The 49,669-nt window shown below is 65.4% G+C and carries 53 protein-coding genes, 4 tRNA genes and 2 riboswitches; of the genes, 21 read left to right on the forward strand and 36 right to left on the reverse strand.

Annotation, left to right across the window (positions count from 1 at the left end; translation table 11 throughout):
- The 3 genes from ABZ677_RS25590 to ABZ677_RS25600 all read right to left on the reverse strand — a co-directional run.
- The coding region (locus tag ABZ677_RS25590; RefSeq protein ID WP_358374502.1) for an acyl-ACP desaturase at positions 1-209 on the reverse strand (209 nt) is incomplete at its 3' end.
- Between the two features lie 271 nt (positions 210-480).
- Positions 481-556: transfer RNA gene (locus ABZ677_RS25595), tRNA-Lys, on the reverse strand.
- A gap of 67 nt (positions 557-623) precedes the next feature.
- Positions 624-1,877 (reverse strand): lipase family protein, encoded by a 1,254-nt coding sequence (locus ABZ677_RS25600; RefSeq protein WP_358374505.1) that lies wholly within the window; start codon positions 1,875-1,877, stop codon positions 624-626.
- 652 nt (positions 1,878-2,529) lie between these two features.
- On the opposite strand from ABZ677_RS25600, the gene ABZ677_RS25605 reads away from it, so the two are divergent.
- The 6 genes from ABZ677_RS25605 to ABZ677_RS25630 all read left to right on the forward strand — a co-directional run bounded on the left by ABZ677_RS25605 (position 2,530) and on the right by ABZ677_RS25630 (position 4,729).
- A complete protein-coding gene (locus ABZ677_RS25605) occupies positions 2,530-3,198 on the forward strand; it encodes a TetR/AcrR family transcriptional regulator (protein ID WP_037187463.1) in 669 nt (222 codons plus the stop codon).
- A gap of 79 nt (positions 3,199-3,277) precedes the next feature.
- Positions 3,278-3,350: transfer RNA gene (locus tag ABZ677_RS25610), tRNA-Glu, on the forward strand.
- A gap of 125 nt (positions 3,351-3,475) precedes the next feature.
- Positions 3,476-3,549 (forward strand) — tRNA-Asp (locus tag ABZ677_RS25615).
- 56 nt (positions 3,550-3,605) lie between these two features.
- Positions 3,606-3,682 (forward strand) — tRNA-Phe (locus tag ABZ677_RS25620).
- Positions 3,683-3,766: 84 nt separating this feature from the next.
- Positions 3,767-4,342: a DUF6584 family protein gene (locus ABZ677_RS25625; protein ID WP_358374509.1), complete on the forward strand. Its 576-nt coding sequence runs from the start codon at positions 3,767-3,769 to the stop codon at positions 4,340-4,342.
- Between the two features lie 84 nt (positions 4,343-4,426).
- Positions 4,427-4,729, forward strand: coding sequence for a hypothetical protein (locus ABZ677_RS25630; protein WP_037187459.1), 303 nt, complete (start codon positions 4,427-4,429; stop codon positions 4,727-4,729).
- A 12-nt stretch (positions 4,730-4,741) separates the two neighbouring features.
- Here ABZ677_RS25630 and ABZ677_RS25635 read toward each other — a convergent pair whose 3' ends face one another.
- Together ABZ677_RS25635 and ABZ677_RS25640 are read right to left on the reverse strand one after the other, a co-directional pair.
- Positions 4,742-5,041, reverse strand: coding sequence for an ANTAR domain-containing protein (locus tag ABZ677_RS25635; protein ID WP_037187457.1), 300 nt, complete (start codon positions 5,039-5,041; stop codon positions 4,742-4,744).
- 90 nt (positions 5,042-5,131) lie between these two features.
- Positions 5,132-5,716: an XRE family transcriptional regulator gene (locus tag ABZ677_RS25640; RefSeq protein WP_037187456.1), complete on the reverse strand. Its 585-nt coding sequence runs from the start codon at positions 5,714-5,716 to the stop codon at positions 5,132-5,134.
- A 98-nt stretch (positions 5,717-5,814) separates the two neighbouring features.
- Between ABZ677_RS25640 and ABZ677_RS25645 the strand changes: the two genes are divergently transcribed.
- Complete coding sequence (locus tag ABZ677_RS25645) at positions 5,815-6,942, forward strand: hypothetical protein (protein WP_052047315.1); 1,128 nt, start codon at positions 5,815-5,817, stop codon at positions 6,940-6,942.
- On the opposite strand, the gene ABZ677_RS25650 is transcribed toward ABZ677_RS25645, so the two are convergent.
- The 6 genes from ABZ677_RS25650 to metE all read right to left on the reverse strand — a co-directional run bounded on the left by ABZ677_RS25650 (position 6,869) and on the right by metE (position 13,266).
- Entirely contained in the window at positions 6,869-7,786 is a 918-nt protein-coding gene (locus tag ABZ677_RS25650) for a pseudouridine synthase (RefSeq protein WP_037187454.1), read from the reverse strand. The genes ABZ677_RS25645 and ABZ677_RS25650 overlap by 74 nt on opposite strands.
- 89 nt (positions 7,787-7,875) lie before the next feature.
- The gene (locus ABZ677_RS25655) at positions 7,876-8,871 is read right to left on the reverse strand and encodes an NADP-dependent oxidoreductase (protein ID WP_358374515.1); all 996 of its coding nucleotides are present in this window, start codon (positions 8,869-8,871) and stop codon (positions 7,876-7,878) included.
- An 11-nt stretch (positions 8,872-8,882) separates the two neighbouring features.
- On the reverse strand, positions 8,883-9,308 hold the full coding sequence (locus tag ABZ677_RS25660; RefSeq protein WP_094633030.1) for an organic hydroperoxide resistance protein: 426 nt from the start codon (positions 9,306-9,308) through the stop codon (positions 8,883-8,885).
- Positions 9,305-9,763 (reverse strand): MarR family winged helix-turn-helix transcriptional regulator, encoded by a 459-nt coding sequence (locus tag ABZ677_RS25665; protein ID WP_037187447.1) that lies wholly within the window; start codon positions 9,761-9,763, stop codon positions 9,305-9,307. Before ABZ677_RS25665 ends, ABZ677_RS25660 begins: the two co-directional genes overlap by 4 nt.
- 96 nt (positions 9,764-9,859) lie before the next feature.
- Positions 9,860-10,903: an iron-siderophore ABC transporter substrate-binding protein gene (locus ABZ677_RS25670; protein WP_037187445.1), complete on the reverse strand. Its 1,044-nt coding sequence runs from the start codon at positions 10,901-10,903 to the stop codon at positions 9,860-9,862.
- Between the two features lie 107 nt (positions 10,904-11,010).
- Positions 11,011-13,266 carry a 5-methyltetrahydropteroyltriglutamate--homocysteine S-methyltransferase gene (gene metE / locus ABZ677_RS25675; RefSeq protein WP_358374519.1) on the reverse strand — a complete coding sequence of 752 codons (2,256 nt, stop codon included), beginning with the start codon at positions 13,264-13,266 and terminating at the stop codon, positions 11,011-11,013.
- A 129-nt stretch (positions 13,267-13,395) separates the two neighbouring features.
- Positions 13,396-13,598, reverse strand: a riboswitch (cobalamin riboswitch).
- Positions 13,599-13,849: 251 nt separating this feature from the next.
- Here metE and ABZ677_RS25680 point away from each other — a divergent pair.
- On the forward strand, positions 13,850-14,938 hold the full coding sequence (locus ABZ677_RS25680) for a 3-deoxy-7-phosphoheptulonate synthase (RefSeq protein ID WP_094633199.1): 1,089 nt from the start codon (positions 13,850-13,852) through the stop codon (positions 14,936-14,938).
- A gap of 11 nt (positions 14,939-14,949) precedes the next feature.
- Here ABZ677_RS25680 and ABZ677_RS25685 read toward each other — a convergent pair whose 3' ends face one another.
- Positions 14,950-15,570, reverse strand: coding sequence for an alpha-ketoglutarate-dependent dioxygenase AlkB (locus ABZ677_RS25685; protein WP_037187441.1), 621 nt, complete (start codon positions 15,568-15,570; stop codon positions 14,950-14,952).
- 59 nt (positions 15,571-15,629) lie between these two features.
- Here ABZ677_RS25685 and ABZ677_RS25690 point away from each other — a divergent pair, with 59 nt between their 5' ends.
- Positions 15,630-16,055, forward strand: coding sequence for a VOC family protein (locus tag ABZ677_RS25690; RefSeq protein ID WP_358374523.1), 426 nt, complete (start codon positions 15,630-15,632; stop codon positions 16,053-16,055).
- Here the strand turns inward: ABZ677_RS25690 and ABZ677_RS25695 are convergent.
- Positions 16,048-17,073, reverse strand: a complete 1,026-nt coding sequence (locus ABZ677_RS25695) for an AraC family transcriptional regulator (protein WP_037187437.1) — start codon at positions 17,071-17,073, stop codon at positions 16,048-16,050. The two genes, ABZ677_RS25690 and ABZ677_RS25695, sit on opposite strands and share 8 nt — an antisense overlap.
- A complete protein-coding gene (locus ABZ677_RS25700) occupies positions 17,070-18,242 on the reverse strand; it encodes a pyridoxal phosphate-dependent aminotransferase (protein ID WP_358374526.1) in 1,173 nt (390 codons plus the stop codon). Before ABZ677_RS25700 ends, ABZ677_RS25695 begins: the two co-directional genes overlap by 4 nt.
- Before the next feature lie 62 nt (positions 18,243-18,304).
- On the opposite strand from ABZ677_RS25700, the gene ABZ677_RS25705 reads away from it, so the two are divergent.
- A complete protein-coding gene (locus tag ABZ677_RS25705; RefSeq protein WP_358374528.1) occupies positions 18,305-19,291 on the forward strand; it encodes an LLM class F420-dependent oxidoreductase in 987 nt (328 codons plus the stop codon).
- Between the two features lie 16 nt (positions 19,292-19,307).
- Here ABZ677_RS25705 and ABZ677_RS25710 read toward each other — a convergent pair whose 3' ends face one another.
- From ABZ677_RS25710 to ABZ677_RS25720, 3 genes are all read right to left on the reverse strand, one after another.
- Positions 19,308-19,976: a DUF3239 domain-containing protein gene (locus tag ABZ677_RS25710; protein ID WP_358374531.1), complete on the reverse strand. Its 669-nt coding sequence runs from the start codon at positions 19,974-19,976 to the stop codon at positions 19,308-19,310.
- Between the two features lie 39 nt (positions 19,977-20,015).
- Positions 20,016-21,671 carry a DNA repair helicase XPB gene (locus ABZ677_RS25715; protein WP_037187427.1) on the reverse strand — a complete coding sequence of 552 codons (1,656 nt, stop codon included), beginning with the start codon at positions 21,669-21,671 and terminating at the stop codon, positions 20,016-20,018.
- An 89-nt stretch (positions 21,672-21,760) separates the two neighbouring features.
- On the reverse strand, positions 21,761-24,052 hold the full coding sequence (locus tag ABZ677_RS25720; RefSeq protein WP_358374534.1) for a helicase-associated domain-containing protein: 2,292 nt from the start codon (positions 24,050-24,052) through the stop codon (positions 21,761-21,763).
- Positions 24,053-24,113: 61 nt separating this feature from the next.
- On the opposite strand from ABZ677_RS25720, the gene ABZ677_RS25725 reads away from it, so the two are divergent.
- Positions 24,114-24,302 carry a hypothetical protein gene (locus tag ABZ677_RS25725; protein ID WP_008719333.1) on the forward strand — a complete coding sequence of 63 codons (189 nt, stop codon included), beginning with the start codon at positions 24,114-24,116 and terminating at the stop codon, positions 24,300-24,302.
- Between the two features lie 77 nt (positions 24,303-24,379).
- On the opposite strand, the gene ABZ677_RS25730 is transcribed toward ABZ677_RS25725, so the two are convergent.
- From ABZ677_RS25730 to ABZ677_RS25740, 3 genes are all read right to left on the reverse strand, one after another.
- Positions 24,380-24,991 (reverse strand): transglycosylase family protein, encoded by a 612-nt coding sequence (locus tag ABZ677_RS25730; protein ID WP_094739827.1) that lies wholly within the window; start codon positions 24,989-24,991, stop codon positions 24,380-24,382.
- 8 nt (positions 24,992-24,999) lie between these two features.
- Positions 25,000-25,207: riboswitch (cyclic di-AMP (ydaO/yuaA leader) on the reverse strand.
- A gap of 269 nt (positions 25,208-25,476) precedes the next feature.
- Entirely contained in the window at positions 25,477-25,851 is a 375-nt protein-coding gene (locus ABZ677_RS25735) for a YccF domain-containing protein (RefSeq protein WP_037187421.1), read from the reverse strand.
- Positions 25,852-25,853: 2 nt separating this feature from the next.
- Positions 25,854-26,072 (reverse strand): hypothetical protein, encoded by a 219-nt coding sequence (locus ABZ677_RS25740; RefSeq protein WP_037188795.1) that lies wholly within the window; start codon positions 26,070-26,072, stop codon positions 25,854-25,856.
- Between the two features lie 198 nt (positions 26,073-26,270).
- Between ABZ677_RS25740 and ABZ677_RS25745 the strand changes: the two genes are divergently transcribed.
- A complete protein-coding gene (locus tag ABZ677_RS25745; RefSeq protein WP_170945744.1) occupies positions 26,271-26,687 on the forward strand; it encodes a cold-shock protein in 417 nt (138 codons plus the stop codon).
- A gap of 14 nt (positions 26,688-26,701) precedes the next feature.
- Here ABZ677_RS25745 and ABZ677_RS25750 read toward each other — a convergent pair whose 3' ends face one another.
- From ABZ677_RS25750 to ABZ677_RS25760, 3 genes are read right to left on the reverse strand one after another with little or no spacing between them, the layout of a single operon-like run.
- The gene (locus ABZ677_RS25750) at positions 26,702-27,214 is read right to left on the reverse strand and encodes a DUF2771 domain-containing protein (protein WP_037187417.1); all 513 of its coding nucleotides are present in this window, start codon (positions 27,212-27,214) and stop codon (positions 26,702-26,704) included.
- Positions 27,211-28,971 carry an MFS transporter gene (locus ABZ677_RS25755; RefSeq protein ID WP_358374540.1) on the reverse strand — a complete coding sequence of 587 codons (1,761 nt, stop codon included), beginning with the start codon at positions 28,969-28,971 and terminating at the stop codon, positions 27,211-27,213. The genes ABZ677_RS25750 and ABZ677_RS25755 overlap by 4 nt, the downstream gene beginning before the upstream one ends.
- Before the next feature lie 4 nt (positions 28,972-28,975).
- A complete protein-coding gene (locus tag ABZ677_RS25760; protein WP_358374543.1) occupies positions 28,976-29,815 on the reverse strand; it encodes a glutaminyl-peptide cyclotransferase in 840 nt (279 codons plus the stop codon).
- A 32-nt stretch (positions 29,816-29,847) separates the two neighbouring features.
- Here ABZ677_RS25760 and ABZ677_RS25765 point away from each other — a divergent pair, with 32 nt between their 5' ends.
- From ABZ677_RS25765 to ABZ677_RS25775, 3 genes are read left to right on the forward strand one after another with little or no spacing between them, the layout of a single operon-like run.
- Positions 29,848-30,846, forward strand: a complete 999-nt coding sequence (locus ABZ677_RS25765) for a DUF3027 domain-containing protein (protein ID WP_094633038.1) — start codon at positions 29,848-29,850, stop codon at positions 30,844-30,846.
- Positions 30,847-30,869: 23 nt separating this feature from the next.
- Positions 30,870-33,590 carry an ATP-binding protein gene (locus ABZ677_RS25770; RefSeq protein ID WP_358374546.1) on the forward strand — a complete coding sequence of 907 codons (2,721 nt, stop codon included), beginning with the start codon at positions 30,870-30,872 and terminating at the stop codon, positions 33,588-33,590.
- Complete coding sequence (locus ABZ677_RS25775; RefSeq protein ID WP_358374549.1) at positions 33,580-34,131, forward strand: phosphatase PAP2 family protein; 552 nt, start codon at positions 33,580-33,582, stop codon at positions 34,129-34,131. The genes ABZ677_RS25770 and ABZ677_RS25775 overlap by 11 nt, the downstream gene beginning before the upstream one ends.
- Here the strand turns inward: ABZ677_RS25775 and ABZ677_RS25780 are convergent.
- On the reverse strand, positions 34,100-34,243 hold the full coding sequence (locus tag ABZ677_RS25780) for a hypothetical protein (RefSeq protein WP_155289340.1): 144 nt from the start codon (positions 34,241-34,243) through the stop codon (positions 34,100-34,102). The genes ABZ677_RS25775 and ABZ677_RS25780 overlap by 32 nt on opposite strands.
- A gap of 141 nt (positions 34,244-34,384) precedes the next feature.
- Positions 34,385-34,624 carry a DUF2530 domain-containing protein gene (locus ABZ677_RS25785; RefSeq protein ID WP_358374553.1) on the reverse strand — a complete coding sequence of 80 codons (240 nt, stop codon included), beginning with the start codon at positions 34,622-34,624 and terminating at the stop codon, positions 34,385-34,387.
- A gap of 105 nt (positions 34,625-34,729) precedes the next feature.
- Between ABZ677_RS25785 and ABZ677_RS25790 the strand changes: the two genes are divergently transcribed.
- From ABZ677_RS25790 to ABZ677_RS25800, 3 genes are read left to right on the forward strand one after another with little or no spacing between them, the layout of a single operon-like run.
- Positions 34,730-36,181 carry an NCS2 family permease gene (locus ABZ677_RS25790; protein ID WP_037187411.1) on the forward strand — a complete coding sequence of 484 codons (1,452 nt, stop codon included), beginning with the start codon at positions 34,730-34,732 and terminating at the stop codon, positions 36,179-36,181.
- Positions 36,182-36,233: 52 nt separating this feature from the next.
- Positions 36,234-36,662 (forward strand): MarR family transcriptional regulator, encoded by a 429-nt coding sequence (locus ABZ677_RS25795; protein WP_037188786.1) that lies wholly within the window; start codon positions 36,234-36,236, stop codon positions 36,660-36,662.
- A 57-nt stretch (positions 36,663-36,719) separates the two neighbouring features.
- Positions 36,720-37,991 carry an MFS transporter gene (locus ABZ677_RS25800; RefSeq protein ID WP_037187409.1) on the forward strand — a complete coding sequence of 424 codons (1,272 nt, stop codon included), beginning with the start codon at positions 36,720-36,722 and terminating at the stop codon, positions 37,989-37,991.
- Positions 37,992-37,998: 7 nt separating this feature from the next.
- On the opposite strand, the gene ABZ677_RS25805 is transcribed toward ABZ677_RS25800, so the two are convergent.
- The 5 genes from ABZ677_RS25805 to ABZ677_RS25825 are packed head-to-tail and all read right to left on the reverse strand — an operon-like array spanning position 37,999 to position 41,733.
- Positions 37,999-38,604, reverse strand: coding sequence for a response regulator transcription factor (locus tag ABZ677_RS25805; RefSeq protein ID WP_037187407.1), 606 nt, complete (start codon positions 38,602-38,604; stop codon positions 37,999-38,001).
- Entirely contained in the window at positions 38,601-39,764 is a 1,164-nt protein-coding gene (locus ABZ677_RS25810; protein ID WP_358374557.1) for a histidine kinase, read from the reverse strand. The genes ABZ677_RS25805 and ABZ677_RS25810 overlap by 4 nt, the downstream gene beginning before the upstream one ends.
- A 39-nt stretch (positions 39,765-39,803) precedes the next feature.
- Positions 39,804-40,577 (reverse strand): ABC transporter permease, encoded by a 774-nt coding sequence (locus ABZ677_RS25815; RefSeq protein WP_094739821.1) that lies wholly within the window; start codon positions 40,575-40,577, stop codon positions 39,804-39,806.
- Positions 40,574-41,509, reverse strand: coding sequence for an ABC transporter ATP-binding protein (locus ABZ677_RS25820; protein ID WP_358374560.1), 936 nt, complete (start codon positions 41,507-41,509; stop codon positions 40,574-40,576). Before ABZ677_RS25820 ends, ABZ677_RS25815 begins: the two co-directional genes overlap by 4 nt.
- A complete protein-coding gene (locus ABZ677_RS25825) occupies positions 41,506-41,733 on the reverse strand; it encodes a hypothetical protein (protein ID WP_176460708.1) in 228 nt (75 codons plus the stop codon). Before ABZ677_RS25825 ends, ABZ677_RS25820 begins: the two co-directional genes overlap by 4 nt.
- Positions 41,734-41,877: 144 nt before the next feature.
- Between ABZ677_RS25825 and ABZ677_RS25830 the strand changes: the two genes are divergently transcribed.
- The gene (locus tag ABZ677_RS25830; RefSeq protein ID WP_170945733.1) at positions 41,878-43,191 is read left to right on the forward strand and encodes an MFS transporter; all 1,314 of its coding nucleotides are present in this window, start codon (positions 41,878-41,880) and stop codon (positions 43,189-43,191) included.
- On the opposite strand, the gene ABZ677_RS25835 is transcribed toward ABZ677_RS25830, so the two are convergent.
- On the reverse strand, positions 43,188-44,387 hold the full coding sequence (locus ABZ677_RS25835; RefSeq protein ID WP_037187401.1) for a GNAT family N-acetyltransferase: 1,200 nt from the start codon (positions 44,385-44,387) through the stop codon (positions 43,188-43,190). The two genes, ABZ677_RS25830 and ABZ677_RS25835, sit on opposite strands and share 4 nt — an antisense overlap.
- Before the next feature lie 116 nt (positions 44,388-44,503).
- Here ABZ677_RS25835 and ABZ677_RS25840 point away from each other — a divergent pair, with 116 nt between their 5' ends.
- Both ABZ677_RS25840 and ABZ677_RS25845 read left to right on the forward strand, forming a co-directional pair.
- Positions 44,504-45,307 (forward strand): RNA methyltransferase, encoded by an 804-nt coding sequence (locus ABZ677_RS25840; protein WP_037187398.1) that lies wholly within the window; start codon positions 44,504-44,506, stop codon positions 45,305-45,307.
- Positions 45,304-45,573: a DUF2537 domain-containing protein gene (locus ABZ677_RS25845; RefSeq protein ID WP_358374565.1), complete on the forward strand. Its 270-nt coding sequence runs from the start codon at positions 45,304-45,306 to the stop codon at positions 45,571-45,573. Before ABZ677_RS25840 ends, ABZ677_RS25845 begins: the two co-directional genes overlap by 4 nt.
- A 114-nt stretch (positions 45,574-45,687) precedes the next feature.
- Here ABZ677_RS25845 and ABZ677_RS25850 read toward each other — a convergent pair whose 3' ends face one another.
- From ABZ677_RS25850 to ABZ677_RS25870, 5 genes are all read right to left on the reverse strand, one after another.
- Complete coding sequence (locus tag ABZ677_RS25850) at positions 45,688-46,449, reverse strand: hypothetical protein (protein ID WP_037187395.1); 762 nt, start codon at positions 46,447-46,449, stop codon at positions 45,688-45,690.
- A 92-nt stretch (positions 46,450-46,541) separates the two neighbouring features.
- The gene (sepH, locus tag ABZ677_RS25855) at positions 46,542-47,444 is read right to left on the reverse strand and encodes a septation protein SepH (protein ID WP_358374567.1); all 903 of its coding nucleotides are present in this window, start codon (positions 47,442-47,444) and stop codon (positions 46,542-46,544) included.
- Between the two features lie 112 nt (positions 47,445-47,556).
- The gene (locus tag ABZ677_RS25860) at positions 47,557-48,228 is read right to left on the reverse strand and encodes a rhomboid-like protein (RefSeq protein ID WP_094739817.1); all 672 of its coding nucleotides are present in this window, start codon (positions 48,226-48,228) and stop codon (positions 47,557-47,559) included.
- A gap of 91 nt (positions 48,229-48,319) precedes the next feature.
- Positions 48,320-49,441, reverse strand: a complete 1,122-nt coding sequence (gene serC / locus ABZ677_RS25865; RefSeq protein ID WP_094739816.1) for a phosphoserine transaminase — start codon at positions 49,439-49,441, stop codon at positions 48,320-48,322.
- A gap of 69 nt (positions 49,442-49,510) precedes the next feature.
- The coding region (locus tag ABZ677_RS25870; RefSeq protein WP_358374573.1) for a citrate/2-methylcitrate synthase at positions 49,511-49,669 on the reverse strand (159 nt) is incomplete at its 5' end.

The raw sequence follows: 49,669 nt of genomic DNA on the forward strand, positions 1-49,669 counted from the left end.
ATCATCGCGGCCTGTGCGACGTCGGAGAGCTTGGACTGCTCCGGGTCGTAGTCCTGGCCGCCGAGTGCGGCGAAGTTGCGACCTTCGTCCCACGGGACGTAGTCGTGAGGGTGCCACTCCCGCGCCATCGTGATGTGACGGTTCACATTGTCCTCGGCAGTGGGCACCAGCTCTTGCAGAAGCTCGAGCTGTGTCAGATCCCTCGCCATTAGATCGCCTCCATAGATTGCGTACGACCGGTCCAGCTTACGGCACCGTAGGTTCGGTGTGAACCTCGTTGCGCCTGTTCACTTGCTGTTCCGGCGGTCGTGATGTTCGGTGTCGATCGACGCGACGTGCCCCCGGAGCGCCGATCCTCCGGCCGGCCTTCGCGAGTTCACGAACGCTGCAGTTCCCCCTGCACGTCGCTCTGTCTCGGCCGATCGTTACTTCCGAGTGTACGTTCCGGACAGGTGTGATCACTGTTACCAGGACGGTGTGTGGTGCCCCCAGTAGGACTCGAACCTACGACCTGCGGATTAAAAGTCCGTAGCTCTACCAACTGAGCTATAGGGGCGCGGCTCGAAAGTGTAATGGGCCGCGCAGCGCCGGCGGGCAGTACCCCCGGCAGTGGTGCCGACCGGTCAACGTCCGAAGCTGCTGCACCCGCTCGGTACCGGAATACCGGCCAGGCGGTCGTCGATCCAGGCGTACGCGCCCGGAATGCCGCTGAGTGCGACGATCAGGTGCTCACCGAGATACTCCTCGAGTCTCACGTTCGCACCCTGAGCGCACCATTCGTCGTAGAGGGTCTCGGCTCCCTCCTTGGGAATCCAGAACTCCTGTTGTCCGTGATAGATGAAGACGGGGACGGTCGGTGTCTTGTCTCCACCCATGCGGGTCGACGCGATGATCTGTTCGGCGATCGGTGTCCGGTCCACGTTCGGAATGTCCGACAGCGCCTGTGCCGGGATGGGTGCCACCAGGCCGCCCGGTGCGGTCAGATAGATGCACATGTCCTTGGCGATGGTGGCCAAGCGCAGACCGTTGGCGTTCATCAACGAGAACATCTCGGGATACTCTCGGGCGACTCCGAGCGTGGCCGACAGGAACAGTGTCGACCCCACCGTTCCGTTGAGAGAACGCAGCAGAATGCGGTAGTCGGTGGGTGCACCGCCGAACGCCACGCCGACGAGATTCACGTCCGGGGCGTAGGTGGGAGCCAGCTGCGCGGCCCATCCGGACGCGATGGCACCGCCGGAATATCCCGTCGCGGCGATCGGAGACTCCGCAGGCAGGCCCAGTTCGGGCAGTTTCACCATCGCGCGGAGGGCGTCCAGGATGGCGTGGCCCGCCATCGGTCCGGCCGCGTATCCCTGCCGCGGCCCCTGATGATCGGTGACGACGACGGCATAGTTCTTCGCCAGGAACGACTGCACCGGGACGATCTCCGGTGCAATGCCGCGGGGGAGGGTCCACGACGGAGCGCAGGTGTTTCCGAGTGAGTCGATGGCCATGTTGTACGCGACCACCGGCCGACTCCCGGGTCCCGTCCATGGGGCCGAGGGCACGATGACCGTAGTGACACCCGCGACCGGACGATCCTTGGAATCGTTGGTACGGAACAGGATTTGGGTCGAGACGACCGGCGTGAACAGAGGTCCGACGGTCACCCGTCGGGTCGCCAGCACCGCTCCGGGAGGTTGCTGTTCGTAGCCTGCGGGTGGATCGAACCAGGGCTCGCCCAGCGGGGTGGGTAGATACAGAGCCGGATCGGCGACGGGGGCCACGAAGTTGCCCAGGGGATCTGCGGCCGCGGTGCCGGTTGTCGACAGAGCGAGCACGCCCACCGCGAACAAGGTTGTGATGGAACGACATGCGCGGATCGATACCTTCATGGCAGTCACTCGCTTCCGATCGGCAGAACTCCCGACGTGATGCATTTCACAGTAATTCAGGACGGACGCGATCTCGGGGCAAGGCTGGGAACGTGTCGAAAACGTTACCGACCGGTCTTTCTCATATCGTTTATCGGGCAATGGATTTGGCCGATGGTCCTCGACCGTCTCGGTGTATTCGGTTGGTGAGCAGTAGATTTGAAACGCTAACGAGCAAAGCGAAACAATCGGGACTCGAGATGCGTTACCGCGAAATGTAATTCGGTTTTCAACCGAATGCAGGTTGGGTTCCCGCGGTGGCGTGGACGGTGTGTCGACCGTCAGGTTCGGGGAACTCGTCCGCGGCTCGGGCAACGGCGAAGGTGAGTCGATCGGCGCGCGATTCGGTCCAGGAAGGTCCGACGAAGTGCTGGTTCGCCTGCGGTTGCGGGCCCGATAGAAAGCGGCTCGAGTGCGCACCCCCTGCAGCGCACTCGAGCCGCGCAGATCATACCATCCGGCTTGTTTCGGTTGCCTAACCGATTTTTCGGTCGGGTGTGTGTGTCGAAGCGAACCGTAGGTGAGTCGACTCGTATGTCGTTCGGGTGAAGTACTCTCTATCTGTACTACCTGCGGATACGCAGGGCGCTTGGGGCTCGGAGGCACGGAGTAAATGGCACAACAAGAGCGCGCACGGCGGACCCGGGCGGCCATCGTAGAGGCGGCGGCGGCGGAGTTCGCCAAGCGTGGATACGCAGCGGCATCCGTCAACACCATCTTGGAGGGCTCCAATGCCACCAAGGGTGCGATGTACTTCCATTTCCAGTCGAAGGAAGATCTGGCCCGAGCTGTGCTCGGAGCGGGACTGGATCGGTACGTCGCCATCACGGAGAAGTGGGCGGACACCACCGCACATCCGTTCTACGTCGTACGCGGGATCGTGGACGACATCGCGCAGAACTTCCAGAACGACGTGATCGTGCGCGCCGAGTTCCGGCTGATCGTCGAGCCGGAGTTCTATGCGGAGGTTCATTCGGGTGGCGGTCGTGTCTGGGGCGCTCAGGGGCTCGCTCAGGCCGAGCGTGCGCTGGCGATGGGCGACCTGAAGCCGGAGTTCGATGCGGCCAAGTTCGTGCGAGTGCTCGCCGCGTCGATGGCGGGTCAGCGCTACATGTCGGATCTGGTGGCCGACAACGCGGATCTGCGCGAGCGTTTCGAGGAGTCCGTGGAAGTCGTACTGCTCGCCATGGCGTCGGAGCGTTGGCTCGCGGAATTCAAACTGCACGGGTGGGAGCACTACGGCGAAAACTGTGCGAAAACCGCCTCTGACCTGCCGGTTTGAGATTTACAGCGAAAGTGTCCTAAGCTATCCCAGCTCCCAACGGAACGCCGTTGAGGGTAACGTCGAAGCAGTTCGGCGGGCCCCCTTCGTCTAGCGGCCTAGGACGCCGCCCTTTCAAGGCGGTAGCGCGGGTTCGAATCCCGTAGGGGGTACGTAGGAAAAGATCGGATTGACAATCCGGTCGGCAGTACAGCATTCTTCTTCTCGCTTCACGGCGAGATGCGGATTTGCAGTTCGGAGAGTTACTGCGCTAGAAATAGCGCGGCAACAACAGCAAGGCCCTGTGGCGCAGTTGGTTAGCGCGCCGCCCTGTCACGGCGGAGGTCGCGGGTTCGAGTCCCGTCAGGGTCGCAACATCGGTACGGAAGTACCGACATTGCGATGGCATTGTTTCACCGGTGCCGCCCGGCCAGGTAGCTCAGTTGGTACGAGCGTCCGCCTGAAAAGCGGAAGGTCGCCGGTTCGATCCCGGCCCTGGCCACCACGGTGTTGGATCGACAAGCACGATGAAAGCCCCTTCCGGTTGGCCGGCAGGGGCTTTTTCGTGTGCACGAGTTATTGTCGACGCGTGGACGTGATCGATCGAGCGCAGGAGGATCTTGCGCGCGGAGACAGCATCGCTGCTCGAGATCGGCTGGTCGGTGCCTTGGTTCGTAACCCGACGTCGCCCGGCATCCTCGAATTGCTCGCGTACACGTATCTGGTGCTCGGCGATCGTGCGGCGGCCGGAGCGGCGTGGTTCCTCACCGACAAGTCCGACGACGATCCCACGGCGTCCGCTGCGTTCGCCGCCCTGCAAAAGCAGTACAGATCGCCCCTGACGATGGCGCAGGCCCTGCCCATCCACGCGCCCTCCGATTGGTATCCCACCCGCGCTCGGATACGGCTGGCGCGGCTCGGAGCCGCGATCGAGGCCAACGGCCAGCAATGGGTGCCGCCGCGAGACGTCGTCTACTTCGACGAGGACGGTCTTGATTCCGACGACTTCTACGACGTGGACGGCGATTCCGACGATGCCGATGTCGACGGTGCTCGGACGGGCGCGAGCTACCGCTCCGTGCGGCAGCGCGCGATAGCGGCGACCATCGTCATCGCCATTGCTGCCACCTCGGCATCGGTGGTCCTGGCACTCGTCTTCGGGTGACGCCGGTTCACGGACGAAGTATCCGACGCCGAGCGTAGAGTCGCGAAAGAAATTCCGGCCGACGATCGAGGGTGACGAGTTTTCATGGGCACAGCGAACGGCGCGCCGTCACCGGCTCCGCGAGACGACAACTATGCCGTCAACCTCGAGCAGGCGAGGGTGTTCGCGAGAGGACTCGCCGAACACATCGAGACGTGTTCGGCATCCATCGAGCGGGCCCAATCCAAGGCATTTCGAGCTCGCGCGGATCGCGCCGAATCCAAGGCCCGAGCGTTCGAGTCCGAGGCGTCGACGCTTCGAACCGAGCTCTACGAAATGTACCGACACGTCGATGCGATGACGGCGCGCTTTCCGGAGCTGCGCAGCGATCCATCCGTTCGCGGCTAGCTCTCGGCTGGATCAGACAGCTGCGGAATCGGTGACCAAGCCGAAGGTCGCCTCTGCGCCCCGACGGCCGAGCGCCGAGCCCCACACCTCGTACACCGCATCGGTGGCCGACGATCGCTCGATGTCGCGGCCCTCCGCGACGGTGATGAGCGTGCGTGAGAGCTCGAACAGACTGACCCGGTGATTTCTCGCGGTCGTGAACAGCTCGTCGATGGCGTCGGCGACGGATCCACCGTGGATCCCGATGAGCACTCCGGTTGCGATGTCCACGTGTGTGCGAGATGCAGGCGATTCGGGCAGTCTGTCGGTCATCTTTTTCCTCGAGATGTTGTGGTCGGTGCGGATGACCGAAGTGGATCCTGGCGTCGAGCGGGCTTCACTGTCTCACACGGACATGACATTTCATACCGTCGGTTTCGCCCGCACGTGCATCCTCTCGCCCTGGGGTCCGAACAGGCTCAGAAGCTCGACGGGCCGGTTTCCGACGGCACCGAACCAGTGCGGCACACGAGTGTCGAATTCGGCTGCCTCACCGGCCTTCATCGTCAGATCGTGCTCGCCGAGAATGAGGCGAAGGGTGCCGTCCAGGACGTAGAGCCACTCGTACCCTTCGTGCGTTCTTGGGCGAGGCTCGGAGTCCTCGGGTCGGACCAGAAGTTTGTACGCCTGCAGGCCGCCAGGACGCAGCGTCAGGGGAAGGATCGTCACGTGTTCGCGAACGGTGGCCGTGGTGCGCACCCGAGGGTCCGCTACGGGCGGCGCAGTCACCAGATCGTCGAGTTTCATCTGATGGGCGCGAGCGATGGGCCAGAGCAACTCGAGGCTGGGCTTGCGGTCACCGGACTCGAGTCTCGACAGTGTGCTGATCGAAATTCCGGTGGTGTCGGACAGCGATGCCAGGGTGGTGTTCTTCTCCATCCTGATGCGCTTGAGGCGGGGACCGAGGCCTGCGATGACCTCGTCCAGACTCGTGTTCGATTCGTCCATGCCACCATTGCAGTTTCGGCAACCAAATTTGTCAACCCCGGAAACAATGACGTGCGAAAACCGCCCGTGAACGACGGCAGACGGCACATACTCGATCGATGACCGGTCGTTCGGGGACCACACATCGCCGAGGCATGATCCGCGATGCCTACGGAAGTCCCGCATCCGAGGCGTTCATGGTCGTCGCCATTGCGACGATTCTGATCACCAGGGCGTACCTGGAGTTGACCCACTACCCCCAGGTGGGTGGTAAATCGCTCCACATCGCTCACGCCCTGTACGGCGGAGCGGCGATGATGTTCGCTCTGCTGATCGGGTGGATGTTCATCGGGTTCGGCGTTCGGGTGTTCACCGTGCTGCTCGGTGGGATCGGATTCGGGCTGTTCCTCGACGAAGTCGGCAAGTTCGTCACCAAGGACAACGACTACTTCTACGGACCCTCGTCGGAGATCATGTACGTCCTGGTGGTCCTGCTGTTGGTGTTCAGCAGGATCGTCCGGGAGTTCCGCCGCCCCTCGGTCGACGAATCGCTGGCCAACGCGGCTGCCATCGCCGCAGACGGCGTCGCGCACGGCCTCCCCGAGCATCGACGCGACTGGGCGCTACGGATGGTCACGCGGGCCGAGGCGGAGGGTGCCGACGCGGACACCGTGGCCGGAATCAGACTGTTGCTCGGTCGCTGTCGTCTGTCGACGTCGCGTACCCACTCGCTGCGGAACGCTGTTCCCCGGCTGATTCCCGCCTTCTTCACCAGCGCCCGGTGGATTCCCGTCGTCGGCTGGGGGTTGGTTCTGATCTCCGGGGCCGGGGTGGTGTTCGGGATCGTCGAACTCGTCATCGGGGAGCTGCACATCGATCGGCGCGACCTGACGATCGACATCGACGGAATGGGGATCGCAAGCGGGATCCTGTTCGTCAGTGCCTGCCTCACCTTCGCCACGGCGCTACCGGCGATGCTGTGGTTGCGCACTCGGGGCCCGCTCTGGCCTCTGCGCACACTCCGCGTGTCCGCGTTGATATTCACTCTGCTCAACGCGCTCGTGGACTTCGCTCAGGAGGGATTCGCCGCGCTGGTGAACGTCGCGATCGGACTGTTCGCACTCGCAGTCATCTCGCATCGCATCACGGTCCGTACCGCCGAGATCGCCGATATCACGGCCGAATCTGCTGTGAAGCAGGTGGATCCAGACTCCGATTGCTCTCGAACCGTCGAACCAGGCCGCTGAGCGGATCGACGAATTCGATCGAGCGTGCCAGCAAGCGGAGCGGGTCGGAGTAGTCGTCGTCGGCGACATCTCGGAACTCGGGGTAGAAATTGTCCCCGACGATCGGAATCCCCAACGAGCACAGGTGAACTCGAAGTTGATGAGTCTTGCCGGTTCGAGGATGCAATCGATACAGGCCGTGGGCTCCGAGCGTGTCCACGAGCTCGACGAGTGTCTCGGCGTTGGGCTCGCCGGGTACCTCGCGTGCCTGGAGAACGCCGCGCTCCTTGATGATTCGGCTGCGTACCGTCAACGGGAGTTCGAGGTCCCGTGCGAGTGGAGCGATCGCGTCGTACTGCTTGGTGATCGTGCGTTGAGCGAACAGCTCCTGGTACGGCCGGCGGGCCTGCTGTCGCACGGTGAACACCAGAACCCCGGCGGTGAGCCTGTCCAGACGGTGCGCCGGGCTGAGCTCGGGCAGGTCGAACCGGCGTCGGAGCAGGACGAGGGCAGACCGCGCGACGTAGGCACCGCGCGGAGTGGTGGCCAGAAAGTGCGGCTTGTCGACCACCAGTAGATTCTCGTCGCGATGCAGGACGTCGAGGGAGAACGGCACCGTCGGCTCCACCGGTGGGTCTCGGTAGAGGTAGATGTCCGCTCGCGGTCTCGCGACCGTCGTCGAATCGATGGGTGCGCCTACCGCGTCGACGATCTCGCCGCCGGCGACCTTCTCGGTCAGCCTGGCCGCGTCCTGGGGGAACCGGGCGCGCAGATAATCGAGCACGGTGATCCCGCTCGACGTGTCGGGCATCCGTACCCGTGTGGGGTCGAGGCCGTCGCGCAACGGCAGGGGAGCGGCGGGCATGCATCGACTCTAATCGGTGGAACATGGAAACACCCCGGTCGGAATTCCCGACCGGGGTGTGGACTGCGGTAGAACCTTTCGGGTCCGACTCAGATGGTGACGACCATTTTGCCGGTGTTCTCGCCCTTCATGAGTCCGATGAACGCAGAGGGAGCGTTGTCGAGACCGTCGACGACTGTCTCGTCGAATTCGATTGCGCCGCTGTCCAACCACTGGGTCATCTTCGCGCGGAATTCCTCGGTGAGGTGCGCGTACGAACCGACGATGAATCCCTTGAGCGTCAGCTCCTTGCCGATGGCCAGAGCGAGATTGCGCGGTGCGGGCGTCGGCTCGGTGGAGTTGTACTGAGCGATGGCTCCACACATGGCAATTCGGCCGTACTTGTTCATCGAACCGATGGCGGCTTCGAGATGCTCGCCGCCGACGTTGTCGAAGTACACGTCGATGCCGTCCGGTGCCGCCTTGCGGAGCTGCTGGGCGACCGGGCCGTCGTGGTAATCGAATGCCGCGTCGAAACCGAGCTCGAGCAGGCGGGCGACTTTCGCCGGAGATCCGGCACTGCCGATGACCCGAGATGCGCCGAGCGCCTTGGCGATCTGTCCGACGAGCGACCCGACGGCGCCGGCAGCGCCGGACACGAACACGACGTCGCCCTCCTTGAACGAGGCGACCTCGGTGAGGCCTGCGTACGCCGTCGTGCCGGTCATTCCGAGCGCACTGAGGTATGCGGACGCCTTCGCGGCAGACAGGTCGACCTTGCTCGCACCCTTCGCCGGAACGACGGCGAGATCTCGCCAGCCCTTACCGTGCAGAACGGCGTCGCCGACGGCGAAACCCTTGGCCTTGGATTCGACGATCTCGCCGACGGCACCGCCGTCGAGCGGGGCGTCGATCTGGAACGGCGGGACGTACGACTTCACGTCGTTCATCCGACCACGCATGTACGGATCGACCGACATCACGATGTTGCGGACGAGGATCTGCCCGTCCGCGAGTTCGGGGAGTTCGACGACCTCCGCGCGAAAGTTGTCTTCGGTCGGCCAGCCTTCTGGGCGGGACGCGAGGTGAATTTCGTGTGCCTTCATGGTGTTTCCTCTTACTCGTCTTCGGTGACGGTGACGGTGACGTCGATGTTGCCGCGGGTGGCGTTGGAGTACGGGCAGACCTGGTGGGCCTTGTCGGCCAGGGTCTGGGCGTCCTCGCGGCTCAGGTTCGGCAGCGTCACCTCGAGGGTGACGGCGAGCTGGAAGCCGCCCGCGTCGTTGGGTCCGATGTCGACGCGAGCGCCGACGGCCGAATCGGTGACGTCGGCCTTGTCCTGGCGCGCCACCATCTGCAGTGCGGAGTGGAAGCAGGCGGCATAGCCGGCGGCGAAGAGCTGCTCGGGGTTGGTGCCGTTGCCGCTGCCGCCCATGGCCTCCGGGATGGCGAGGTCGAGATCGAGACGTCCGTCGGAGGTGCGGGCGTGGCCGTTGCGGCCCTCTCCGGTCGCGAGAGCTTCGGCGGTGTAGATGGTCTTCATGATTCTCCTTCTGTCGTGCGCGAATCGGTGTGATGCAGAGCGCTCGTCAATGCGTCGAGCGATTCCTTGAGCTTGACGAGATCGTCGATTCCCATGCCGGTCTTCTCGGCCAGTTTGCGTGGGAGGTCGAGTGCCTTCGCGCGCATGGCGCTACCGGTCTCGGTGAGGTGGATTTCGACGCGGCGTTCGTCGGTGCTCAGTCGTCGACGCTCGATGAATCCGAGACCTTCGAGCCGCTTGAGCATCGGCGACAGGGTGCCGGTGTCCAGGTCGAGTTCGGCGCAGATGTCCTTGACGCCGCGCCCGTCCTGTTCCCACAGCACCAGCAGTACGAGGTACTGCGGGTACGTGACCCCGAGCTCCTCGAGCATCGGGCGATACACCGCGGTGGTAGCCCGCGATGCGGAGTACAGCGCGAAGCACACCTGACGGTCGAGTGCGAGTTCGTTGGTCACTCCAAGAACTGTAGTACACGGTTAAGTTGTACGCAACCTATCTGGCGGATGTGAGCGAAACCTCGTGGTCTGCTTCGAGGTTCCACTCACCTGGTGTCAGCCCTGCAGGGCGTCCTTCAGGCCGTCGAGCACGATGGTTGCCGCCGTCGGGCCTGCGTTGAGGTACCACGGGTCGTCGTCGACTCGGACGATGTGGTTCTCGGTGGCCGCGCTCATTCCGGTCCACAGCGGATTGGTGGTGTACGACGCGGCGCTCGAATCGGCTTCGGCATCCTGGCTGGAGACGAACACCCAATCGGCGTTCGCGAGCTGGATCTCCTCCTCGCTGAAGTCCTGCGAGGTCTTGTCGAACTGCTGGCTTTCCGGTCGGGCCAGTCCGGCGTCCCAGGCGATGTATCCCGCAAACGACGGGATGCCGAACACGCGTGCCCGATCCGCGGTGAAGCGGACGAAGGAGACCGTGGGTGTGCCGCCGCCGGCAACCGAATCGCCCAGTGCCGCAGCGTCGGACGTGAAGGTGTCGACGAAGGTCTGTGCTTGCTCGGTACGGCCCAACGCGTCGGCGAGAAGCAGGAAGTCCTGCTTCCAGTTCACTCCGGTGCCCTCGGTGAGTACGGTCGGCGCGATGGTCGACAGCGTCGAGTAGATGTCCTCGGAGCCTGCCTTGTTCGCCAGGATGAGGTCGGGTTCGATGGCGGCGATGGCCTCGATGTCGACTTCCTGCCGGTTGCCGACGTCGACGAACCGGTCCATCCGATCTGCGTACTGAGGGAACGAGAAACTGATGTAGTCCGGGACCAGTGCGGCTCCGTCGCCGTAGGCGACTCCGGTGGGTACGACGCCCAGAGTGAGGGCCGCGTCGAGCTGGCCGGTGGCGATCACGACGATCTTCTTCGGTTCGGCGGGGATCTCGGTGGAGCCGCCGAAGTGGCCGACCGTGCGGGGGAACACTCCGTCCGCGGCACCCGAACCCATGCCGTCGGGGATGCCGGTCGGTCCTGGTGCGTCCGTCACGGCGTCGCCGGTGGTCGCTTCGGTGCTGGTGGAAGGCGTGGCCGTCTGCTCGGCGGTGCCGCCACAGGCAACGGTGGTCAGTGCGGTGACCGCGGCGATCGTGGTGGCCAGCAGTAGACGTTTCACTTCGTTCTCTTTCACAGGGCGGGCGTAGGCAGGTAAGCCTAGCCTGTACCTCGCGAACGAAGTGAGCGGAACTTCGTAGCAGGGGCCGAAGTTCCGCTCACCCGGTGTCAGCGCAGCGCGGCCGCCGCCTGCACCATGTTCGTCAGTGACCGTTCCACCTCGGCCGGCCCGCGGGTCTTGAGTCCGCAGTCGGGATTGACCCAGAGTCGTTCGGCGGGAACGGCTTTCAGTGCCGCGCGCAGAGACTCGGTGATCTCCTCGACACTCGGTACCCGCGGTGAGTGGATGTCGTACACACCGGGGCCGACGCCGAGGTCGAAGCCGACGGAGTTCAGGTCGTCGAGCACCTCCATGTGCGAGCGAGCCGCCTCGATGGACGTCACGTCTGCGTCCAGGGCGACGATCGCGTCGATGATCTCACCGAACTCCGAGTAGCACAGATGCGTGTGAATCTGCGTGTCGTGGGCGACACCGGACGTCGAGATCTTGAACGATCGCACCGCCCATTCCAGATACGCCGCTGTATCTTTCGCACGCAGCGGTAGCAGCTCGCGAAGGGCAGGCTCGTCCACCTGGACGATGCGAATGCCCGCTGCCTCCAGATCGATCGTCTCGTCCCGGATCGCCAGGGCGATCTGGTCCGCGGACTCGGCCAGCGGTCGATCGTCTCGGACGAACGACCACGCCAGAATCGTCACCGGGCCGGTCAGCATTCCCTTGACAGGCTTGTCGGTGAGCGACTGCGCATACTCCGACCACTTCACGGTCATGGGTTCGGGACGCGAGACGTCGCCGTACAGAATCGGCGGCCGAACACACCGAGTTCCGTACGACTGGACCCAGCCGTTGGACGTCGCTGCGAAGCCGCTGAGCTGTTCGGCGAAGTACTGCACCATGTCGTTTCGCTCGGGCTCACCGTGCACCAGCACGTCGAGTCCGATCTTCTCCTGCAGTGCAACGACATCGGCGATCTCGGACTGCATCCGGGATGCGTATTCGGCGTCGTCGATCTCACCTGTGCGCAGGGCTGCCCGAGCGAGTCGTATCTGCGTGGTCTGCGGATACGAACCGATGGTGGTCGTCGGCAACGACGGCAGGTCCAGCCGCTCGGCCTGTGCTCGACGACGCTCCTCGGCCGGGGTTCGGTCGACGGAGACACCCGCCTCCATGCGTGCTCGGATGACCGAGTCGTGCAGGCGCGGATCGGTGCGACGGCTCTCGAGTGCGGTGCGGGCCCGCTCGAGCTCGGATGAGACCGATTCGGTCCCGTCTCGAAGCGCCCGGGCGAGGAGTGTCACCTCGGCAACCTTCTCGGCGCCGAACGCCAACCACGACCGGAGCGGATCGACGATGTCGGTCTCTCCGTCGAGGGTGTACGGAACATGCAGCAGCGAGCACGAACTCGACACTGCAAGCGTGCCCGCGCTGCCCAGCAGGCTCGCCGACGTTGCAAGTGCCCGGTCGAGATCCGTCCGCCAGATGTTGCGACCGTCCACGATGCCCGCGACGATGTGCTTGCCTGCCAGCGCAGGTACCACGGCAACCTGCTCGACGGTGCCCGGCACCGTCAGGTCGATCGAGAATCCCTCGACTCCGGTCGATGCGAGCACGGGTAGCGCAGCGCCGAGGTCACCGAAGTACGACGCCAGCAATATGGCAGGCCTCGTCGACACTGCACTCAGAAAGTCGTAGGCCTTCTTCGCGGCGTCGATCTCGCTCCGAGTGCGATCGGCCACGAGCGCAGGTTCGTCGATCTGGACCCACTCGGCTCCGGCATGGGCGAGTGTCGTCAGCAGCTCGCCGTACAGCGGCAGAATCTCGTCGAGGCGGTCCAGCAGAGGTGCGTTGCCGCCGACTGCCTTGGACAGGAGCAGGAACGTGACCGGTCCGATGATCACTGGTCGCGCCGAAATGCCCAGCGCAACAGCCTGCTTCAGATCGTCCACTACTTTCTCCGAGTGCAGGGAGAAGGTGGTGTCGGGGGAGATCTCCGGGACGAGATAGTGGTAGTTGGTGTCGAACCACTTGGTCATCTCGAGCGGTGCGACGGCGTCGGTCCCGCGTGCTGCCGCGAAATACCGGTCCAGTTCGGTGCCCAGTCCCATCACTCGCGGTGGCAGCGCTCCGAGTAGCACTGCTGTGTCGAGCATGTGGTCGTAGTACGAAAAAGTGTTCACCGGAACGGAATCGAGTCCGGCGGCTGCGAGTTCTCGCCAGGTGCTCTCGCGCAACGTCCGCGCCACGGATTCGAGTCCGACGGCGTCGAGCTTTCCGGCCCAATAGGATTCGACGGCTTTCTTGAGTTCTCGGTTCGGTCCGATACGGGCCGAGCCGAGCACGGTGGCAGTGAATTCGATACTCACGGTTGGTCTCCAGGTGACTGCTGCATCGACGGTGCACCGCCTTCTCGGACGCGCACATCCCGGAGAGCCCCACGAGCAGCCGTACCAGGGTTACGCGCCCATTCCACGAGGCGGTGAACCGCTGCGCACGGCGTGCGCAGCACAGACGGCAGGTATTCGGACTCGCGGGCGCGTGGACGAAGAGCCCACTCCTACTGGCCGTCGCTTCCCGAAGAGGCCTCTTCAGTGCTTGTGGTGACGGCGGTCGTTCCTGCATACCGCTGCGGGACAGTCCCGGATTCTCACCGGGTTCCCTCTCGCGATGCGCCGGAACTGCTGCGCATCGCTTCGACGCCGTGGCGAACTTCGGGGCTCCTCATGGACACCTGGCGAACCGACTGCAGGAACGAGCATAGATGCATCCGCGACGAATCTGCTACGGTGCTTTTCATGCAGCGCACGTATTTCTGGTTTAGCAGGCCGGCCCCGGGTGGGTCAGCCAGCGACGCCATGCGCTGACCCTCCACCCCACGAGCCGGATACAGACCGGCTCGAAGTGCGTGTGGAGCATGAGGAGCCGGCCTGGGAACAGGAACGCACTCTCATGACACTCTCTCTCGATACCCCACCTCTCGACGATCAGCGGACCATCAGCATCAGTCCGCTGGTTGCCCCGTCGGTGCTGCGCCGCGACCATGCAGTGGACGACGCGATCTCGGCCACCGTCAGAACCGGACGCGCCGGCGTGGTCGACGTGCTGGACGGTCGCGACGATCGACTGATCGTCGTGGTCGGCCCGTGCTCGGTGCACGACACCGACGCTGCACTCGACTACGCCCGACGCCTCGCGGCCAAGGCGTCCGAACTGGGCGATCGACTGCACATCGTCATGCGGGTCTACTTCGAGAAGCCGCGGACGACGCTCGGGTGGAAGGGCTTGATCAACGATCCGCACCTCGACGGCAGCTTCGACATCAATTCGGGCCTGCGCGTGGGACGTCAACTGCTGCTCGACATTTCCGCGCTCGGTCTACCGGTCGGGTGCGAGTTCCTCGACCCGATCACCCCGCAGTACATCGCAGACCTGGTCAGCTACGGCGCAATCGGTGCGCGAACGGCGGCGAGTCAGGTGCACCGCCAGCTGTGCAGTGCGTTGTCGATGCCGGTGGGGATCAAGAACTCCACCGAGGGCGACATCCAGGTCGCGGTCGACGGCACCCGCGCTGCCGCCGCGAGCCACGTCTTCCCCGGCACCGATCTCGACGGTCAGGCGGCTCTGATCCGTACCGTCGGAAACCCGGATTGCCACGTCATTCTGCGCGGCGGCGTCGACGGTCCGAACTACGACGCCGAATCGGTCGCCGATACCGTTGCGCGACTGCGAAAGTCGGGCCTACCGGAGAGAGTCGTCATCGACGCCAGCCACGGCAACAGCCGCAAGGACCACAACAAGCAGGTCGACGTGGTCACCGACGTGGCAGCGCGGGTCGCGGCAGGCGAACACGGCATCGTCGGTCTGATGCTCGAGAGCTTCCTGGTCGCGGGGCGTCAGGATCTCGAACTCGGCCGCCGTGACGATCTGGTGTACGGGCAGTCGATCACCGATGCCTGCCTCGACTGGGATACCACGGCAACGCAATTGGACGCACTTGCGGCAGCGGTCGAGGAGCGTCGAAACCCGACCGCGCGTTGACGCGTCGTGTGTCAGCGAACCCCGCGCGGTCGGAACTGCACGCTGATGCGTGGGCCGGTCGCGCGGGTGGACTTGGGTACGGCATGCTCCCAGGTCCGCTGACACGAGCCACCCATCACCACCAGGTCGCCGTGCCCGAGCGTGAACTTCAGCGAGGTTCCGCCGCCGCGCGGTCGGAGCATGAGTTGTCGTGTGGCGCCGAGCGATACGATCGCAACCATCGTGTCCTCGGTGGCGCTGCGGCCGATGTTGTCGCCGTGCCAGGCGACGCTGTCCGATCCGTCGCGGTAGTAGCACAGTCCGGCGGTGGCGAACGATTCACCGAGTTCGGCGCGGTAGTGCTCGTCGAGGGCGTCGCGCGCGTCGTACAGTGCGGCGTCGGGCCACCGCTCGCGCTCGGCGTAGAACCGAACCAGGCGCGGCACGTCGACCACGCGGTCGTACATCTGCCTGCGCTCGGCCCGCCAGTCGACGGCGTCCACCAGCGAATCGAACAGGTGGGTATCGGCCAACCAGCCCGGGCGAACGTCCACCCACGCCCCGAGTGTCAGTTCGCGACGGGTGACGGACTCGAGCGACCCGACGCCACCGTCGGCGTCACCGAACAACGAGCCCTGCATGGCGAGCGACATGACCGCCACTGTATCGAACGTGTGTTCCCATTTCCAGCGAACGGCGGTAGCGTGCCGTCATGGGATATCGATTTCAGGTCGTCGTCGACAGTGCGAACCCGCATGCGCTGGCGAAATGGTGGGCGCAGACTCTGGGCTGGCAGGTCGAACCCAGCAACGAGGACTTCATCCGTGAGATGGTCGCTGCCGGCCATGCCCGCGAAGAGGACACGATCACGTTCGAGGGCGTTCTGGTGTGGCAGGCGGGCGCGGCGATCGTCGATCCCGAGTCACCCGGCAGCCCACGGGTGCTGTTCCAGTCGGTGGCCGAGCCGAAATCGGAGAAGAATCGGTTGCACCTCGACATCCGCGTCGGCGACGAGCGTGAATCGGTGGTCACGCAACTGGAAGCACGGGGTGCGTCGGTGCTGCATCGAGGACATCAGGGCCCCAGTGTCTGGATCACGATGACCGATCCCGAGGGCAACGAGTTCTGCGTCAGCTGAGACGGTATGCGCCGGGGGTCTGACCGGTCCAACGCTTGAAGGCTCGGCGGAACGCGCTGGGCTCGGAGAAGCCCAACCGGGCAGAGATGTCGTCGACGCTGTCTCCGCGGCTGAGCCCGGAGATCGCTGCGTCGCGCAGCACCTCTTCGCGCAGTTGGTTGATGGAGGTGCCCTCCTGCCGAAGGATTCGTCGCAGGTGCGGTGGGCTGATGTTCAGCATTGCCGCGATCTCGTCGGTTCCCGGTGCGCCACCTTTGAAACCGGTTTCCAGGGCGCGGCGAACCTGGCTCGACGCAGTGCTGTCGTAATCCCGGGACGAGAACAGCAGATTGGGCGACTCCGCGAGATACTCCGCCAGACTCGCCTCGGTCTGCACGATCGGTGCCCGCATCACCGCGCTGTCGAATTCCAGTGTCGCGAGCTCGGTTCCGAACTCCACGTGGGTTCCGAAGATGGCGTCGTACATCTTTCCCGCCTCGGGTCCCGGCAGCGCATAAGGCAGTTGCACCGACAGAAGCTTGACCCGGCTGCCGATGAGCCACGCTGCGAATCGGTGCAGCAGAATCAACAGGAAGTCGGTCAGCAGTCGCTCGGCGAGTTGGTTGCCTTCCGGGCTCAGATGGGTGGTGGGGGTGACGTGCACGGTCAAGACCGTGGATTCTTCGGTTCGATCGATCGTCATGGGGCGCACCGGTATCAGTACCCGCATGGTCTCGGACATTCGAATCAGTGCAGCCCACAGGTTCTCGGTGTGTATGAGAGTCTGGCACACCACGCGAAAGCTCCCGCGGCGAACCGGTACTGCGGCGAGACCGAACAGTTCGTCGCCGGTCATCGTCCAGACGGCCTGGGTGAACGCGGTGACCTGCCGAGTGGTCAGACGCTCCGTCGGATTGTCGAGGATGGTGGCTCCGATGCCGGCCATCGACAGTGGGTAGGTCAGGTCCACTCCGCTCTTCGTCGCGAGGTCGACGGCCTGCCTCACGAAGTACGCCGGGATCGTCGGTTGCGGAGTCACAACTTCCGTAGCCTCTCGGCCGCGTCGGCGAGTACCTCGTCCTGTTTGCAGAAAGCGAAGCGCACCAACGATTTCCAGGGAGCTGGCTCGTCCACGAACGCGGTGACCGGAACGGCGGCGACGCCCACCAGATCCGGTAGGGCACGGCAGAACTCGTAGGCGTCACCGCGCCCGATCGGTGCGATGTCGGCACAGACGAAATACGTTCCCGCGCTGTACTTCACATCCGCTCCCGCGGCGACGAGAGCGTCCGAGAGCGTGTCTCGTTTGCGTTGCAGGCCGTCGCGCATCGCCGATATCCACGCCTGCTCGTGCTCCAATGCGTAGGCCACGGCCGGCTGGAAGGGAGTGCCGCCCACGAAGCTCATGAACTGTTTGGCGGCGCGGACGGCGTCGATCAATCGGGAAGGGCCGAGCGCCCAGCCCGTCTTCCATCCGGTGGCATTGAAGGTCTTCGCGGCACTCGACACGGTGACGGTGCGCTCGAACATTCCGGGCAGTGTCGCGATAGGGGTGTGCACGCGGCCGTCGAAGACGAGGTGTTCGTAGACCTCGTCGGTGAGGACCAGCAGATCGTGTGCCACCGCGATGTCGGCGATGCGGATCATGGTGTCGCGGTCGAAGACCGTGCCGGTGGGGTTGTGCGGGGAATTGACGATCAGCATGCGTGTTCGGGGCCCGATGGCGCGTTCGAGGGCGTCGGTGTCGACGGTCCACCCGTTGCCGTCGGCGACGAGTGACACGGCGGTCCTGGTGGCACCGGCAAGAGCGATGGCGGCCGCGTAGGAGTCGTAGAACGGCTCGATCAGCAGGACGTCGTCGCCTGGCTCGATCAGACCGAGGAGGGACGCCGAGATCGCCTCGGTGGCACCGACGGTGACGAGTATCTGAGAATCGGGGTCGTAGCTCTGACCGAATCTGGCCGCCCTGTCGTCGGCGATGGCAGCGCGCAGCACCGGCATGCCGGGGCCGGGGGAGTACTGGTTGAGGCCGCTGGCGATGGCCTCACGCGCGGCCTCGAGCATGGCCGGTGGGCCGTCGGTGTCGGGGAAGCCCTGCCCGAGGTTGACGGCATTCTTCTCGACGGCGAGAGCGGTCATCTCGGCGAAGATCGTCGATGCGAACGGGCGCAACCGTGCCACTGTGCGCGAGGGGAACAACTCGGACATTCCTGCAGCGTAGTTCACAGACCGGAACCGGTCCTTCGCCCTGCGTCTGTACTGTGCCTGTCATGCGATTCGGATTGTTCGTGCCACAGGGGTGGCGTCTCGATCTCGTCGGTATCGACCCTGCCCGGCACTGGAGTGCGATGCGCGATCACGCGCTCGCCGCCGAGGCCGGTCCGTGGGAATCTCTGTGGGTCTACGACCACTTCCACACCGTTCCGACAGCGACCGACGAGGCGACGCACGAGGCCTGGTCGCTGATGTCCGCCTTGGCCGCATCCACGTCACGCATCAGGCTGGGACAGATGTGCACGGCGATGGCGTACCGCAACCCGGCCTACCTCGCCAAAGTTGCTGCCACCGTCGACATCATCTCCGGCGGCCGCGTCGAGATGGGCATCGGAGGCGGCTGGCACGAGCACGAGTTCCGCGCCTACGGCTACGGGTTCCCCTCTGCCGGAGAACGATTGGGCAGGCTCGACGAGGGTGTGCAGATCTTCAAGCAGGCATGGACGGCCGGAGAGGTGTTCCTCGACGGCAAGTACTACGAGATCGACGGTGCCGTGGTGCGACCCCTACCGTTGCAGGAGGGAGGCATTCCGCTGTGGATCGCGGGCGGCGGCGAGAAGGTGACTCTGAAGATCGCCGCGAAGTACGCGAACTACACCAACTTCGACGGAACCCCCACCGGATTCGCCACGAAATCTGCTCTGCTGCGCGAGCATTGCGCGACCGTGGGTACCGATTTCGATGCCATCGTCCGTTCGGCGAACTACAACGTCGCCATCGGCGCGACCGAGGCCGAGGTGGAAGACAGACTGCGCGCCCTCGAAGCTCGCCTGACCGAGTACGTGGGTGCCGAGAAGGCGCACAGTGCACTCGACGCGTACCGCGGCATGCCCGTCGTGGGAACTCCTGAGCAGATCGTCGAGAACCTGACGGCGCTGCAGGACCAAGGGATGACGTACGGCATCTTCTATTTCCCCGAAGCGGCCTACGACCGCTCCGGCATCGAACTCTTCGAGCGGGAAGTGATCGCCGCACTGGCTTAGGTCGTTGCTGCAGGATCTAGCGCAGGTCGTCGGGAAGATCCGCAGGATCGATGAGCAACTGTTGGTTCTTGGCCGTGCGGACCTTTTCCGACAGGCCGATGTTGGCGTGCAGCAACGCCCACTCGCCCTCGGTGATCTCCTCGACGGCGCGTGTGATGACTGCCGGATCGGTGGTTCCCCATGCGATGGGCATCGCCGAGGCCAACTGCCACGTTCGACCGCCGGTGTTTCGGCCACGGTCCGCGAGAACCGACACCGCGGGCACCTGTGCGCCCCGCTCGACGGCGTGGCCGGGAAGCGACCGCACGACGCGGGTGATCAACACGAAGTGCGGCTCGTCGACCTCCGGCTTCGCGATATCGACCAGGGCCAGCAGTATTGCTCCACTCGGTAGCTTCTCGGCCACCACCGCCGGCACCAGATCGCCTGCAGCATATTGCGATTCGATGGAACCCATCTTTCGGGGCGCCCACAGCATCACCCAGAGCGAGGTGGCCGCGCCGATCAGGAACACCACGCCGAGGATGTACGACCACGGGGCCGCGATCCAGATGAACCACACTCCCAGCGCGATCAGGAACACCGCGGTGAGCGCTGCGGATGCCCGCAACCGGCGAAGCTCGGTGAACGTCTCGTTGACCGACTTCGCGTGGGCTACGTCTACAGGGAACTCGAACTTGCGCACACAGGTATTCCTAGCACGGCACCGAGCCGACCCGAAGTCTCAGATCGCCGGACCGAGCAGATCGTCCGCGTCGGTGATGCGGTAGGCGTAGCCCTGTTCGGCGAGGAAACGCTGACGGTGGGCTGCGTACTCGGCATCGAGGGTGTCGCGGGAGACCACCGAGTAGAAGTGCGCCTGACCGCCGTCGTGTTTCGGTCGGAGCAGTCGGCCGAGGCGCTGAGCCTCTTCCTGCCTGGAGCCGAACGTTCCCGAAACCTGCACCGCAACGGAGGCTTCCGGAAGGTCGATCGAGAAGTTCGCGACCTTGCTCACCACGAGCGTCTGGATCTCGCCCTTGCGGAACGCGTCGAACAGGACTTCACGTTCCTTGTTCTTGGTCGAGCCCTGAATGACCGGAGCGTTCAGCGCTTCACCGAGCTCGTTCAGCTGGTCGAGGTACGCACCGATGACCAACGTCGGAGCGTCCTGGTGTTTGGCGAGGATCGATTTCACGACGGCGATCTTCGTGTGCGCCGTCGAACACAGCTTGTAGCGCTCCTCGGGCTCGGCGACCGCGTACGACATGCGCTCGGCATCGGTGAGGGTGACGCGAACCTCGATGCACTCGGCCGGCGCGATCCAGCCCTGTGCCTCGATGTCCTTCCACGGCGCGTCGTAGCGCTTGGGCCCGATCAGCGAGAAGACGTCGCCCTCGCGGCCGTCCTCGCGGACGAGCGTCGCGGTGAGGCCGAGGCGTCGACGCGACTGCAGATCGGCCGTCATCCGGAACACCGGCGCGGGGAGCAGATGCACCTCGTCGTAGATCACCAATCCCCAGTCGCGGGAATCGAAGAGCTCGAGGTGCTTGTACTCACCCTTGGTACGACGCGTGATCACCTGATACGTGGCAATTGTCACAGGGCGAATCTCTTTGCGCTCTCCCGAATACTCGCCGATCTCCTCCTCGGTGAGCGAGGTGCGTGCGATGAGTTCGCGTTTCCACTGCCGACCGGCGACGGTGTTGGTGACCAGAATCAGCGTGGTCGCCTTGGCTCTGGCCATCGCAGCTGCGCCGACCATCGTCTTGCCCGCGCCACAGGGCAGTACGACGACGCCCGAGCCGCCGGCCCAGAACGAATCGGCCGCCATCTCCTGGTAGTCACGCAGCGTCCAGTTGCCGCCCTCGGTGTCGAGCTCGATGGGGTGGGCTTCTCCGTCGACGTAGCCGGCGAGGTCCTCGGCAGGCCAGCCGATCTTGAGCAACATCTGCTTCACGTGGCCGCGTTCGCTCGGATGCACGATCACCGTGTCCTCGTCGACCATCGCGCCGAGCATGGGCGCAATCTTCTTGTGGCGCATCACCTCTGTGAGCACTGCGCGGTCGAGGCTGATCAGGACCAGACCGTGTATCGGGCTCTTGACCAACTGCAACCGGCCGTAGCGCGCCATGGTGTCGACGATGTCGACCAGCAGCGGTTGCGGTACCGCGTAACGCGAGAAGTTCACCAGCGCGTCGACCACCTGCTCGGCGTCGTGGCCTGCGGCACGTGCGTTCCACAGTGCCAGCGGGGTGATGCGATAGGTGTGCACGTGCTCGGGGGCACGTTCGAGCTCCGCGAACGGTGCGATGGCCGCCCGCGCTGCACCCGCGAGTTCGTGATCGACCTCGAGCAACAGCGTTTTGTCGGACTGGACGATCAGCGGGCCGTCGGTCACGGGTTCCTCCTAGAGACATCTGCTGCGCCCGAAAGAGCGCAACTTCTCCATTGTCCACAGGTAGGGGCGTGCGTGCACGTGAGCCCGGTCTACTCGACCAACGCGACCGAGGTGATCCGGTGCAGCGTGAAGCGCCGAACCCCACCGGTGGCGGGGTCGAACGCGTCGAGTTGGCCGCCGCCGATGCTGATCGGATCGACGATGCGATGGGTCGCCACACCCTGGGCATCGACGTAGCCGATGCTCACGCTCCGTTTGACCTTCGCCGCGGTCTGCAGCAGCGTCATCGTCGCGGTGCTGCTGGCCCGAGATCCGTCGGCCCGCACCACTGCGCCGCCGTTGCCTGCTGCTCTGTCGGCAGCGCGCATCCCGCGCACCAACGAACCCAGCTGTTCCTCGGTGGGGACGGCCGGAGTGCGGAACGCCTGGCGTGGCCGCCTCGCCGATACCCGCGACCCGCGGGATCGCAGATCGACGATGGTGCCGGACGAGTCCTCGCCCGCAGGCGCGAACCCGGCTCCGGCCAGGACCGTGAGCACTTCGGCGAGCGGGGCCTGGGAGATCGCGACAGTCGGAGCCAGTGCTCTCAGGGCCAGTGATTCGGCAGCCGGGGACGCCATCACCTCGGCCAGCAATGCCGGATCCTCGCATCGAACGAACGACGCGGCGACGCCTGCTCGTAGCCGGCCGTGCCGACGAGCCACGTCGTCGATCAGATAGGTCAAGGCCTGGGGCACCGGCGTGCGCGAGTGGGTGGCGAACAACGTGTGCAGCTCGGAGGCGCTCAGTCCCACATCGAGAGCGCGGCGCAGGCTGGTGTCGCTGATCCGGTACATCGTGGCTGCGCCCGCGGATTCCACATCGGCGACCAGTTCGATTCGATCCTGCAGGTCCGGCTCGAGCGGGCCGGGTGCCACCAGCGTGAGATCGGCTTGCACCAGGACGTAGTCGATGGGCTCGGGCAGGGCCGCACGCATGTCGGCCTCGGCATTGCCGTCGTGCAGCAGGGATCGGCCCGGGGTCGAGATCGCCCCACGGGCGACGATGCCGAGAGCCGTTGCCTCGGCGAGGACATGTCCGACGGGCGTGACGCCGAAGCGCCCCGACCACCGGGGTCGACGCCACGCCAGGGTGCGGGCGAGGTCGGCGGGCTGCGCTGCGTGCCCACTGCCGAGTTCGGCGAGCAATTCCAGGATCATGCGTCGATCCCGCGGTGCGGCAGGAGAGCGGACTTCCTCGGACAGGGCGGCGATGGGCTTGTCGTTGGGGTCACGCATCCCGATGACCCACGGTGCCCGCGGCACTTCGAGCCAAGCGGAGGCGAGGGTGTGCCAGCGGGCCGCCGGGGCTGCGGTGAGCCATGCGTCGACGGCAGGGGTCGGCGCCCAGTAGTCGTCGCCGTTGTCGGACGCAGGAACCGGGTCCGGTGTTCCGCTCGAGATGAGATGGGCGGCCGCCAGCAACTCGACGAGGACACTCACTCGGTCGTCGTCGAGGCCGGTTGCCTTGCTGATCTTGCGGAGCTCGCGCACTCCGAGGCCGCCGGCCTTGAGAGCGGGTGCAGGAGAAGCGGACAGTGCCTCGATCACTGCGACGCAGTGCCGACCCAGCTCGAGTGCCTCTCCTGCGGCAGCGGCGTCGACATCGGCGAGCGAATACGTGCCGGTGGCGAGCTTGGGTTCGGCGAGCGAGCGTGGGTCCGACATCGGTTCGCCGCGCAGGATCTGCCCGACCTGGACGGGAAGCTCGACGGTTTGCTCGTCCAACCAGATCAGCAGGCCTGCGGCGAGCAGCTTCTGGACGGGTCGATCCGGCGGCGTGCCCGGTGCGGCGTCGCGGGTACGGCCGGTCGGGGACGATCTGGCGAGGGTCTCGAGAAGACTGCGTTCGCCGTCACCGAGTTCGGCCAGGGCCGCGGTGATGTGTGATTCGGTGAGGTTGTCCACCGGGTCGAGAGCGCGGCCGATGCGCCACGGCACCGCGTCCGCCGCTGTGGCGCCGATCCGGAAACCGGCTGCGTCGCCCCACACCAGCAGGCGTTCGCGCAGCTGGGCCAGTGCCTTGTCCACGCTCTTGGCCGGTGCGCGTTTGGCGACCACGGCCAGCAGCGCGGCGCGGGTGACGGGCCGCTCGTACGCCTCTTCGATGGCGAGGATCTCGAGCACCGTCAGGGCCAGGGTGTCGAGGGTGTCCGCGGTGTGCAGGATCGACCGGCGCTGCTCGGCCCGACCGGCCAGCACGGCCAGGGATGCGGGCGGCGGCGCGGTCAGATCCGGACGCAGCGACATGGCCCTGATCAGCTCGGCGTCGCTGCGAGCTGCGATCCACTGAGGCAGATCCGGGGGCGTGTCGGTGTGTCGGTGCGCAGTCGTGTCGGTCATCGTCTATCAGATTAGAGACCTGGGCTGGTGCTTGCCGCAGGGCAGGTGTCAAAATAGGCGCATGGTGAACAAGTCGAAGAAGCCCTATGTCGATCCAGGCTGGCCGGAAACCGCTCGCGGTGACCACGCGGTGACCGAACTCTCGTCCGCTCGCTCGGGTGGCTTGTCACCCTTCGGCGAAGACACGGAGTTCCCGCTGCCCGTCGAAGACCTCCCCTATGCCCATCCGGTGACCGTGGTCAATCGCTAGCTGCGGCACTCGAGCACGAAAAAGCCCCCGACATCCGTCGGGGGCTTTTTTCGTACGAGCTGAACCGTCGCGGGCGCTTACTGAGGCAGGAATGCCTTGTTGGCCTGGTAGAAGTTCACGATCTGCGGATCGAGCTGGATGCCCTGGGCCGCGTTCTGCACGAACGAGGCGATCTGCGGATCGTTGGTGATGTTCTGGACGGCGGTGACGATGCCCTCGACGACCTCGGCCGAGTTGTCGACTGCCGGGATGGACGTCAGGTCGGGCAGTGCGGGAACTTCCGGTGCCTTGGGGGTGACCGGAACGCTGCGCTCGGTGGGCGCGCTGCTCAGTCCGAGGCTCGAGGAGCAGGACGGCCATGCGCCCCAGCCCTGCGAGTCGAGGACCTTCTCTGCGACTGCGATCTGCTCTTCGCGGCTGGCCTGGTTGGCCGTGGCCGCGTACTGCTGGCCGCCGTGTGCGTTCCAGGTGCTGGGGGAGAACTGCAACCCGCCCTGGTAACCGTTGCCGGTGTTGATGCCCCAGTTGCCGCCGGCTTCACACTGTGCCAGTCGGTCCCAGTCGGAATCCGGTGCCGCGTTGGCGGTGCCGGTGAAGGCGATGCTTGCGGTGCCCATGATGGCTCCGGTGACAGCGACCTTTGCGACGGTCTTGCCAGTGGTGCTCGGCTTGCGATGACGTCCGCTCATACGAGTTGAAATCCTCTCCACACGCGCCTGCGAGGTCAGCTGTCGGGTTCGGGCTGAGAGGTAGCCCGGCCTTTTCGCTCACTCCTGCGAGTGGGCAATTGGGCTTCACCCCAAGGGAAGTCGGTGCGACTTCGTGAGTCGCTACAACTTCCCGGTTGTCCGTGGAGGACGTGGGTCCCCCGTCCTCGTCCCCTGGGTGATCGTCGAGGGTGTTCCGGTTCCCGCGGGACGAGGTTTGGCGCTGCGGGTCGGAATTCGGCCGAACTTTCCGGCCGCTGCTGACCGTACTGAAATTCCCGCCTTACGTCACTATTTGGTAACTGTCGATTTCGAGGTGTCGTCGAGAGCGCATTTCGTCCCTCTTTCGGGTCTCTCGAGTCGGCCCAGCTAGTGGACGTGCCGGGCATTGAACCCCTGTCCGTTGCCTACCCGTTACCGGAGCGTGATGTGATGGAAGTCACATCGACCGGAAGCGGTTCGGAAGGTCACCGAACGGCAACGATGTCCTTGCCGAGGGGCATCAGGGATACGGGAATCATCTTCAGGTTCGCGATCGCCAACGGGATGCCGATGATGGTGATCGCCATCGCGACGGCGGTGACCACATGAGTCAGCGCCAACCACCACCCGGCGAGGATCAACCAGAGCACGTTCCCGACGAGCGCGCCGGACCCGGATCCCGGCTTGTCCACGATCGTCGACCCGAACGGCCACAGCGCGTAGACGCCGATGCGGAACGACGCGATGCCGAACGGAATGGTCACGATCAGGATGCACAGCAGCAGTCCGGCGAGGAAGTAGCCCAGCGCCAGCCACAGGCCGCCGAACACCAGCCAGATGACGTTCAGTATCAACCGCATGGTCAGCGCGCCCTTCGTCCGGATGCCAGCGCGTACACCAGGGCCAACACGAAGCCGGTCGGCGCGGAGAACATGGCCGTCAGGTACAGCCCCAGTGGGGGCTTGGCGTCGGAGAAGATCGGAAACATGAGGATCGCGACGATGGCGACGAGGCCGATCGCGAACAGGGCCAGCGCGATGCGCAGCAGAGCGGTGCTGCTCTTACGGGTCGTTGTGTCCACGTACACCACGGTAGTGCGAAACGGGGCACTGTGAAGAGCGCAGTGCAGGGAACAACTCGAATGCTCTATCCGGGATCACCGCGCTAGACTGACGTATTCGCGTCCTACGTTCTCGTGGGGCGCGAAACTCGTGCGGGCCGAACATCGGTCCCACGAACAACGCAACTTTCTACAGCAACAGATGAACGGGTGAGCTCAGTGCCGACCGGCAAGGTGAAGTGGTACGACGTCGACAAGGGATTCGGATTCCTCTCGCAGGAGGAAGGCGAGGACGTCTACGTGCGTTCCTCGGCGCTGCCCGAGGGCGTCGAGGGCCTCAAAGCCGGTCAGCGAGTCGAGTTCGGTATGGCCGCGGGACGTCGCGGACCGCAGGCACTGAGCCTGAAAGTGCTCGAGCCGGCACCGTCGGTGCGTCAGAACACCGGCAGCCCCCGCCGCGAACCCGTCGAGCGCAAGCACACCCCCGACGAGCTGCACGGGATGGTCGAGGACATGATCACGTTGCTCGAAGCGACCGTGCAGCCCGAGCTCCGCAAGGGCAAGTACCCGGACCGCAAGATCGCTCAGCGCATCTCCGAGGTGGTTCGGGCCGTCGCCCGCGAGCTCGACAGCTGATCTCGGGGACCGATCTACGGGCGCGTGCCGATCGACCAGATGGCGTGGCTGACGAAGCCCTCCTGATTGGTGTCGGTGTCGATGATGCCGGTGGGCAGACGAATTTCGATTCCCAGCAGGGTTCGGTCGCTGTCGTCCGTGGTGGGCACCGTGACACTGAGCCTGGTTCCGGGTTCGTTGAACGCGCTGTCCTCGACGACGTTTCCGCTGTCGTCGCCGTAGACCAGGGCGAGTACCCACGGTGCCGAGTAGACGGCCTCGGGGAGCGAGAGCTGCACCGCCGGGGCCTTGCCGACCTGGATCTCGGTGGTCTCTCCGACGTTGGTGCACAGCGGGTCGCTGACGGCGCAGTACAAGTACGGCTCCACGTCGACGGCCCGGCCGTTGGCGTATGCGGAGACGACCGGTTCCTTCTCCGGCGCGTTCCCGATCAGCAGGGCGAGCACCGCGACGAACGCGACGGCGACGACGAGCAGACCCGTTGCGGTCAGGGCGGCGATCTTCTTGGTGCGGGGAGCGAGATTCACTTGGTCACGTTTTCGCCGAAGGAACCGTCGGACACTTCTTGTTCGACGTGGTCGGGGCGGTTGCCGCCGAAGCCGGGCAGAAGTGATCTGCCGCGGTAGGTGAGGAATGTCTGCACGAGCCCGATCGTAAGCAACACCGAGACCACGGTGAAACCGAGCCAGTACTCGGTGGGGAGCAGCACGCCGAGCGTGCCGCCCAGGACCCAGCACAGCTGCATGACGGTTTCCGATCGGCCGAATCCGGACGCGATCGACTCCGGCGGCAGGTCGGCCTGCAGGGATGCGTCGAGGGAGACCTTGGCGAGTGCACTGGCGCTCGACGCAACGAGCGCGGCCACCGCTGCGGTGAGCAGGCTGTCGGTGACCGCGGCGACGACGGCCACCACCGTGACGGCGAGCGTGCACCGAAGAACCACAAGGGATGGCCGGCCGAGCTTGATCCTGGCACCGAGCGCGTTGCCCGAGAAGTTGCCGAGACCGGCGGCGGCTCCGACGAGTCCGAGCATCGCGGCCTGCTGAAGCGGCTCGTGTTCGGTACGGGATTTGGCGACGAACGCGATGTAGAGCGTCAGGAAGCCGGTGAGAATCCGGATGGTGCCGTTACCCCACAGACCGACGATGACGGCCCGGCCCAGGGGCTGTCTGCGGTTCTTGGTGCTGCTCGACGTCGGCGGGGACGAGGTCGTGCGGCGGAGGTTCTCGGTCGGAGCACCGTTGCCGGCGTAATCGTGTCCACCGTGCTGCTCTGCGTGGTAGCTCAGGGTCGCGGGCACCTCGCCCTCGGTGATCTCCACCCAGGACGGGATGCGCATGCTCAGGTAGGCCCCGAGCACGGTGATCGCCGCGACGAACCACAGGGCTCCCGGCGAGCCTGCGACGAACGCGATGCCGCCTGCGACGGCACCGGCCGCGATGGTGCCGCCGAGCAGTCCGAACACCGTCAGACGGGAGTTGACGCGAACGAGGTCTATCTCCGGTGGCAGTACTCGCGGCGTCACCGCGCTCTTGAGCACCGCAAAGGACTTGCTGAGGACGAGCATGCCGAGCGCGGCCGGATACAGCACCCAGCTGTCGAAGTTGAACACCAGCACCACCGCCAGCACGGTGCGCAGCCCGAAGGACGTGGCGAGCGCGATGCGTCGGCCCTGCTGCAATCGGTCGAGCAGCGGTCCGATGAGCGGCGCGATCAACGCGAACGGCGCGATGGTGATGACGAGATACAACGCGACCTTGGTCTTGTCCTCACCGGTGGCCGCGGAGAAGAAGAGAGTGTTGGCCAATGCGATCGCCAGCGCTGCATCCGATGCGAAGTTGGCCATGGTCGCGTAGGTCAGTGCAGTTAGACCGGACTTGTCGGCACCGTCGGCCTTCGCGGCTCGCTGGAACGACGCGATTCCCTTGCCGGTCAGTTCGCGTCCGCGCATGGCTGCGACGCGGGTGACGGTCAGCTTCTTGGGCATCGGCGGTGGCTTGCGTGCACCGGCTTTGCCGCGCACCGCAGTGATCTGCTCGGTACGCGGCGGGTGCAACGGCGGCAGCGGCTGACGTCGACTCGGAACATGGGTGGGCGTGAGAGGAACAGCGGGCGGGTAGTTCGCCAGACCGGGGTGCTCGAGGTGGTCAGGAGCGGAGCCTGCGGAGTGACCGGGTCGGTCAGGAGCACCGTTCTGCTCGGGGGCGTGAGCGGAGCCTGCGGAGTGATCCTGTTCTGAATCGTCCGCACCCGGTGGGGTGTGGGGGAGACGTGGATCGGTCACGGTGTCAATTCTGTCCTACCGGAGCGGTATCGGTGAATCGCACCTCGAAGATCGTGGGCCAGTATTTGCCGGTGACGAGGAATCGGTCGGTGCCGGGAATCTGCGCGATGCCGTTGAACACGTCGGCACCGCCTCGTTGAGAGGCCGACATCGAATTCCACAGGGGGGTGCCGTCGATGACGGCCGTCACCGCGCCGGTCTCGGGGGCGATGCGCATGATGTCGAACGTCTGCCACACGTTGGCGTACACCGATCCGTCGTCGGCGCATTCGAGTTCGTTGAGCCGCTCCACCGGATTGCCGTCGAGAGTGACGTTCACGGTGCCCTGGGCGTCGAACGACGTGGGGTCGCGGAAGGTGAGGGTGGACGAACCGTCGCTCATCACGAGGCGGTCGGCCGATGCCTGCGTACACAGCCCCCACCCTTCGCCGTCGTAGTTCACTCGACGTTGCTCGGCGAGGGTGTCTCGGTCGCGGGCGATCGCGACGCCGTCCTGCCAGGTGATCTGCCACAGGGTGTCGCCGTCGACGGTGATGCCTTCGCCGAACAGGTCGGACGGCAGGTCGACGCGGTCGAGTTCGGTCATCGTGTCGAGCGATGTCCGCCTGACGAACGACGATCCTTCCAGTCCGGTGCCCTCGTAGAGCACGTCGCCGTCGATCTCGAAGCCCTGGGTGAAGGCGTCCTTGCCGCGGTCGTATTCGCGCACGACCTCGGTGGTCAGTGTCGGAACCGAGTCCGACGTCACCGGGGTCGGCTGCGTCGTCGACGAGCAGGCAGTGACTGCCAGTACCGAGGTGAGGGCGGCGGCGAAGGTGCGGGCGCGGGCGGTCATTGCACCCATGATGGCAGCCCGAACTGGGCGTCACCGAGTCGATGCGGCAAACTGAATGTGTGAGTTTCGTATCTTCTCCAGAGCTCGATTCCATCCGCCCCGTCTTGGCCGATGCCGCGGACCTCGCGCGGCAGGCTCTGCTCGACCTGGGAGAGGGCGGTATCGGCGAGTACCTCGGGGTCACCGCCGAAGACGCCAGTGCGGCCACGCACCGGTTCGCCAGCGATCTCGAGGGGTATCGCGGATGGCAGTGGGCCGTTGTGGTCGCCGCCCCGGAGGACGCGGATCACGCCACGGTCAGCGAGCTGGTTCTGCTGCCGGGCCCCGATGCCCTCGTGGCTCCGTCCTGGGTGCCCTGGGACGAGCGCATCCGTCCCGGTGATCTGGGCCCCGGCGATCTACTGTCTCCGCGCCAGGACGATCCCCGGCTCGTACCCGGGTACGTCGAATCCGGTGACCCTGCCGTCGACGAGGTGGCGGGCGAGATCGGTCTCGGCCGAACCAAGGTCATCAGCCTCGAAGGACGCCTCGACGCCGCCCAGCGTTGGCACGACGGCGACTTCGGTCCCGATACCGAGATGGCCAAGGCCGCGCCGTCGACCTGCGGGCTGTGTGGCTTCTACCTCCCCATCGCCGGCTCGCTGTCCGCCGCTTTCGGTGTGTGCGGCAACGAGTTCGCGGCCGACGGACACGTGGTGCATGCCGAGTACGGCTGCGGAGCGCACTCCGACACCGAACTCCCCACCGGAGCCGGATCGCCGCAATTCGAGCCGTACGACGACGCTGCACTCGACGTCATCGCCTCGCCGGTCGCTCCGGTCGAGCCTGCTGCTGTCACCGAGACAAGCGACACCGCCGAGAACACCGACACCGCCGAGACGACGGAAGAGGCTTCGGCTGCCCCGGAAGAGTCGGCTGCCTCCGAGGAGTCGGCGGCCGCCGAGGTCGTGGCGGCCGACCACGCCGAACCCGTCGCCGATGATGCGTCGAGCACCACCGATGTTGCTGCGCAGGAAGAAGCTTCGGCATCTCCGAGCTGATAGACCCGTTCGACACCGGGTCGTTGCGGGAGTCGATTCTCGCGGCGTGGGGCTCTTCTCCCACCCGGCTTCGGGAGGACTCGGCGTCCGAGTCCGATCTGGTGCGCGGGGGCTACCGCGATCGTCTGCTGACCGAGCTGGCGCAGAACGCGGCGGACGCCGCGCAGCGTGCCGGCGTCCCGGGCCGGCTGGCCGTGTGGACCGATAGGTTCGGCGCTCTGCATGTCGCCAATACCGGTGCGGCGCTCGATGTCTCGGGCGTACATGCCCTCACCGCGCTGCGGGCTTCGGCCAAGGGGGCGATGGATCCCGGCGTCGGACAGTTCGGGGTCGGGTTCACCGCCGTGCGATCGGTGTCCGACGAGATCGAGGTGCGCTCCCGCAACGGCGGCGTGGCGTTCAGCGCACGGCGCACGCTCGAGGCACTGACCGAGCGAGGCATGCCCTTGCCCGACACCGGCGTGCCGGTGCTGCGGCTCGCATGGCCGGTCGCAGATTCGCCCGCCGAGGGCTTCGACACCGAGATCGTGTTGACATTGCGAGCCGAGGTAGCGGCGGATTCTGTCGCAGCAGGCTTTGTGGACGAGGCCGTCGACCTGCTGCTCGAACTGGAGGCATTGAACTCCATCGAGATCGACGGCGTCGTGATCGGCTGCAGCAGAATCGAATTGGACGACCGATCCTCCGAGATCACGATCGGTGCGCGAACCTGGCGGCAGTTCACCACCCCGGCTGCCCGCTGGCTCGCTCCGGTTGTCGACGGTCTGCCCGTTCCCGCTCCGCCCGATGTGCTGCGCGCTCCGACTCGGTCGGACGAGCTACTGTCGTTGCCCGCGTTGGTCATTGCCGATGTGCCGATGCAACCCGATCGGCGACGCGTGTTGCCGGGTGTCTCGTTCGACGCGGTAGCGCACGGGTACGTGGACTTCGTGGCCTCGCTGCCTGCCGCATCCAGGGTGTCGTTCGTGCCCGAGGTCGGATTCGCTCGAAGTGAGGTCGATGGCGCGCTGCGTGAACTCGTGTTTCGTCGATTGTCCTGCGCGCCATGGCTTCCCGGTGCAGGCGGACGCGACCTCGTGCCCGAGCGAGCGAACGTCGTCGCGGATACCTCCGAGGAACTCGTCTCGGCGCTGGTCGATGTCGTACCGAATCCGGTCGACGCATCACTGTCGGGTGCGCGGTATTCCTCGGCGCTCGCGGCAGTGGGTGTGCACCGCATCGGGTTGGCGAGGCTGGCGGAGATGGTCGGTGGGCTCGATCGCGAGCCGAGTTGGTGGCGGCGACTGTTCGACGCGTTGGCCCCACTCGTGGTCGACGGTGTGGCTGCGGAAGAGCTTGCTGCACTGCCTGTTCCGCTCGCAGACGGTCGTACGGTGACCGGCCCGCGGACGACGGTGATCGGATCCGATTCCTCGGCTGCGGTCCCCTGGGTGAGGCTGGTGCACCCGGACGCGGTGAGTCCGCTGCTGTCGCGTCTGGGTGCCCGCGAGGCGACTGCGACCGAGCTGCTCACCGACCCGGCCCTCGAGGCGGCGCTGGACGATCTCGACTGGGACGAGAGCGAGGAGGTCGACGGGCTGGTCTCCGCCGTGCTCGCGTTGGCAGGAGAGGCGGGCGAACTACCCGGTTGGCTCGGCGGCCTGCCCCTCGAAGACGACGGGGGCGAATTGCGCAGCGCCGACGAATTGTTGCTTCCCGGAGCGCCGTTGGCAGATCTGCTGATACAGGATTCACCGTTCGGTGTGCTCGCGCCTGCGGTGGTGGACAGGTTCGGTGAGCGGGCGCTGCGAGCAGTGGGCGTCGGGTGGGGATTTTCGGTGGTGCGTGACGAACTGCCGACCGGGCCGGATCATGATCTCGACGACGAGTCGGCGTGGTGGTCGAGTCTGTCCGAGGAGCCGGAGACGCTCCTCGCGGTCCGAGATCTCGACCTCGTTCGATCGGATGCCTGGTCCGAGGCGTTGACCGTGTTGCTCGACGATCCCAGTACCAACGCGGCACTGGTCGATCGTGACGGCTACACCGCGTGGTGGCTCAGGCATCATGCGCGACTGCATGATTGGCGTCCGATCAGCTTTCGGGCACCGTCCGACGAGACGTTCGCCGGGCTACTCGATCCGCTGGATCATCCGCGTGCCGACGAGTTGCACGCCGTGCTGAGCGCGTCGTTCTGTGACGGCGTCGATACTGCTCGAATTCTGTTGCGAGCGCTGTCGGATCCACAGCGGAATCCGACCCCTGCCGTGATCGCGCGAACCCACACCCTCATCGCCACCGCTGTGGCGGAGCGGCGTATCGACGTGTCGGACATCGACCCACCGGATCGTGTCCGCACCCTCGGCGGCGCAGTCGTGGACGCGTCGGATGCGCTGGTGATCGATGCCCCGTGGCTGGCGAGCGTCGTACCACCGGAGGTGGCCGTGCTCTCGGACATGGCCACCGCCGCGGTGCTGGCCGACGTGCTCGACATCAGGTCGGCATCGGAGGCGATCAGCGGCGAGGTACTCGGAACCGGGCGGGTCAGCTCCTGGGACCGGGAACCCGGGGCTGTATCAGCCTGTGCGGTCATGGGATTGCCGCTGCCGTCCGGCGGGGTGGTGGTGCATCGCGAACTCGTGGTGCGGCTGTCCGGTGACGTGAGCGGCGAGCTGTCCATCAGTGGAGATCGAACAGTCCCGTGGTGGGTGACCGCCGACGGAACGGTGCATTGTTCGCAGAGTTGGGAGCGACCTCGTGGGGTTTGACGGTGTGATCCTGGACTGGATGGTGGAGCATCGAGTCGGATGGGTCACGACGATGTTCTGGATCATCACCACGGTGGGAAACACGGTATCGATGTTTCTGCTGTCCGCGGTGGTCGTCGTGGCGTTGCTTCGCGTCGGACGCAGATCGGATGCCGTGGTGGTCGCGGGAGCGATGCTCACCGGGTGGGGGCTGATGAATGCGCTCAAGTTCGCGTTCGCGCGGGAGCGGCCACCGATTCCGGAGCGGCTGGTGGATATTGCGAGCCATTCGTTTCCGTCCGGCCACGCGATGATGTCGATGGTGCTTGCCACGGTGGCGATCGCGGTGATGCTGCGATCGTCCACGCCGTGGCTGCATCGGCCGGTACTGCTCGTGTTACCTGTGGTCGCGTCCCTGCTGATCGGATTCTCTCGGATCTACCTGGGTGCGCATTGGACCACGGACGTGCTGGCCGGCTGGGTGTTCGGTGCCCTGTGGGGGCTGGGGTGGATCTATGCCGTCAGGCTGATCAGCGCGAGAAATCAGAGCGCTGGGCGATGACGAGCAGCTCGTCGCGCATGGCCGGGCTGGAGACAGCGTTGGCGCGTGCGTAGAGGGCGCGGAGCGAGCGGACGTGGTTACGGCGATTGCGGTACTGAGAGACGAGCTTCATGGCCTGGCTTTCGTGGATCAAGAGGTTGTTTTATCTGACATAACCCATGGTCCACGTTAACTTTGTGTTACTCAACCGGCTGAGGGGTTAGTTTGCCCACGTCAGGGGCGGTGTGGTGACCGGGCTAACGTGATGCTGGTCTCAATCGAGGCCGCGCTGGGCGGTTTTGCTCCCGCGACGTGACGCCGCTCTCTGCATCAGGAAGATTCCGAACCCTACGGCACCGACTGCGATGCCGGACCAACACGTGGCAAGAGCGTCGCCGCCCCGATCTCCGGTCGCTGTGAACACCACGAGCGCGATGATCCAGCCGAGGATGCCGATGGCCAACACCGGCACGGGATCGGTGAGGCTGCGCGGGATCTGCGGGAGGTCGGCCACAAAATCACGCTACGCCACTGCGTCGGTCTCGGCTGCGCCGCTGTGTCGGTCTCGGCTGCGCCGTTGCGGTTACCCAACTGCTTCGGAGTGCTTTATCGTTCGCTCATGCAATTGTCGTCGCGGCTACTCGACAACTACTTCAAGATCACCGAACGAGGCTCGACGGTCGGATCCGAGGTCCGAGGAGGCGTGGTCACCTTCGTGGCCATGGCCTACATCGTCGTCCTCAATCCGCTGATTCTGGGCAGCTTCTCCGCCGACGACGCGGCCGCCAAGACCGATGTGCTCGGCAACATCCTGCCGGTCGCCCAGGTTGCCGCCGTGACCGCGCTGGTGGCCGGATTCATGAGCATCGCCTTCGGCATCATCGCCAACTACCCGTTCGGCATCGCGGCGGGCCTGGGCATCAACACCCTGCTCGCCGTGACGATCGCACCGCAGGTGACGTGGCCGGAGGCGATGGGGCTCGTCGTCATCGACGGCATCATCATCGTGCTGCTGGCGGTGACCGGATTCCGCACGGCGGTGTTCAACGCGATCCCGGCCGAGCTCAAGGCAGCGATCGCCGCCGGTATCGGCGCGTTCATCGCCTTCATCGGTCTGGTCGATTCCGGCTTCGTGCGACGTATCCCCGACGCCGCGGGCACGACGGTTCCCGTCGGGCTCGGCATCGACGGGTCCATCGCGTCGTGGCCGACGGTGATCTTCGTGTTCGGGTTGTTGCTGATGGGCGTGCTGGTGGTGCGCAAGGTGCGCGGCGGTCTGCTGATCGGCATCGTGGTCACAACGGTGCTGGCGGCGATCGTCGAGGCCGTCACCGATGTGGGTCCGTCCAACGGTGTCGACCCCAAGGGGTGGAATCTGTCGGTGCCGCAGTTGCCTGCACAGCTGGTGCAGTCGCCCGATCTGTCCCTGGTGGGCAACGTCGATCTCTTCGGAGCGTTCACCCGCATCGGTGTGTTGGCTGCGAGTCTGCTGGTGTTCACGCTCGTCCTCGCGAACTTCTTCGACGCGATGGGCACGATGACGGGGCTGGGCAAGGAAGCGAAACTGGACAAGGACGGAAAGCTGCCGAACATCGGTAAGGCTCTGGTCGTCGAGGGGGCCGGCGCAATCGTCGGAGGCGGCGCATCGGCGTCGTCGAACACCGTGTTCGTCGAATCGGCTTCCGGAATCGCCGAGGGTGCGCGTACCGGGCTGGCCAACGTCGTGACCGGATTGCTGTTCCTGTTGGCCATGTTCTTCACCCCTCTCACGGCCGTCGTTCCGATCGAAGCGGCTGCTCCGGCACTGGTCGTGGTGGGTGCGCTGATGATCGGGCAGGTTCTCGACATCGACTTCCGCCGCTTCGATTACGCGCTTCCCGCGTTCCTGACCATCGTGGTGATGCCCTTCACCTACTCCATCGCCAACGGGATCGGCGTCGGTTTCATCACCTGGGTGATACTCGCGGTCGGGTCCGGCCGCGCGAAGTCGGTACACCCCCTGTTGTGGATCGTTGCACTGCTGTTTGTTGCATATTTCGCGGTCGGACCCATCACCGAGGCGGTTACATGATGCGGGGTCGGTACCAGGGCGTATTCTCTGCGCTGTGACGTCGGGAAATGGTGTGAAGGACAATCGGGAATTGGCAAGCGATCTGTCGCTTGCGGTGGTGAGGCTGACTCGCCACCTTCGGGGTAGGCGAGTGGACTCGCAAGTCTCGCTCACTCAGCTGTCGGCTCTGGCCACGCTGAGTCGGGAGGGCGATATGACGCCGGGTGCATTGGCCGCGCGAGAGAAGGTCCAGCCGCCGTCGATGACGCGGGTGATCGCGTCGTTGGCCGAACTCGGTCTGGTGGCGCGCACCCCACATCCCACCGACGGGCGGCAGGTGATCGTCTCGCTCTCACCGGCCGGTCGAGAGCTGATCGCCGACGAGGCCAGTGCCCGCGAAGCGTGGATGACCGCGCAGCTCGCGGGCCTCGGACCCGAGCAGCTCGACACACTCCGTGATGCGGTGACGATCATCGGGGCCCTCGTGAGCGACTCCGAGTAGTTACCTAGGGTTATTATCTGAATGGTGGCCCCTGCTTCCCGTACCTCCAGCTCGACGATGTTCGCCGCCCTGAAGACTCACAACTACCGATTATGGGCGTCGGGGCAGATCGTTTCGTTGGTCGGCACGTGGATGCAGCGGGTTGCCCAGGACTGGCTCGTTCTGACGCTGTCCGGCGGCAACGGCTTCGCCGTCGGCATCGTCATGGCCCTGCAGTTCGGGCCGACACTGTTCCTCTCGGTCTGGGGTGGGGTCCTGGCAGACCGCTACGACAAGCGCAAGCTACTCATGATCACCCAGGTCTTCGCCGCGGTGTGCGGTCTGGTGCTCGGCGTGCTCGACGTCGGAGGGATGGTCGAGCTGTGGCACGTCTATGTCATCGCATTCATCCTCGGCTGCTCGTCCGCGATCGATGCTCCGGTGCGACAATCGTTCACCATCGAGATGGTCGGCAAAGAGACCCTCGCCAATGCGATCGCGCTGAACTCGATGACCTTCAACATGGCGCGCATCGTCGGGCCTGCCGTGTCCGGAGTGCTCATCACCCTCGTCGGCACCGGCTGGGTCTTTCTCATCAATGCCGTGTCGTTCGCGGCGGTGTTCGGTGCCCTCGTCGCGATGAACGTCGGTCAGCTCTTCCGCGTCGAACCGGCCCCACGCGCCAAAGGGCAGGTGCGGGAGGGATTTCGGTACGTCTGGGGGCGCGGTGACCTACGAGTCCTGCTGGCCACGGTCTTCATGGTCTCGACGTTCGGCCTCAACTTTCCGCTGAGTCTGTCGGTGTTGGCGCGCAACACGTTCGGTAGCGGAGCAGACGCCTACGGTCTGCTCTCGACAACCCTGGCAGTGGGCACGTTGGCCGGAGCGACTCTGGCTGCGCGGCGGGCGAGCGCGCCGCGCCTGCGGCTGTTCATCGGTGCCGTCATCGCATTCGGAGCCTTCGAGCTGATCGTCGGATTGATGCCCAACTATCTGCTCGTGGCACTGTTGCTGATACCCACCGGTGCCCTGACACTGACGTTCACGACGTCGGCGATGAACATTCTGCAGATGTCGGTGCCGTCCGACATGCGCGGACGCGTGATGGGCATCTACATGCTGTGCTTCCTCGGCGGTACTCCGCTGGGCAGTCCGGTTCTCGGTTGGCTCGCCGACGCCCTGGATCCGCGGGCACCGTTGCTGTTCGGTGGGGCCATCTCTCTGGCGACCGGCCTCTTCGCGGCCGTGTATCTACTGCGGCACAACAATTTGCGGATCACCGTCGTACCGCCCGCCGACGGTCACCGGCTCCCCACCCTCGATACCGTCGCCGTGAGCACAAAGGTGTGACGGTGGGTCAGATCCAGCCGTGGCGTCGAGCGAGAGCGCAGGCCTCGTGTCGGTTGGCTGCACCCAGTTTCGCCGCCGCAGCGGAGAGGTAGTTGCGGGTGGTGCCGGGCGAAAGATGGGCCCGCCGTGCGATCTCCGCGATCGACGCGCCGTCGGCGGCGAACTCGAGCACATCGGCCTCGCGCGGAGTGAGCGGCGAGTCTCCGGCTCCGATGGCTTCCGCGGCCAGCGTGGGGTCGACGTAGCGCCCGCCGCCGTGCACGGTGCGCACCACCTCGGCCAGGGTCGCCGCCGAGGTGGTCTTCGGCAGAAATCCGCGCACTCCGGCTTCGAGCGCCTTCTTCAGATAGCCCGGCCTGCCGTGACTGGTGACGATGATCGACGCGCAGGTGGGCAGCATCTCGGCGATCTTCTGGGCCGTCTCGATGCCGTCGATCCCGCCCATCTGCAGGTCCAACACGGCGACATCGGGGGCGAGAGAGGCCGAGACGGTCAACGCTTTTTCGCCGGAGTCGGCCTGCCCGACGATCTCGATGTCGTCCTCGAGATCGAGCATGGTCGCAAGCGCCGAACGAATGAGATTCTCGTCGTCGGCCAGTAGAACTCGAATCATGATGTCGTCCTTGTCGGGTCGTTCCGCAGGCTCGACTCCTGCCTTGGGTTCTCGATCGGTAGCGCCGCGGTGAGGGTGAATTCCTCGGAGGTCTTCTCCGTGTTCAGGGTGCCTCCGACCGCGACCAATCGTTCCCGCAACCCGCTCAGTCCCGTGCCGTCGTCGCGGCCGGACGATGCACTGGGATGGTCGTTGGTCAGGCGAATGCTGTTGTCGGTCAGCTCGATCCGGCAATAAGTGGCAGCGGAGTGGCGCAGAATGTTCGTCACTCCCTCGCGGACCACCCAGGCGGCCGCCTCGGCCGCGCGCTCGGACAGAACCGATGTCTCGCCGACCAGTTCGGTGGAAATACCTGCGGCGGACAGCAGTGATCGAGCTCCGTCGAGTTCCGATGCCACATCGACCGATCGATAGCCGCGAACCAGCTTTCGGGCGTCGGCCATGGATTCCTGGGCCAGCAGGCGAACCTCGTCCATCTGGCCCGCCGCTCGATCGTCACCCCGGCGAGCCAGCGTCGCGGCGAGTTCGCTCTTGACGGCGATGGCAGAGAGTGCGCGCCCGACGACGTCGTGCAGATCTCGAGAGAATCGCAGACGCTCCTCGGCAACCGAGAGTGCGGCAGCAGCGTCGCGAGTGGCGTCGAGTTCGGTGACGATGCGCAGCAACCACGCCGACAGTTGCACGGTGAACGCCATGAAGGCGATGAAGATGCCGAGTATCAGAGTTTCCACTGCCGGGGTTCCCACAGCCGCCGCGATCACAGCAGCGGCCACAGCCGCCGCCAGGGACCATCGCAACGGAATCAGGGTCGCGACCGCAGTGGTGACGAGTACGGCGGCCCACAGTGCGTTGCTCGTGGTCCCGCCGGCAACCAGCACCACGGCGGCGACTGCCGTGATCGCCAACGGAATTCGTGGGCTGGCCGTCGACTCACCGCCGAGCGCGGGGGTGCGCTGCACCACCACAAAAGCGGCGGCGGCGCAGACAGCAGTCGCTGCCATCGACAGATAGTCGTCGTACTGCAGAGATGTCAGCATCGCTCCGACGGCAACACCGACGGTGATGAGCAGGAAGGACTGGCGGGTGTAGACGCGCACCTTGTCCACTGCACTGCTGTCGTTCCAGCCGTGCAGTGGATTGAGGTACTGGTGCAACTTCATGATCTCCAGCCTTGCAGACGGTCGACGAAAGGGTGTGATCTAGGACCGCGGTTCCCAGCGGAAGTGCGTGCGGGCGATCAGGAGGCTGCCGACGATCCACGCGAGCATCACCAGCAGCGGCATTCCGGCTTCGGTGAAGGTGGCAGCGAAGCCGATGGACGCGTCGCCGGGCGTGGTGGTGCCGAACCAGCCCAGGTTCAGCAGGTCCGACACGGCCGCCATCGGGGTCAGCTCGACGACTCGGCTCAGCGAATCCGGGAGAACGTCGCGCAGCATGGCCGAGCCGGCCATGGCGATCAGAATGACCGGCAGGCTGGTGATCTGGGCGGCCTCGGCGTTGCGAGTGAAGGCAGAGGTGATCAACGCCAGTGCGGCGAACAATGCGGCTCCGCCGAGGAGGGCCACGGCGACGAGCACTGCGTTGGTAGGAATGGGCCCACCGAAGGCCAGAACTACAGCTCCGACGATCAGGCCCAGTGCGACGGTGAGGACGAACGAGGGGACCGCCGGCCCCAGCAGAATCTGGATGTCCGAGCTTTCTCCGGTGCGAAGTCGCTTGAGCACCAACTCGTCTCGACGTGTGGCGTAGATCGAGAGCATGTTGTAGTAGACCATGAACACCAGCAGGAACAGGGCGAAGAACTCGAGCGCCGCTCCGACGCCCACGTCGGTCAATCCGTCGTCGCTGCGACTGCTGATGATCAGCATGACCAGCGGTAGTACGAGAGGTATGACGGACGCGTTGAACAGGAGTACTCGGTTGCGTCCGAGCAGTGTGAACTCTGCTCGTGACAGTGCGGTCATCGTGCTCATGCGCTCATCACCTTCGTGTGTGTGAAGTCGGGATTGTCGAATTCGTCTGCAATGGAAAGGAATACGGTTTCGAGTGATGCCGCGCGGGCGTCGAGTCCGTGCAGGGTCACCCCGTTGGTGCGGGCCCACACGAGCAGGTCGGTCAACGTGTGCTGTACCGAGGACGTCTGGATCGAGATGGTGTCTCCCGAGACGTCGATGGCGGTACCGGGCAGTGTCGGCAGCGCGGTACCGGGGGCCTGCAGTTCGATCTTCGCCGGATGGTCCGCGACCACCTCGTCGACCGTTCCACTGCGAACGACTGTGCCGCGGTGCATGATCGCGAGTCGATCGCACAGCGACTCGGCCTCGTCCAAGTAGTGCGTCGTCAACATGATCGTCACGCCGGAATTCTTCAGCTCTTGAATCAGCCGCCATGTGTTGCGGCGACTTTCGGGATCGAGACCGGTGGTGGGCTCGTCCAGGAACAGCACTCGAGGACGGCTGATGATGGCGCACGCCAGATCCAGTCTGCGTTGCTCGCCGCCCGAGAGAAACTTCACCCGGGTATCGGCGCGGTCGGCCAAGTCGACTCGCCCCAGCACCTCGTCCACCGGCAGTGGATTGCTGCACGTGCCCGCCCACATCCGCAGGCTCTCCGCGGTGGTCAGATCCTGGGGCAGGCCGCCTTTCTGCAGCATGATGCCCAGAGACGGTCGAACTTTGCGGCGATCGGACACCGGATCCATTCCCAGAATCCGTACCGTGCCTTCACTCGGCCGTGAAAGTCCCTGAATGACTTCGAGAGTGGACGTCTTGCCGGCACCGTTGGTGCCGAGCAGGCCGAACAGCTCACCCTCGGCGACCTTCAGATCGAGCGCCTTTACGGCCTCGAAAGCGTTCTTACCCGAGCCGTAGCGGCGAGTCATGCCATCGACTTCGATGATGGTCATGATTGCTTCTCCCAGTGGCGGAGTCCGATGACGAACCGCACGCCCATGAACGCGACGATGACGCCGAGTGCGACGAACGCCGGAAGTGATGCGCCGACGATCGCGAACAGCACGGCGATGATCGCGAGACTGATGACGATGACGACGATCTCACGCGCCATCGTCGGAGCCGGTCCGAGCTCCATCAGATCGGTGAACAGGTTTCCTTCGTCTGGTTGCTTCATGACTACGAGTCTGCTGCGCCCGAACCACCGAAAACAGTGCAGCGCATCATGACCTGAGGTGACACCGTCACGGTGTAGCCATGACAAAAGTCATGTGCTTTCCGACTGCTCCCTGTGTGCCAGGTATTCGGGTACTTTCAGCACGTGAATCGCACCGAGTCGGCGAGCTCCGACCGTCGTAGGCAGGTCCGCGTCATTCTGGCGGGTTCGGTGCCGAACCTCGTGCAGTGGTTCAACCTCTACCTCTACGCGACCTTCGCGCCGTATTTTCGGACCGAGTTCTTCGATCCGGCCTCGACCAATTCGCTCGTGTACGTCTACGGACTCTTCGCACTGACCTTCGTCGTCCGACCGCTCGGTTCGTGGCTGTTCGGCAGGCTCGCGGACGTGCGAGGCCGACAGTTCGCGCTCGTCGCTGCGGTCACGCTGATGTCGGCCGGATCGGTCGCTCTGGCGGTCACTCCCACCGTCCACGACATCGGCGCCTGGGCCGCGGTGATCCTCGCGGTCGTGAGCATCGTCCAAGGCATCGCCACCGGCGGCGAGTACGCGGCGGCGACGGTGCTGCTCTCCGAATCGGGCACGCGAGGGCATCGCGGATTCTTCGCCTCGTTCCAGGCCGCGACCATCGTCGGCGGCCTAGTGCTCGCACAGACGTGTCTACTCGTGCTCCTCGCGAGCACGGACCGCGCGGCAATCTCCGAATGGGGTTTTCGCCTCGCGTTCGCCGCGGGAGGTGCGGCGGGCCTCGCATCGCTGTGGTGGGCGCGTGGACTCGATCGCGCGCCCCGTGAACCGGGAGCACCCCGGGCGGACCGAGACGCCACGATGGGGGCGTTGTTTCGCGATCACCGGCGTCCTTTGGTGTGGGTGTTCTTGCTGACCGCGGGAGGGAGTGCGGCGTTCTACACCTACACGGTCACGGTTCCCTCGATCGTTCGCGAGACGTTCTTCGCTGCGGACGGCACCAGGGGAGAGCTCGTCGCGACCGGGCTCGTGCTCGCGGCCTTCGTGGTGTTGATGGTGCTGCAGCCGGTCGCCGGCGCACTGAGCGACCGCATCGGAAGAAAGCCCCTTCTCGTCGCGTTCGGGGCGCTGGGGATACCGGCGACCGGAGCACTGGTGCTGGCGACCACCCGGGTGACGTCTCCGCCTGCGGTCTTCGCCATCCTGGTGTGCGCGTTCCTCGTCCTCACGTGCTACCTGTCGGTGAACGGCATTGCCAAGGCCGAAGTGTTCCCCGCGCACATTCGTGCGTTGGGCGTCGGCTTCGGTTATGCCGTGGCGAACTCCCTCTTCGGAGGCACGGCACCGTTGATCTACCACGCCACGAGCAGCCACGGCAGTGTCGACTTCATCGTCTACCTGACGGTGCTGCTCGCGGTGACGCTGGGTGCCGCCCTCCGGATGCGAGGTGGCTCGGCCACCGCGCTGGATGCGCCGAACAGCCGGCTCTAGAAACCCCAACCCATGACGGCCGGGCGCGCTGTTCCGAACGTCAGATCCAGCGCATGCAGAGATTCCTCGTTGCGTGCGGTGAGGCGGTTGGCCGCGGCGAACAAGCGGGCTCGATGGGTGCCGAAGTAGATGCTCGCGAGCACGTCGATGTCGAGTTCGATGTCCGGTTCGGACTCCACCCGGGTGCAGGTCGCACGACCGTCGGTCACGGTCAGTGAGTAGGTGCCGCCCGCATCGAGGAAGGGATCCCGCACCGCGATGACCAGCGAGGTGTCGAGCGCGTAGGTACGCGCCTCGAGCGCTGCCTCGACGTGCATGATGCGGCCCCACAGTGCGTCGTGGTGAGCCGTGACTTTCGGTAGCCGATTGTTGGTCAGCAGGAACGGCAGTACTTCGTCTCGGGCCTGCCGTACCTCGATGGTGTCGACCAGGTCCACTCCGACGAGTATCTGCCACAACGCGGCGTACGCGTCGTCGGTCACCGCGATGAATTCCTCCACCACCACTCGGCTCGGGTTGCGTCCGCGTCGGTAGGCGACATAACCGTCGGGATGGACGATGAAGAACAGAGCCGTCAGTCCGCCGCGTCGGTTCTCGCGGTCGGCGAAGAATCGCTCCCAGCGGATCGGCGGCTTGGGCTGCGCGCCTGCGGTCTGCTGCTGCCACCGGTGGTAGATGTCGGGGAGCAGTCCGGCGGCCTCGGCCGACTCGATCAGCCGCACCCCGGTCGCCGGGGGAGCGTCCTTGCGGAACTGCGCGAATCGTCGGTCGATCGAGACGCTGATCTCCTCGGTCACCGGCCCGTAGCCGAAGCGTCCGTAGATCGTCGCCTCGCTGGCCGTGAGCAGGGAGAGGGGTGCGCCGGCGTCGTTCAGTGCGCGGTGCTGCTGGGTGAACATCGATCGCAGGATGCCGCGTCGACGATGCGTCGGTGCGACCGACACCCAGGAGACTCCGGACGCCTCGACCTGCGCACCACCGGGAACGGTGACCGACATCGGGAAGTGCATGGCCACACCCACCGGGGTCTCGCCGTCCCACGCCAGGTACACGTGCTCGGACTGGGTCAGGATCTGCGTCTCGGCCAGGTCCTCGGCGTTCTGGTGCTCGCCGAATGCGTGGGCGTCGAGCAGCGCGACGGCATCCCAGTCGTCGTCGGTGGCGGTGCGGATGGTGATCGATTCGTCGGTAGTCATCGCTCTTTACTTTTCCATACAGGAGTGGAGCCCGCGGAACGACCCGAAGAATCTGCCATACAGAAGGAGGCCTTCGCCGAGGGACTGCCAGAAATGCCGGGTGACAAGATGGGCACGTGGTGCATGTAATCGATATCGACGACCCATCGGACCCGCGACTGGACGATTTTCGCGATCTCAACTCCTCGGATCGGCGACCCGACCTGCCCGAGGGCAAGGGATTGGTGATCGCCGAGGGCGTGTTGGTCGCGCAGCGCCTGCTGACCTCGCGCTTCCCGATGATCAGCCTGCTGGGCGTGGATCGACGGCTCGACACCTTGCGCGACGATCTGGCAGATTCCGACGTCCCGTTCTATCGGACGTCGGCGGAGGTGATGGCCGAGGTCGTCGGATTCCATCTCAATCGCGGCGTGCTGGCAGCGGCGAACAGGCCACCGGCTCTCGATCTGGACGAGGTATTGGCCGACGCGAAGACGGTGGCGATCCTCGAGGGCGTCAACGACCACGAGAATCTCGGGTCGATGTTCCGCAACGCGGCCGGTCTCGGGGTGGATGCAGTGCTGTTCGGGGCCGCGTGCGCTGATCCGCTCTATCGACGGTCGGTGCGGGTATCGATGGGGCATGTGCTGCGGGTGCCGTTCGCCAAGGTGCCCGAGTGGCCGCGCGGTCTCGATCGCGTTCGCGCGCACGGTTTTCAGCTGATCTCGCTGACACCCAATCCGTCGGCGGTGTCGCTTGCGGCGGCGATGACGGGGGAGAAGGTGGCGTTGTTGCTCGGCGCGGAGGGACCGGGTCTGACCGAACATGCCATGCGTGCCACGGACATTCGCGCTCGTATCCCGATGGCACCCGGCACCGATTCACTCAATGTGGCGACGGCCGCTGCGATGGGGTTCTACGAACGTGTGCGCCTGACGTGAACGACCACGACCCGGGCGTCCGCTGGACCGGAATCCCGATCGCCGTGATCTCGGCGGCGCTGGTGAGTGTGGCACTGGCGGCTTTCGGTCTGGAACTGGCCAGAATTCACCCACTGCTGGCGATCGGCCTGAACATGATCGTCGTCGCGGGTGCGGCACCGACGGTCATGCGGTGGCTCGCGATACCGGTGTGGCGCTGGGCCGTGTACGGAGCCGGAATCGGTTCCATCCTGAGCTTCGTGGCACTGGCGGCGCTGGCGTTCTGACAGACGTCTTCTTCGTCGGTCCCTGACAGCGGGCACAGTTGCGCACTACCGGCGACGATCGGCGGAAACCCGTCGATCAGCGGTGGTTGCGTGCAACTGTGCCCACCCGAGCCACTATTTGCGCGAGAACCAACGCTTCTTCGGTCGCGGTGCCTGTTCCTCGGGGGCGTCGGGCATCGGTTCCTGTGCGCCACGGCCGTTCGAGCTTCGGCTCTGCTGGTTCGGTGGCGGTGGCTCCTGCCCCGGGACGTACATCGTGAAGCCGCAGACCGGCAGGGTGTTCGGATCGAATTCGTCCGCGTGTGGTGCGCCGGTGTAGCGGAATCCGAGCCACTCGGCGTTGGCGGCCTCGGCGAATTCCTGCGGGTGGAACGGAAGCGATTGCGGATCCGGCATCACTCCGGGTGGATAGATCAGCGGGTGCTCACCGGCCCAGAACGACCGCTCCCACACCAGTGGCAGGCCCGCGTCCTCGTAGATGTACACCGGAGTGGCGCTGAAGGATCGGCGGAATTCTCCGCGCTCCCAGTACGCGAACGCACCCCAGGCGTGTTGGGGATCCGAGGCGACGAGGTAGGTGTGCTCGGACGCCAGAGGGCGAGTGAAGGATTCGGGAAGCGTCGACGGTGTGGGCACCGCGAGATTGGATCCGCAGACCACGGTGACGCCCGGGTAGCAACCGATGAAGACGTGATCGTCGTCCACGCCTGCCGAGGTCGATATCGGGCCCTGTCCGAGGGGCACTGCCGTCAGGTGGGGGTACAGACGTCCGACGAGTGCGGTCGCAGCATTCCAGTCCGAGGTGTTGGCCTCTCGGAGTACAGAAATGGGATCCGGTGCGTCCACGTACCAGATCGTTGATGCTTTGGCCCCCACTACCGGCACCTCTCTCTCCGTTACTTCCTGGGAAGCCTACGGTGTGAGCGTCGGCGGTTCTGCACCGCGCGGCACATCGGTCACATCGGAACTCAGTTGTGGCCGCTGCTGCGAACTCCGAGCAGGACGTCCTCCCACGACGGCATGGCCGGCTTGCCGCGCTTGTCCTTGCCGCTGGTGTGACCGGCGGCAGGCTTGGGTGCGGGCCTGGGCTCCCTGGCCACCGGTTCGCGCGGCTGCTCGGGCTCGGGAGCAGGCGCATCGTCCACCTCGACCTCGATGGTCTCGGCGTCGATCTCGCTGTCGGCTGTGGTGCCGTAGTACTCGTCGAAGCTCTGCTGCGAGGTCTCGTCGTCGCCGAGGTCCTCGGAGGACGTGAGTGCGCGGACCGGTGCCAGACCGCGTAGTTGACGTCCGAAGTCGGGATCGATCAGTTCGTGTGCGGTGTCGTCGAGCGGCGCGATGGTGCCGCCGTGGCCGTCGGGAAGGAACTGCCAGTGCGCCTTGTTGGTGGTGCGGCCGGCCTGCCACTTCAGCTGTGCGACCCACTTGTTGTCCTCGTCGCGCCAGGCGTCCCACGTCGCGTCGTCGAGGTTGTGGCCGCGAGCGCGGAAAGCGAGGGTGACGATCTCGAGCAGGGTCTGCACGGCCGGGCCGTCGTGGCGCAGTGGATGACCGGACTGGGCCATCGACGCGGCCTGCGAGCGTTCGAGCAACACCGGGTGAGCGAACACCTCGACGCGGCTGATGGCCATTCCGGAGTCGGCGGCAACCTGTTCGATGGTCGCTCCGCTGCGAATACGGGCCTGAATTTCCTTCGGCCGAAGCAAGCTGTCCATTTCGATCTCAATCTGTCCTAGTCGAGCGATGTCGCCGCGTGAGGCCGCGCGGAGTTTGTCGTCGGCTGGAAGCCGGAATCTGTCGCCGGTCTTGGGATCTGCGCACACGACGAACTTTCCGTCGGCCTCGAGACCCACCACACGTAAGTCTCGCACCTTGACCTCCTCATCGCGCCGGCTCGCGATACCGTCGAATTCGAGCCTAGTTCACCTGCCGTATTCGGCGGGTGTTCGACACGCATCGCTTCTGCCGACGATCGTTTCCCTATCAGAGGGTAGACAGCTGCGGGCTCGGCTGCACCCATTCGGTCGATGTTCCATCAATTGCTTTGTGCGACAACGTCGATGCGTCCCTGCGAAGGTAGAGGGCACCCAGGCCGAGGCCGATGGTCAGGGCAATCGCGTGGCCGACGGCGGTGAAGGACGGGTCCGACACTCCACTGAAGGCGACGACGCCGATCCACAGGGCGGCCCAGCCCGCACGCCACGGCATCGGCAGATACCTGATCATCGATCCTGCGACCGCGGCTGCTGCGTAGCTGACGCCGACGTCGACGGCCATCGCCAACGAGTCCGCGAGCCAGTCGTTGTGAATGCCGATGAGCAGGCCCGTGGCCACCAATGCCGTCGCACCGAGGTGTCCGGCGCTGAAGGTCAGCAGAAAGCGTCGCCAGCCGGAGACCCACTCGGCGACGGCGAACAACAGGGCGACCGCGGCCAACCACAACCAGTTCACCCGTCCTTCGGTGAGAAAGACGCTCGTGACGAGGGTGGCGAGGTGGCCGTCGGTCAGATTGTGCAGATTGGTGCTCGCCGCGTGCAGTACGTGCCAGCGATCGTGCGGGCCGATCTGGCCCAGCGCGATAATTCCCGCTGCCGCGAGCGCGCAGTACACCAGAGTCACCCGAATCCGTAGCGCGAATGTCAGGAGCCTGTACATACGAGCGCTCCCTCCGCGGTCGTTACGCTTGCTTACTTGATAGCAAGTGTATGCCGCAAAGGGAGCGCTGTAGCTGTGAGCTTGCTGGTAATCAGCTCAGCGTGGACACGACCCAGTCGATGCTCTTGGTCAGTGCGGTGATGTCGTCCGGCTCGATGGCCGGGAACATACCGACACGCAGCTGGTTGCGGCCGAGCTTGCGGTACGGCTCGGTGTCGACGACGCCGTTGGCGCGCAGGATCTTGGCGACCTGAGCTGCGTCGACCTTCTCGTCGAAGTCGATGGTGCCGACGACCTGGCTGCGGTGATCCGGGTTCGTCACGAACGGCGTCGCGAATTCGCTCTTCTCGGCCCAGTCGTACAGGCGTGAGGACGAATCGGCGGTGCGCTTGGTGGCCCAATCGAGGCCGCCCTGTGAGTTGAGCCATTCGATCTGGTCGGCGAAGAGCAGCAGGGTCGCCACGGCCGGGGTGTTGTACGTCTGGTTCTTGCTGCTGTTGTCGACGGCGATCGGCAGCGACAGGAAGTCAGGGACCCACCGATCCGTGGCAGCGATCTCGCTGACGCGCTCGAGCGCGGCCGGGCTCATCAGCGCGATCCACAGGCCACCGTCGGCGGCGAAGCACTTCTGCGGAGCGAAGTAGTAGACGTCCGAGTCGGCGACGTTCACCGGCAGACCGCCTGCACCGGAGGTGGCGTCGATCGCGATGAGGGCGTTCTCGGAGCCGGCCGGACGGCTGACCGGGATGGCCACGCCCGTCGAGGTCTCGTTGTGCGCCCAACCGATGAGGTCGACGGAGGGGTCGGAGGTGGGCTCGGGCGCACTGCCCGGCTCGGCCTTGACGACGATCGGATCACCGATGAACGGGTTGTTCTTGGCCACCGAGGCGAACTTCGAGCTGAACTCGCCGTTGGTCAGGTGCAGCGACTTCTCGCGAATGAGGCCGAAGGCAGCAGCGTCCCAGAACGCGGTGGTGCCACCGTTGCCGAGGACGACCTCGTAGCCCTCGGGCAGCGAGAACAGATCCTTCAGGCCACTGCGCACGCGTCCGACGACGTCCTTGACGGGCTTCTGACGGTGGCTGGTGCCGAACACGGAAGCGCCGACGTCGACCAGGGACTGCAGCTGCTCGGGGCGAACCTTGGACGGGCCGCAACCGAAGCGTCCGTCGGCGGGCAGGAGATCGGCGGGAATGATCGGCAAATCGGCCATGGAGTAGCGCGTCCTAGCGTCGATGGAATATGGCCTCCACAGGCTAGTCGGGTGTCATGACACCGTCGACTACCGGATCAGGTCCCAGCCGTCGACGGACTCGGGGGTGCGGGGTTCGGGGCCGGTGTAGAGGGCGGCCGGTCGGACGAGCTTGCCCAGGCGCTTCTGTTCCAGGATGTGTGCGCACCAGCCCGCGGTACGTCCGCAGGTGAACATTGCGGGCATCAT

Origin of the sequence: Rhodococcus sp. NPDC006774 (assembly GCF_040636045.1) — a bacterium.
GTDB lineage: Bacteria > Actinomycetota > Actinomycetes > Mycobacteriales > Mycobacteriaceae > Rhodococcoides.

Coding starts and splice junctions, on each gene's coding strand:
- ABZ677_RS25860 (WP_094739817.1), bottom strand. CDS start 48,228: ATGTACAGGCTCCTGACATTCGCGCTACGGATTCGGGTGACTCTGGTG.
- ABZ677_RS25655 (WP_358374515.1), bottom strand. CDS start 8,871: ATGAAGGCACACGAAATTCACCTCGCGTCCCGCCCAGAAGGCTGGCCG.
- ABZ677_RS25780 (WP_155289340.1), bottom strand. CDS start 34,243: ATGAAGCTCGTCTCTCAGTACCGCAATCGCCGTAACCACGTCCGCTCG.
- ABZ677_RS25735 (WP_037187421.1), bottom strand. CDS start 25,851: ATGCGGTTGATACTGAACGTCATCTGGCTGGTGTTCGGCGGCCTGTGG.
- ABZ677_RS25835 (WP_037187401.1), bottom strand. CDS start 44,387: ATGACTACCGACGAATCGATCACCATCCGCACCGCCACCGACGACGAC.
- ABZ677_RS25600 (WP_358374505.1), bottom strand. CDS start 1,877: ATGAAGGTATCGATCCGCGCATGTCGTTCCATCACAACCTTGTTCGCG.
- ABZ677_RS25725 (WP_008719333.1), top strand. CDS start 24,114: ATGGTGAACAAGTCGAAGAAGCCCTATGTCGATCCAGGCTGGCCGGAA.
- ABZ677_RS25730 (WP_094739827.1), bottom strand. CDS start 24,991: ATGAGCGGACGTCATCGCAAGCCGAGCACCACTGGCAAGACCGTCGCA.
- serC (WP_094739816.1), bottom strand. CDS start 49,441: ATGGCCGATTTGCCGATCATTCCCGCCGATCTCCTGCCCGCCGACGGA.
- ABZ677_RS25640 (WP_037187456.1), bottom strand. CDS start 5,716: ATGGACGAATCGAACACGAGTCTGGACGAGGTCATCGCAGGCCTCGGT.
- ABZ677_RS25800 (WP_037187409.1), top strand. CDS start 36,720: ATGTTCGCCGCCCTGAAGACTCACAACTACCGATTATGGGCGTCGGGG.
- ABZ677_RS25685 (WP_037187441.1), bottom strand. CDS start 15,570: ATGTCGCTCGCCATGCAGGGCTCGTTGTTCGGTGACGCCGACGGTGGC.
- ABZ677_RS25760 (WP_358374543.1), bottom strand. CDS start 29,815: ATGGGTGCAATGACCGCCCGCGCCCGCACCTTCGCCGCCGCCCTCACC.
- ABZ677_RS25790 (WP_037187411.1), top strand. CDS start 34,730: ATGCAATTGTCGTCGCGGCTACTCGACAACTACTTCAAGATCACCGAA.
- ABZ677_RS25635 (WP_037187457.1), bottom strand. CDS start 5,041: ATGACCGACAGACTGCCCGAATCGCCTGCATCTCGCACACACGTGGAC.
- ABZ677_RS25815 (WP_094739821.1), bottom strand. CDS start 40,577: ATGAGCACGATGACCGCACTGTCACGAGCAGAGTTCACACTGCTCGGA.
- ABZ677_RS25630 (WP_037187459.1), top strand. CDS start 4,427: ATGGGCACAGCGAACGGCGCGCCGTCACCGGCTCCGCGAGACGACAAC.
- ABZ677_RS25700 (WP_358374526.1), bottom strand. CDS start 18,242: ATGTCCGAGTTGTTCCCCTCGCGCACAGTGGCACGGTTGCGCCCGTTC.
- ABZ677_RS25810 (WP_358374557.1), bottom strand. CDS start 39,764: ATGAAGTTGCACCAGTACCTCAATCCACTGCACGGCTGGAACGACAGC.
- ABZ677_RS25680 (WP_094633199.1), top strand. CDS start 13,850: ATGACACTCTCTCTCGATACCCCACCTCTCGACGATCAGCGGACCATC.
- ABZ677_RS25650 (WP_037187454.1), bottom strand. CDS start 7,786: ATGCCCGCCGCTCCCCTGCCGTTGCGCGACGGCCTCGACCCCACACGG.
- ABZ677_RS25660 (WP_094633030.1), bottom strand. CDS start 9,308: ATGAAGACCATCTACACCGCCGAAGCTCTCGCGACCGGAGAGGGCCGC.
- ABZ677_RS25765 (WP_094633038.1), top strand. CDS start 29,848: ATGCGGCAAACTGAATGTGTGAGTTTCGTATCTTCTCCAGAGCTCGAT.
- ABZ677_RS25805 (WP_037187407.1), bottom strand. CDS start 38,604: ATGATTCGAGTTCTACTGGCCGACGACGAGAATCTCATTCGTTCGGCG.
- ABZ677_RS25645 (WP_052047315.1), top strand. CDS start 5,815: ATGACCGGTCGTTCGGGGACCACACATCGCCGAGGCATGATCCGCGAT.
- ABZ677_RS25825 (WP_176460708.1), bottom strand. CDS start 41,733: ATGAAGCAACCAGACGAAGGAAACCTGTTCACCGATCTGATGGAGCTC.
- ABZ677_RS25605 (WP_037187463.1), top strand. CDS start 2,530: ATGGCACAACAAGAGCGCGCACGGCGGACCCGGGCGGCCATCGTAGAG.
- ABZ677_RS25820 (WP_358374560.1), bottom strand. CDS start 41,509: ATGACCATCATCGAAGTCGATGGCATGACTCGCCGCTACGGCTCGGGT.
- ABZ677_RS25705 (WP_358374528.1), top strand. CDS start 18,305: ATGCGATTCGGATTGTTCGTGCCACAGGGGTGGCGTCTCGATCTCGTC.
- ABZ677_RS25690 (WP_358374523.1), top strand. CDS start 15,630: ATGGGATATCGATTTCAGGTCGTCGTCGACAGTGCGAACCCGCATGCG.
- ABZ677_RS25720 (WP_358374534.1), bottom strand. CDS start 24,052: ATGACCGACACGACTGCGCACCGACACACCGACACGCCCCCGGATCTG.